The following is a 57,671-nucleotide window of genomic DNA, read 5'->3' as shown; positions in this document are numbered from 1 at the left end:
ACTAGCTTCGGTAAGTAGATTCTCAGGATCTACATTGTTCCAGAAGTATTGAGAGTTGATATATTCATCTAGGAGCTGATCTACACCACCGAAGTAATTATAGATAAGCTTTTTGTCTAATCCAGCAGTAGCAGCTATGTCATTTACCTTTAATCCAACATACCCCTTTTCTTTCAGAATAGCTCCTACAGCTTTAAGTATTTCCTCTTTGCTTTTTTCTTTATTTCTCTCTCTTGTTTTACCCGTTTTTTCTGACATAATAACTAAGAAAATATTTTTACTCAAAAATACAATAAAATAAGTCACTGTTTAGTGATTTACACTATATTTGCTGAAGATATAAGTGCGATTAGAATGTGAATATTCCATTTTAAAACCTTTTAAGTGGGGGTTTTCGTGGTTAAAGTGCTGTATGTATAAGTAAATTCATAGTTAAGTTGTTATATAATGATTAAATTAATACTACTAGTTCTAAGTGTTTTATATACTTTTATTATGAGTGTCTTACACTATCTATTTTAGGAAGATTAAAAGATATTGAAATACATAATTTGTCAGATTATCCATTTGTTGCTTGTTGGAAATTATCCAGTTAATGCATGCGTTAACTGGAGTTTTCTAAAATAATGAGGAAAAGTAACTAATGTCAAAATAAATGAAAAAGAAGATTAACCATAAACGTCAAGTATCATCTGATACTTGACGTTTGTGTTTTATATAAGTAGATAAGTGATTTATTTCTTTAAAAAATAGAGTAATAAGGGTAAATAGTTAAAAAATAGATTGTAAAAATGATAATATAAGAAAAGTAGTAAATAATCACATTTGGTGATTGTTTGTTAATTAATATGGGTGTACTTTAACTCTAAATCACTAAGCGTGTTGAATAGGAACTGTTTTATGTGAAGTGCTCACGTCAAGTGAATATATAGTCTTTGCTAGTTTTTCTTTATAAATGTTATTATTCGTATTTAAGTGTGTTTTTATTAGTTGTTTATTGATAATTGTATATAAGTTTTTGTTGTATGTTGTAAATTATTTATTAGTTGGTATTTTTGTATAGATATAATTAAGAAAAGATTGAGAGTTATTTGTTAAGGTTTAATATCAAGAATAAAGACTAGTTGAGTACCATTTTGTATCTTTTTTTAAATATTTAAAGAAATGGTCTGGTTTTTGTTTTTAGATAAATATAAGTTTATTCTTCAATATCTTAAGATAATTAGAGATGATGTTTACATCAGTATTGATATATCAATAAAAAGAAAAAAAATTAATTATGAAAAAAAAGAATATCGGTTTATTAATCCTTTCAATGGTGCCATTTGTAGCATCTGCACAGACAGTTAACGAAGGGGTTTTTTCTGTTATGCCTGGGACAGAGATGGGAACTATTGCAGAGTTTATTAATGAAAAGTCTGGAGACTTTACAAATGATGGAACAGTTTACTTCTTTGATAATTTCAAGAATGATGGTATCTATAGTATAAGTAAGAATGCAAAAACAGGTAAAGTAGTTTTTAGTAGATATGAAAATGAAAGTGGGGTACAGACTATATCAGGAAATTCATTTACAGAGTTTTATGATGTAGTATTGAACAACCCTGAGTTATCAGGTGCATTTGATTTAAAAGCTAATATTGATGTGTATGGTACTATGGACTTCCAAGATGGAATTGTAAAGATAGATTCTACTATTAATGCTGCCACAGGATTATCTCAAGGAATGATTACATTCCAAAAAGGTGCTAAGTCAAAAAATGCTAGTGATAGAAGTTTTGCAGATGGTGAGATAGAAAAAATAGGTAATGATGCTTTTATGTTTCCACAAGGGAATAAAGGAAACTTTAGATACGCTAAGATCTCTGCACCTAGAAGTGATAAGTCTACTTATGTAAGTAGATACATATTTGAAGATAATAAATTCTTTGAAACTCATAGTAATAAAACAGGAGTTATCGAATTATTAGACACAAAAGAGTTTTGGTTAGTGGATAAAGGAAATAATACAGAAGGAGATATTCTGTTAACATTAAGTTGGAATGAAAGTACTACACCAAAAGAGATTTTAGCAAATCCAGAGAAAGACTTACATATCGTACGTTGGGACGGATATAATCAGATATGGGTAGATGAAGGCGGTGTTGTGGATATCGCAAATAAAGAAGTTACTACAGCTACTGCTGTAAAGGGATATGGTTTTTTTACTCTGGCTACAGTGAATACCAATATTATTAATGAAGGAGATGTGGTGATTTATAACGCTGTGTCACCTAATGGAGATGGTAAGAATGACTATTTTATTATAGACAACATCACCAGATTCCCTAATAATAAGGTTCAAATCTTTAATAGATGGGGAGCTAAGGTATACGAGACTACGAACTATGACAGTAATGGTAACGTGTTTAAAGGATTCTCTGAAGGAACAGGAACAATTAATAAGAATGCTAAGTTACCTACTGGAACTTACTTCTATATTGTAACTTATGAGTACTCTGATGCTAGAGGATCTAGAGTGATTAAGAAATCAGGTTATCTACATTTAGAAAATGATTAATAAATAATACGAACAGGATAGATATAAACTGTTTAAGTAAAAGCACCAACGAGAGTTGGTGCTTTTTTGATTTGAGTGAGTCCATAGTGAGTCCATTAGAACAGCCTTTTTAATGGAGTCACTATGGATACACGATGCTGTCACTGTACTTTCACACAAAGCCAGGTAGGAATGTCATAGATAGGAATAGATAAATAAGATAGTTTCTTTTTGAGATAAGTGATATGATCTATAATCCTTAGTGGAATTAAAATCATTGATTTCTAATAAAATAGAAATTAGAGTATTAGGCAAATTTACGAATTAAAATTGACGTCAGAAGAAAGAGGTTGACTTAAAGGGTTAAAGTCAGAATAACCTCAATTAATAGTCCCCCCTCCATATAAAAAAGTATAAAAAGTTAACCATTGTCTTTAGAAGATTAAGTAATACTTCTACATTTGTGCACTTATACTATATCGATGGAATTAGACATTTTATTGTATTTAGGTATAGTCGCTTTCTTTGCAGGATTTATTGATGCTGTAGCAGGAGGTGGAGGCCTAATACAGACACCTATGGGGTTAGCATTGTTACCTCAGATACCCGTTTCTTCAGTGATTGGTACACTTAAAATACCTGCATTCTCAGGGACAGCTATTGCCGTAAGACAGTATATGAAAAAGACGAAGATCAATTGGATGTTTTTTGGGTTGTTAGCACTGATTTCTTTTGGAAGTGCATTTTTAGGATCTTATGTCCTTACTGTGGTCAATAACGACTTTATGAAACCACTTCTATTAGTCATATTGGTTGCCTTATGGATATTCACTTATATCAAAAAAGACTTTACTAGAAAAGCCATTGCAGAGATTACCGATAGACAGAAGTATGTCTGGGGAGTGATTATCTCTGTGGTCATAGGATTCTATGATGGGTTTATCGGGCCTGCGACAGGTACATTCTTTATTATGGGATTTGTCTTTTTGCTAGGGTTTGACTTCTTTAAAGCTTCTGCTTACGCGAAGTTGATTAATCTAGTGACTAACTTCGGTAGTATCTGTCTGTTCTTATTAAAAGGAGCTATTATATGGAAAGTAGCGATCCCAATGGCTGTGTGTAATGGTCTAGGTGGATACTGTGGTGCGAAGATGGCTATCCTTAAGGGACAGCAATGGGTGAGATATGTATTTTTATTTATTATGTTCGTAGCGATATGTCGCTTCGGATATGAAGTTTGGTATAATTAATATGGAAAGAGATAAACCGTTTTATCTGTCGCTGACGGCAGAGAAGAGTCATAAAGTAAAAGTAACTGCTGGGCAGGGGCGTTTTGCCATTGGTACGAAGGGCATAACAGCGTCTAAGTGCGATGCGCTAGTAGAAGTGGGAGATAAGATTAACTGGGAGGTATTTAACGAGTTTAAGGTTCCTGCAGGAGGCAATTGGCCTCGTGTGATGGAGTATCACGGTGATGACACTTCGTTTATTCAGTGGAGTGCTACCCGTGTGATGGAACAGTTAGACTGGACTCCCTTAGACTGTACAGAGGCAGACTTTAGTACGGCCGAAATAGGGCAGTTAATCGTGGTGATCGATCAGCCTATCCGCTTAATATTAGGTGAGGGGGTAAAAGAAGTATTCTTTAGAGGAAATATCAATAATCTAGTCTTAGAGAACTATGAGTACCTAGAGGCTTTGTCTTTCTCGTTTGCTAATGATACTGCATCTCCCTTGCGATTACAAGCATTTAAGACGACAGCACATATTAAAGATGTCAGTATTCATACCAAGGTAAATGGAGAGCCATTTGACTGTAGTAGTTTAGCGCAGTTCACTAATCTAACAGCAGTAGCGCTATCAGGTAATGTATGTAATCTAGGAGAATTAAAGCAGTTCACTAGTGTAGAAAGCCTTGAGTTAAGATATGTGCCAAGTCTAGAGGGAATACCTGCTTTAGCGAGTTGGACGAAGTTAAACTACTTTATCGGTTGGAATATAGAGGAGAAAGGCGGTAAAGAATTAAAGAAACAATTAGCTGCATTAGAACAAGAGAAGACCTTTAAGTATGCATCAGTTTCTAATCTAAAGAAGCTAGAGTGGTTTATAACGGAGTTTAGCATTCCATTCAGCTCTTGGCAAAGCAAGAATAGTAAAGTGGCTGTAAAAGCGTATAAAGAGGCTTTAAAGGCAATCAAAAAAGGAAAAACCAAAGAGGATATTAGAGAAGCGATCAAAACATTGATCACTGTGATTAATACCTTGCCTAATATAGAGACAGAGGAACGCGAAGATACAGGAGATGCTGTGATGCAACTGTTGTCTTTTAGCCCAATAAAGATAGAAGAGGAAGAGGCGAGTAGTTGGTTTGACGAGTATAGAGATTTTTAGTTAGAAGCGATGACAGTAGTAGAATTAGAACAGAAGTATAACATAGTTTATACTGCATTGTATAAACAGTTAGAACAAGATAAGATGCTTGACGTAGGAGTATATGGAGCTATGTGGTATGCAGAGACATTCCCTAAGTTAAAAGACAATCCTACTCTACTGCTATTCAATGATGACTTCGAGTTATGTCCTGTGGCTAGTGTGGCAGGGGAAATAGACTGGCTTAGAGATCCGGAGAACTATATGGCGATCAAGGCAGAGTATAGCTTTATTCCCTTTGCTAAGAATGGAGCAGGGGATATGTACTGCTTCCTGACGAGTGAAGAGGTAGAGGGGGACTATCCTATCGTATTTGTATGGCACGACGATATCAATACTACTTATGAAGCGAAGAACCTACGTGACTTTATCTTTAAGCGTATCGTATCAGATATGAGCCTTCTAGATACTTATAACAATGTGTCTGATGAAGAGTTTATAGATAGTGTAAGAGCTACTCTAAAGACACACAGTCGTTATCTATCAGCGGATAAAGTAACACTATTAGAAGAGCTAGCGAGACGCCCGTTGATTGATTATGACAACGAGAGTTACGGTGAACAATGTAGAGGACTGCTCACTGAAGAGGAGTACAAAGAGATTATTGCGAAGTACATTCTTTATGAGAAGATGAATGTGTCATTTCCATACTCAGAATAAGATAGTTTAAGCACCAATATTGTTTATTGGTGCTTTTTTTGGCTACAATAGAAAGCAAATTATGGAGGGAAACTTATCTTTGTGTAGTATATATACTTGTTTTTATGAAAGTAGCTTTTGAAAAATATAATCCACTGTGGGTGTCCCAATTTAACGCTATTAAAGAAGAATTATCACCTCTATTAAATCATTTAGAGGTACAGATAGAACATATAGGAAGTACTTCTGTAGTGGGGCTATCTGCAAAGCCGATTATAGATATAATGATCGGGGTGCAGTCTTATGATGATTTGGATAGGCTACCTATATTACTGATAGAATTAGGCTATGTATATTATGAGAATTACAATGAGGATATGCCATATCGACGATTCTTTGTGAAGTTAGAAGGAACATTAGAGACTTATGGTTTTCCTAATCAAATAAAAGTTGGAGAGGAAGTGCCTGAGGGACTTCATAATCACGACATAAGAGTGGCGAATATACACGTGATACCTATCTCGGATAAAAACTGGACACGTCATATTGCTTTTAGGGATTATCTACGAACTCACCAAGAAGTGAGAGAAGAATATCAGGAATTAAAAGAAAAGCTTAGCAAATTAGAGTGGAAAGATGGTAATGATTATAATAGTGGTAAGGATAGTTTTATAAAAACAGAAGAAAAGAAGGCAATAGATTGGTTTTTGGATAAAAATAAATAATAACACTTTACTATATGTTAAAATAATTAACTATATTAGTAATTGTTAAGAAAATATAGAAAGTTTATTATTAGTTCGCATAAAAGCAGTCACCTATCATTAGATGACTGCTTTTTTCTTATATAACCTAAAATAGAATAGTATGCAAAATAGTATTAAAGAATATCAGCAAATGGTGAGGATTGGTCAAGTTCCTCAAGTGTATAAGCAATTGTTATCAATAGTGATGCGCATGAAAGCTTATATGGAAAAGAAAGATGCTAATTACAGTAACTTTAAGTTTAGCAATGTGTCTCCTGGTTATATGGACTATACTTACTTTCCGTTTTATGATGAGAGTCTTAGAGGAGAGCTGTTGCGTTTCGGAGTAGTTTTAAATCACGCAGAGATGCGCTTTGAGCTTTGGTTAATGGGGCAGAATGCTGACATACAGAGTAGGTATTGGCAATTATTAAAAGATAGTAAATGGAATATACAGCGAGAGGAAATGCCTATCTATAGCGTATTAGAGATAGTGTTAGTAGCATCACCTGACTTTGAGAATGAGAAGGTATTGTTTGAAACAGTTGCCACTAAGGCTATGGTAGATATTAGGGAGATAGTAACTTATCTAAATAAGCTATAAATTGGTTTAAGTATTCGTATATTTCGCCTTAGAAAAAGAATATTACAATGACTATAAACCTATATCCTAAATTTGAAGAAGTATTTGTAGATGATACTTTAAAGGGAATCTTTTATCCACTATGTACTGTAGTTCTACCATCAGGCAAGAGCGTACACTTTGTCTCTCATAATGGTATCTGGACAGACTACGAGAGTAATTCTGATCAAAATACAGAAGAGTATTATCGCTTCACGCTATGTGAAGGTAAGTATGCTTTTAGTGGAGATATCACTATCTATAAAGGCTATAAAGTAGCTAAAACAATACAGTGTGCATTAGAAGAGGAGTTTTGGAATAATGAAGACTTCTACTTTAAGTCTAAGCTGTCTTTAGCAGATTATACAGCGAGAGTGATGCCTTTAGTGGCTGACTTAACTGATGATGCCCTAGATTTAGATACTTATATAGAGTTTTTTTATGCCTATTCACTAAATAAATTAGTATTCCAAAAGACAGGACAGTTCAGTAAATATAGAGAGCTAATAGATAGTTTTGGCAAGGCCGATCCTAGTCCGTATGTGTATCAAGATGGGGATGAGGATTTCAATGATATTATGAGTATACAATACTTTGATGAGATGTTACCTGATACATTGAGTTTTGCTAATTATAGTGCTATAGGAATGACTATTGGCTATCAGTTTTTTGTAGATGGTAATGACTGCGTACTTTACTACAGTGAAAGTGAAGAAGCAGTGATCTGTTTTAATTCTTATTCGTAAGATGATGAAAACATTAGAGCAATTAAAACAAGAGATAGCGCGATCTGCTACAGCATTTGATGTAGGAGGTTTTCGTCCGTTAGATACTTTAGAGGAATCTTGGATAGCACGCGTCTCAACGTATAAAGAAGATGAACTCATCCCATTAGATGATAAAGGGAGAGAGATGATCCCCCTGCTACAATTATACTTGCCTAATCTCCCTTATGTACCTCGAGCTTTAGAAGGTATTCAGCTACTGACGGTATTTATGTCTTATGAATATCCTGACCAATTAGAACCAATGGGGAACAAGTGGTTAATCAGAGAATACCGTTCATTAGATGAGGTTGTGCAAAAGACACTGAGCAATAAAGACTCTATCCTTAAGGCATTTCCTTTAAAGCCAAGATTAGTGACTACAGATTATCCTATTTGGGATGGAGGGGGATTAACGTTAGAACAGGAAGAAAGAATCTGGGAAATGGAGAAAAATAGAGAGATAGAAGGTTACTACGAGGAGTTTGAAGATCATAGTTATGACACTAAGTTAGGTGGTTATCCTTCATATTGTCAATCGGGAATAGGAGTAGATGAGGGATACGGAGAAGGGTATGAGTTCGTATTTCAAATCTCTACTAATGAAAAGGTGAATCTAAATGTAGTAGATAATGGTAGCTTTATGTTTGCTCGTAATGCAGAGAGTGGGGATTGGAGTATATATTATGATTTTTATTAATCTGTTGATAGAGTATAGTAAGGATTGTGAATATAATTCTAATTAAAGGCTAGTTGTGTGAAATAGTTGTATATCATCTATAAACTATAATTCTCACAGAGATATCGTAAATTAGTAGTTATTACTAAAAATACAAATTATGAGAGCAGTACGTTTTTTCGGATTACACGATGTGAGAATTGTTGATGATTTGCCTATACCAGTACCTACAGGAGAAGAAGTATTGATAAAGATAGCTGCAGCCGGAGTCTGTCATTCTGATTTACACGTGATAGATGATGGTATCGTACCAGGGCCGTTTACATTAGGACATGAGAATGCAGGATATGTAGAAGCGATGGGTGAGAGTGTACAGGGATTTGCTAAAGGAGATGCAGTAGTAGTGTATGGTCCTTGGGGATGTGGACACTGTAAGCCATGTAAGCAGTCTTCTGAGAATTACTGTGATAATCACGCTAGTCAGGCAGCAGGAGGAGGATTAGGATTAGATGGAGGAATGGCTGAGTATATGTTAGTACCTTCTTCTCGTTTATTAGTACCTATCCAAGATTTAGATCCTGTATTAGCAGCTCCTATTACAGATGCAGCTTTGACACCTTATTCTGCTATAAAAAGATCATTGCCTAAGTTAACTCCTGATCAGTATGTAGTGGTTATTGGTATCGGAGGATTAGGACACACTGCCTTACAGATTTTAAAGGCAGTGACTAGTGCTACGGTGATAGCATGTGATATTACACCAGATAAATTAGACTTCGCTAAAAAGATGGGGGCTACTTATGTAGTTAACTCTACAGATGAAGATGCTGCAGAGCAAATCGTTAAGATTACAGGTGTTAAAAAAGCAATCACAGTATTAGACTTTGTGGGAACGACTTCTACTATTGCTCTTGGAGCGAAGGTAGTCTCTCAAAATGGGGACTTGACTATTATCGGGCTAGCTGGAGGAAACTATCCTATTGGATTTGGTACTGTACCCTTTGGAGTGAATGTGTCTATTCCTTATTGGGGAACAGAAGTAGAACTGATGGAAGTAGTAGAGTTAGCTAGACAAGGGCATATTCATATCGAAGTAGAACAATATCGCTTAGATCAAGCACTAGAGGTATATGATAAAATGAGAAAAGGGGAGCTGAAAGGAAGAGCGGTATTGATTCCTTAAAGATAATTACCACGTATATATAACTAAGACAGCTTATCGGCTGTCTTTTTTTGGTTCTTTCAGTAGATAATACCCCGCTTCACTAGGGTGATCTTGTATCCAAGTATCTTTATCTTCTTTATAGATTAGGTAGATAATCATAAAGTCTCCCATAGCTGCCATCGTGAAGTAGATGGCAAATAGAAGTAGACCAAAATTACCAATAGATATGGCGATTATAGAAGGTATAAAACCTAATATAAGGGCAGGCATAATAGCTCCTATACTATAGGGTCTGACTTTTAGTGGTTCTTTACAATGGCAATATGGAGTATGATACTCTTTTAGAATGCCAAACTTCATAGAACGAAAACCTCTTTTAGCAAAGATAGCCCACGTAGTTCCATGTATAAGTTCGTGTACAATGATTCCTATAAGCATAACTGCGATATACAATATACAATATCCTATCACTACTAGTGGGTGAATCCCTTTTAACGCTTCTATGCTGACTAGTTTTCCCCAAACTAAGTAGTATGGAATTATATTGATAATAGAAATAGGAATAATACTCAGTAATGCATATCCATTTGCTTTTCCTAAATCAATGGTTTTCTTTTGCATTGTGTAGTCTTCAAAACCTTTTGGTTTAGCGTCTTGATTAGAAGTGCTTGTATTGTTTTCCACAGTAAGTTAGTTTTATAGTTAGTGCAAATTAATTAAAAAAATAATATAAAGCGCTTTGTGCTGTTTAATCTCCGATTCGTATAGGACTGTTCTATCGCTCTATCTCTAGTTTTGTTCTAGTCAAATAATAAATAGAACAAGTAATGAATTTAATTGATATTTTAAAAGAAACAGACAAACCAGTATTGTTACAATTTTATGCAGATTGGTGTGGACCCTGCAAAATGTTGACCAGAATAATAGATGAATCGATGGAAGAGATTACACAATATGCCAAGTTACAACGTATAGATGTAGATCAGCATCAGGAGATATCTGCACAGTTTCACATAAGAGCGATACCTACTATGGTGTTAGTAGATCAGGCTGGTGAAGTAAAGTGGAAACACACAGGGGTAATGGAAGTAAGGGATATCGTAGCTGAGATTAGTAAGTAGCTTTATGAATTAACCTTGTCAGATATACTTATGAAGTATTCAAGGTAATCTTTGCAATTTATATTATGAAAGCAGGTAGTACGTCTGAGCTACTTGCTTTTTTTAAACTAATAAAGGAGCTCATCGAGCTCCTTTATTAGTTTATACACGTTTATGTTACTAAGGCTTTATCTTGTATTCAAATGCTATACGCAGATATTGACCTTGTATCTCTTTAAGATGATCATACTTTATATTATAGTTGTGTAAACCTATAGGTACATACACCTGTAAGTAATCTTCTTTTACTGTGTTTTGGATTCTGTTTACTCCTTTTATTTTGTAGAAAGAAGAAACGACAGAGAGGTTTTTATTGTCTTTAGATAACGTTGCAAACAAATAAGGGGTACCATCGGCAAGTACTATATTAATCTGATTATTTTTAATATTAGTAGCGAAGGCCTTATTCTCACCTGTAGCGAAATATACCTCTAGTCTATCATTTGATATAGTAAAGGATACGGGTTGACTCTTTCTCACTTGCTCTTCCCATTCAGTCTCTACTCGCTCCGTTCCTTTGTCTGTGACAGCCTTTTCTATAAAAGTAGACTGCTGTAGAATGATTCTAGAGGAGAATAAGAAAATACGTGGTTTTGACAAATCGACAACAGACTCTTCGATAGGAGGGGTAGTTTTGAGATCATCACTACTACACGCACCTGTTGAAATCCCTATAAATAAGGAAAATATAAAAGCTCTTAACGGATTGCTTATCATTAGATTTAAAGGTTTGACTAGATTAAAGATAATGATATTTAGTTAATATATTTTGTTTTCCTCTTTTAATTTGGAGATACAGTATTATTGTCATCTGCAAATGATTTGCCGCAGCTATGGCACACGCCCTTAGTCGGATCAGTATCATCCTCTTGTGTTTCCCAAATATAGGTTGCTCCACACGAGCATTCGATGACATAAAATGGTTCGTGGTCAGCATCACTTTTAAACTTGTGAAATATACCGAAGTCCAAATCAAGTTTGCTTAGTTTCTTGAGATCTTTCTTTTTAATTACCCCGATGTAGTAAGCCTCATCACCACGTTCTAAGTTATAGACGGTATAGTTCTTAGGTAGTTTCTTTCGAATTAGATTGATTAAATACTGCAGAGCCTCACTCTTTTCTATTTTTCCTTTCTTAATAGTTTTCGAAACCTTTTTATCTAACTTTTTCTCATTTAGTTCAAATTCTGCACCTAACTCATTCATCCTTTTAATTATAAAAGAAATAGCATCACTGTCTAAATGGACATCATTAGAGTTGATTTCTAGTAAGATGTTATTCTTTAGAAGAAAGTTAAAGATAGCATCTTCTTGTATAGTGTCTTTTGTGTTTTCTAAGACACTAGTTAGTTCTTTACTAGATAGTAAAGCGTGTAGTACTTGTTGATTAGCTTTTTTCATAATGGTTTTGTTTTTATTATTTCATTATAGTTAGCTGAGTGAAAGATGAAATCTTTTTCCAAGGTACAAATAAAATTAAGTATAGAATGTTAATTATTCTTTTAAAATAATAGAGTTAAGCATAATATGATTCGCAAGATAGCTAAGATATCTATTGTGTAAATTTGAAGACATAATATAAGTGATCTTTAAGAATAAAAACATTTTTCACAAAAAAGCTTGTATATGTATAGGATAAATGTACTTTTAGGCTCAGATAGTATTTTTACTATTGCTGATTAAATAAAATATAAATGATGAAAGACCTTTTTTTATTATATATCCATGGTTATGGATCTAATCGTGAATCTCGTAAATTTTTTAATATAAAAGAATCTTTACCAGACTTTCCTGCAGCTGTTTTTGAATGGGATGAGGATACTAATTTTGAGTTGTTATTAGAAACTGCAATAAAACAAACAAGTGAGATTGAGCAAATTCTTTTAATAGGGGATTCAACAGGGGCTAATATCGCTTATCAAATTAGAGAAGTGCGTAAGTCTTTAGGATTAAGTACTATTTTAGTATTGACTAGTCCTTTATTAGATTACAATAAACGTTTAAGGACAGATTTAGTGTTTTCTGAAAACCTTCAAAATAGCCTAATGCAAATCAATAAAGTAGAGGATGCATTAGTAATTTTAGCAAAAGAAGATGAAGTGATTGACTATAGTCAGTTTAATGTTAAGCAGGATGCTCCTAATAGTACAGTTATTTACGTAGATGACTCACATAGACTAGAAGGATTTATTAACTATGTAGGATATATTATAGGATATATAGTAAATAAATCAGTAAGACCAGAATTAGAAGCTCTGTAAATATAAATAAAAAAGCAACTTTTTAAAAGTTGCTTTTTTATTTAGTGATAACATAATCATTTCTATCGTCTTTTTTATGAGCCAAATGAGCTGTTTTTGGCGAGATACCAAATAAAGGAGAGAAGGTCTTAACTTTAATCGTTCTATTGTCGTCATAGAATTCTAATATTCTTATAAAGCCGTCTCCTCCGTTGCCTTGATGACCACCACCTTCCGATTGCATATCAAAGAGCATCTGGTGTACTTCTTGTTCAAAGTTGTTTTTATCTACTTTATATCCTTCTCCTGAAATATGTCCAGATAGGACTAATTGCATATTCTTTGTGTCTTTCACTATTTTATTCCAAATCTGTTCTCCATTATTAGATTCGGGGAGTAATATTCTTTCTGATTTTCTTTCTTTTTTATCCTTAAAGTAAGGCTCAAAGATTATCCATTTATTCTCTGCTTCTAATCTTGTGTCATTTCGATTTAGATATGCATGTGTCAATAAGATGATTTGATGCTGCTCATATTGTTTGAACCTTAGGATTTCATTTGCCCAATCCAGGGTTGTATTTCGCGGAGCATATTCTAAGTTGACAATGAGGTAATCTCTGTTATTTATTCCTTTAAACTCATACATGGCATTAGTTAGAGTAGGTAAGTTATACTCGTTTAGTCCATGTTGTACAAGATGTTTTTGATTTAAGTAGTTTTTAGTTATAGGGAAGTACTTGTCATATTGAGTTGTTCTTGTCCCTTTTGAGTCTATGGAGTAATCGTGATTTCCCGTTGCTAGAATATAAGGAACCTTATGATCTAAGATAGCAAAGGATTTATCTATAAATTCCCATTGTTGTTTAGAAGAGAGATTGCCATTTAAGCCAGGAAGGATTACATCATCCTGTTCTACTAGGTCACCAGTGCACAGTACCATTTTAATATTGAGTTTATCTATATTAGCCTCTACCCATCTATTCATAAGATCAAGTATAGGTTGATTTTGGCTATACTTGGAATAGTTTTGAATATCAGGAATTAAAATCATAGACCAAGAGTTCGGCTGGTCTAATTCTACTTTTGTTGAGTATTGCTGAGCAAAAGAAATAGGGGATGCTAATAAAAAAAGCACCCCTATTTGGAAATAAAAACTATACAAACACTTCATTTTAATAACCAGGGTTTTGGGTAAGGTTAGAATTAATAATAATTTCTTTTGACGGAATAGGCCATAAGTATTGCTTATTTTTATCAAAAGCCCTGGTAGCTAATACTTTTATTTTTCCTTTACTAAGTAATCTGTCAAATACAGGCAATCCATTTTCATCTATGGTTGGTGTTTCAGACCAGAACCACAGTCCTTTATCAACTACTTCTTTTTTTAGTTTGTCAGGGTCTAACATACCATAATTTGGTCTAGCTAGGGCGATTTCGGCATGTTTCCAACGCATAATATCTTCAATTCTTTTATTTTCCCAAGCAAACTCTACTCTTCTTTCCATTCTAAGGTATTTTCTCATTTCAGTTTGTGATGAGATAGTAAGTAATGGAGCAGTAATATCAGAGTCATTATAAGCGCGTGTTCTTACTTGGTTAAACGCTTTAAGCATTTCGCTATCTAATTGGTTTAGTTCTATTTTTGCCTCTGTATACATTAGCAATACATCAGCATATCTCATAATAACAATGTCAGCATCTGAATAAGAATCATCAGACCAGTCTGTATCAACTCCTTTTTTTAGTGTTAATCCATTATAAGAAGCATAGGTATCTACAGATCTTGTGTCTTTATTTTTTACTTGCTTACCTGTTGTAGTGTTAAGAACATTAGTAGAGTAAGGGTTAGGATCATAAATATATCCAAGGTGATCAGTACCAAATTCTACTATAGTTTCTTTTAATCTAGGATCTCTGTTTTTAAATGGGTTTCGAGGATCAAAAAGAGGAGATTGATCTATTGTTTTCCCATCCGTGCATAGATAAGTAGCAAATAATTCCCAAGAAGGTTGTGCTACAGAGCTTCCACCAGCATTTCTAGTATAGAAATTCTTAACTGAGAATATAGAATTATGTTGAGCAGAACGTGGAATTGAAAAAACAGTTTCAGAAGAATTCTTAGTTTTAGAAAGGAAGAATTCACCGTAATTATTATGCAGAGTATAACCATTTAGCTTTATACACTCTTCAGCAGCCTTACGTGCTATCTCATAATCGTGAAGATTTAATGCTGTTTTTGCTTTAAATGCTAATGCAGCTCCTTTTGTCAATCGTGAGTTCTGTGTCCCATTGTACTTCGTAGGTAGGTGATTGATTGCAAAGTTAAAATCATTGTACACTTCTTGTAAGATGATTTTTTTATCAGTTCTTCCCATCTTAAAAGCCTCATCTATCGTAAGAGTTTGAGTATAAAAAGGAACATCACCAAAGAAGAACAATAATCTACCATAGAATATAGCTCTAAAGGCACGTGCTTCAGCTTCAAACTGTTTTCTATCTACTTCTGACAGATTACCTCTATTTTGCGTTAAGTTTTCTAATATAGTATTTGCTCTAGCGATTCCCTTATAAGTATTTTTCCACAGCGCTGCACTTGTACCCCATTCACTATTAATGGTACCAGCAGCATATTCATTCATTACTTGTCTTTGAGACCAATTATCTGTTAATCGTTCACCAGCCCAGCCTGTTTCAAGATCCCAAAGGTATTCTCTGTAAAAATCATTAATAGAAAGTTCGTATTCATTTTTATCAGAATACCAATTTTCTGAAGAAGCACTAGAAGGAGGGTTTAAATCTAAATCAGCACAACTGCATGTAAAGATAAGTAAGCTAAGTATATAAAGTATTTTTTTCATTTTAGATAATATTAGAAGTTAACAGATACCCCGAAGTTGAATGATTTAGCGATGTATGCATTATATGCTGATTCTGGATCATATCCCTTTGGAAAATTACTGAATGTAAAATAGTCGTTTAGAGAAATAAATACTTTAAGCTTGTCTAAATGCACTGAGTTTACTAAATCTTTAGGAAAATTATAAGCTAAAGTGATATTCTTAATACGGAAATAAGCTCCATTAATTAACCAGAAATCAGACATTTTATAGTTGTTGTTTTCCGCACTTACATGCGATAATCTAGGGTATTTAGCATTTAGATTTTGTTCTACAGTATTGTATGGACTCCAGTATTGACCATCTATCTCCTGCATTGGATTGGTCCATGAAGATTGGAAAGGTCTTATTTGGTTCTCTGTCAATAAGCTTTTTTGTTTTCCAACCCCCTGAAAAGCTACTCCTAATTCGATTCCTCTGTAATCAAGGTTAATATGTCCACCAAATATGTAACGAGGTAGTGATGAGCCTAAAGGTACACGATCGTAATCTGGTGATATGATTCCATCAGGAACACCATCAGGTCCACTTATATCTACATATTTAATATCTCCTGGTTTTACAGCATTAGATAGTTTAGGGCTATTATCTATTTGTTCTTTATTTTGAAAAATACCATCAGAAACATATCCGTACCATTCATTAAACGAAGTCCCTTGTCTTATGATTTTTCCGTTAGACATAACTATGCGTCCTCCTAAGTCACCCATAGTTGTTCTAGAGTCTGATAGATTAGCTCCTATAGAGTATTTTAGGTCACCAATCTGATCTCGCCAATTAATATCTAAGTCCCATCCTTCAGTGTGCATGTTACCAGCGTTTTGTTGTGGGTTTTCAAATCCCATAAAAGCAGGAATCTCTAACTCTAACAGCATATCTCGTGTCTTCTTTTTATAGTAATCAGCTGTGATACTAAGGCGATTTCTTAAGAAATTAATATCCAAACCAAAATCAATTGATTCTGTTGTTTCCCAAGTGATGTTCTGGATAGCATATTGCGTTTGAGCAGCAGTTAGAGCAGAGATAATCAGGTTGTCTTTATAGAATAAGGTATTAGAAAAATTGATTGAAGATTGATATGGATAGTTTCCGATTCGTTCATTTCCTAGAGTACCCCAAGAACCTCTAAGTTTTAAGTAGCTTATTACATTTTGGTTTTTCATGAAGTTTTCTTCTGATAAAGTCCATCCTGCAGAAAAAGAAGGGAATATACCCCATCTGTGATCTTTGTGAAAGCGCGAAGAACCATCTCTACGAATATTAGCTTGCAAATGATATTTGTTGTCAAATGAATAGATTAATCTAGAGAAAAGAGATTGATAAGCAGTCTCCGTTTTATCACCAGAGTTAGTCATATATTCTACGGGAGCTAGGTCTAAATATGGAAAATTAGGCAATTCCATATTCATTGCTTTAGCACCTAAATTATCTATAGAAGAATAATTATCTTCATACCCTAATAATAGATTAATACTATGTTTTTTTAGATCTTTAGTGTAAGTAGCAAGTACTTGTTTTGTCAGTATTTTGCTTTCGTTTCTATTCTCTACTAAAGTATTGTTTGTATGACCATTTATATAGCCTGAGAAACGCTCAGGGTTCTCGGCATCATAATATTCTATTTTTTTTGTAAAGTTCTTTCTTCTATCAAAAGCTAGTTGTGGGGCTAAAACTAATGAAACTTTTAAATCTTGAATTGGTGTAAAGTTCAAGGCTACTCTTCCGTATATTTTATCAGAGTAATGTCTTTTAGTACCTCCATGATATAAACTAGCATAGGCATTAGAACCTGATTTTCCCTCAGCGATTCTTCCATCTTGCCAAGTAGTAGCATATACAGGAGCATAACGCATTGCTTCCCATACAGGGTCGTTAACAGGGGAAGTTTGTTGGGTTGTATTATACGATAAATCAATATCTCCAGAGATAAAATCATTAACCTTGATATTGTTATTTACACGAGTCATAATCCTTTTGTAATTCTCAACATCATAGATTGCTTTGATATTCTCATAATCCACGCTTGCACGCGTCTTAATGCGTTCACCACCACCAGAAAGAGAAAAAGAGTGTCTTTCTTTTGCAGCAGAATTTTTTAGCAATAGATCTTGCCAGTCTGTGATAGGGTATTTATTAGGGTTATCTAAGTTATTCTGATACCAATTGTCTATATCTTGTTTGCTATAGATACCATATTCTCCTCCAGGAGCTGTACCTGCATCATTCCAAGACATTTCATTGATCATCTCCATGTAGCGTTTATAACCAACAGACTTAGGCATCATCGTAGGTTTTTCAAAGGCGTAATCAGATTTATAAGAGAAGTGAAATTCGTTATCTTTAGCGCGTTTAGTTGTAATTAAAATAACCCCGGCAGCTGCTCTAGCTCCATAAATAGAAGCCGCTGCTGCATCTTTTAAAACAGATATTTCTTCGATATCATTAGTGTTTACTTGATCCATATCATCTTGTGCCACACCGTCTACCACGATTAATGGATCAGTATTACCTATAGTAGTCACACCGCGAACTTTGATATCAGCTTTAGCACCAGTTTTACTTGAGTTACGAGTTACCATTACTCCTGATAGTTGTCCTTGAAGAGCCTGCGAAAGCTGTGTTGTATTTCGCTGTTCTATTGCATCTCCACTAACTTGTCCAACAGAACCTGTAATATCTTTCTTCTTAGCAGTCCCATAACCAATCACTACAATCTCATCTAGATTAGACGCTTCTTCTATCATCTTGATATTCATCATAGAAGATGCCTTTACCATTTGATCTTGAAAACCAATAAAAGAGACTTTTATTAAGTCATTTGGATTTGCTTTGATATCAAATTTCCCATCTAAGTCAGTAATGGTAGACTGTGTATTGCTTACGTTTTCTATGGTTGCCCCTGGTAACGTAAGTCCATTGTTATCCAATACTTTTCCTTTAAGCATACTTAAAGCGATAGAAGAGTTTCCTTTTTTTATAGAAAGTAGATTGTCTTCTAATTTATAAGATAGATTAACTTTGGCTTGTAATGAACTTAGTATTTGTTGTAGAGTAAGCGTTTTACTATTAAAGTTTACTTTAGTGCTCTGAGGTAATTCATCAGTATAGTAAATCTTAATAGAAGTTTGTTTCTCTATTGTTTTTATTAATTCATTGATCGTTAATTCACCTTTAGGTAGTGCTAAATTAATCTGAGAAGGTGATTGTCCTAGAGTAACATTTGACCACATCAGACAAGCTAGTGCTATTACAGGAAACTTAATTTTTTTGTAGTTGTTTTTCATGGTTTAAGTGCATAATCGGTTTTTAAATGTTTAGTTATTTTTTAAAAATTGAGACCTTTTTATCTTGTTTTTTGTAGGTAAGATCTTCTAAGAAGCAGATACTTCTCAGAATAGCATATAACTCTTGTTTTGGATATTGTCCATGTAAGATGGTTTGGGTGTTAACACGATGATCAATGTTGATATGGATACGGTAGTATTCTTCCAACTGATTGATTGCTTTATCTAAAGGGATATTATTAAAGTCAAAGTATGAAGTCTGGGCGAGTAAAGTATTATGAGCTAGTTTATCATTGTGCCATACCAAACTATCGTTAGCATGTAATATTCTTAACGAAGAATCTTTAGGATTTTCTACTGATACTATTCCTTCTATTACGCGAACTTTATGGTCATTAGAAGTCTTATCACTCACAGTAAATGTTGTTCCTATAACGGTAGTGTTAAGATGATCAGACTTGACTAAGAAAGGAAGATCTCTGTTTTTGGCTACTCTAAATAAAGCAGTACCTTTTAGTTTTACTGAACGATTAGAGGTATTGTATTCATCGTTAATTTCTAATGTAGTACCAGGTTCTAGTATAATAATAGTGTTGTCATCTAAAGTAATACTCGTGGTCTTTTCTGCATAATATAGATTAGTAGAAGAACTATATTGATTCCATAAAAAGATACCGCTTAACAAAGGTATTGTAATACAAGCAACCCAGGTAGCAGTGCGTCTAAAGCGCATGCGTCGAGTATGCGCTTTCTGACTAGCTACTATTTTATTGCGCAATCTGTTTTCAACAGTTTCTTTGTCTGCGATGGTAGAAGTACCTGTTTGTTGTAATCTTTCTAACCAAGAAGTTAAAAATTGATTTTCTTGATCAGATGAGTTTTTCTTTAAATATTGATCTATAATATTTCTAATCTTGTTTTCCATGAATAGTGCTTATATCTATAAAGTGTGCTATTCTATAAATGGTACTATGTGAAAAACTGGATTTAATGATTACTTAATATAGGTAACAATTATTTAACAAATAAAAGAAAGAAGAAAAAGGCTTCTACAGAATAAGAAAGATTAGCTCTTAATAAGGATAATGCCTTGTTTAATTGGTTTTTAACTGTGTTTTCTGACAAGTTTAGGAGTTGAGCAATTTCAGAATAAGACTTCTGACTGTAATATCTCAACTGAAAAATTTCTAAACATTTTTCTGGTAATATTTCTGCAGCTTTTGATTTGACTTGTTCTAGTAGGTAAAGTTTAAATTGTTCTTGTTCCTCTACAGTAAGTAATTCAAATTCTGATAATGCCTCATAAGCAGTCTCTAGTTCTACAGAAGTAAATTTTCTATTGCGCAAATATTCTAGACATTTATATTTAACAGCTGTATAAAGATAGGCTTTAAAATTCTCAATATGTAAGGTGTCAAATCTCTTCCAAAGATCAATAAATACTTCTTGAATGATATCTTCTGTCTGCGCAGTATTTTGAGTTAAGTTATTAGCATAGATATACAGAGACTCCCAATAAGTCGTATACAAGTTGTTTACGAATCTATCTTTATTAGTCATTATTATATTATTTTGAGACCAAAATTATCTTATATTAGGAGTAATGTTCTTTCTCTAACTTTACTAAAGAGTTAAGATTTTAGGTCAAAATGTCTATTATTTAATAATATGTTTTATTTTTTAGCACATAATATATGGGTATTTAGTGGTTTATCTTGTTGATTTATTGGAGATAAAATGTTTTATGAGGTAAAAACTTATGTTATAGTATAGTTAAGAATGTGTAAATAAAATAACATATCATAGGAGAAAATGTATTTTATGCGACATCTACTCTAATATTATCTATTAAGAAAAGTTAATAAATAATATAGCTTAAGATCCTTGAATAAAAACGTGATCTAACGACGTACAAAAAGTAGGCTCCTGTGTAATAAAATGTAAGGTTAGTTTAGCATCTTCTTTATTTTCTAAAATGAGCAGAGAATATTATTTACAATACTTACAAACCCAAAAAAAAGAGTATTCTCTGTACTTTCTTGGGGATTACTAGGAATATTCTTGAGGATTGTTTGCTTAGAAGGACTTTTTGCCAAATAAAGGTAAAAAAAACTACTAGAAGACACATACAAAACTTTTCCTTGTCTAGAGTTATGTATGAATTCTTATATTCAGTTTATCCCAGAATCAGCGATAGACATATAAACGAAAATCAATTATACAAGATAGGTCTGAATTAGGGACATAAGCATACTATAGTATGAACTATGAAGTAGAATTACTTTCTGGTATTTGGCTAATGTTGATTCTGGGTAATTAGAAATTATTAGATTTTCACCGCTTACGTGTTTTGAGAAAGACCTATTATTAATCAAAGTAAGGTTTAAAAATTTGACTGATTTTGACAGAGTATAAGTAGCAATAATGGCTTAGAGATGAAAGAAAATAACATATCTATTGCTTTCAGGTAATAATAGTTTTGTACGCGACTTAATTATTAAAGAATTGTTAATTTATTTTAAACTAGGTGTTATCGATATTTGTATTGTTAATGATTTTATAAAAAATGTTTGAATGTCTTAGCTGTTGGTTGTCAGTAGTTTTACAGGAACTAATATCAAAAGCTTAAGACATGAAAAAATTTCGGGTATGTTGTTATATAGCATTCCTTATGAGTTCAGGTTTTCTATCTGCACAAGAAAACCTACCAAAGACAACAACACCTTTGGTTACCATTAATATTAAGCAAGATGCTCATCTTGATACAGTATTAATTGAATTAGCAGCAAAAGTTGGTGGGAAAGTAACTTATCAAAATGCTTCTTTAAAGGATATCCCACTTATTGAGTGGAGTGCTAAGAGTATGAGTATTCTAGATGTTTTAGAGTTTATTTCTATGCAAACAGGTCTAGGTCTAGAATATGCTAATAATACTATCCATGTTAGCAATAATCAGTTTAATACCCAATTAGAGGATATTACTGTTGTAGCTATCGGATATGGTGATAAAAAGAAACAAAAAATCACTACAGCAGTAGCAGAGGTTGATAAGCGATTATTAGAGGATAGACCTAGCTCTAATGCGATATCAGCTTTACAAGGAAGTACTCCAGGATTGAACATTATTAACAGTGGAGGAAAAGCAGACTCAGATGTAAATATTAATATTCGTGGTTTTACCTCTATTAATGGTGGTAGTCCATTAGTACTAATCGATGGGATAGAAGGGAATTTAAACACGCTTAATCCTGCGGATATAGAGAATATTAGTGTTCTAAAAGATGCAGGAGCTGCAGCTGTGTATGGAGCAAGGGGAGCTTTTGGAGTGGTATTAGTGACTACTAAAAATCCTGAAGTAGGAAAGGTAAAGGTTAATATTAGTTCTACAGTGAATAGTATGACACCGACACAGAATACCAATTTCTTGACAGATCCTTATTTATCTACTAAGTTAGTTGACGACTCTTTTTTAGCTGCTACAGGTAAGACTTATACAGGGTATAATGATGAAGATTACGAACAGTTAAAATTAGTATCTCAGAATCCTTCTTTAGCTCGAGTTGAGATACAAAACAGAAATGGTAGAGATCAGTATGTTCATTATGGAAATACAGACTGGTGGGATTATTTTTGGAAAGATAAACGTTACTCATATATCAATGATGTAAGTATATCAGGAGGGTCTGAAAAAGTAAAAGGATATTTTTCATACAGAAATTATAAGGAAGACGGACTGTTAAAAGTACAAGAAGACCTTTATAAAAAAGATAATGTTAGAGCTAAGTTTGACATCAAGATTAATGACTGGATAGATTTTTCTACGAATAATCAATATTTTAGATCTTATGACTTGGCACATGGAGGAAGTCAATATGGATGGGCTGATCAATGGAGTAACTTCATGCTAGTGCATGCTTTACCTGCTTACATGCCTGTTAATCCAGACGGTAATGCATTATGGCGTACCGAATTAAATAACTATACTGTAGGAGATGGACTTTACGCTGCATTATTACATGGTAAGTCAAAAAAAGAATCTCGCAGAGATGAGTTCTCTACAGCTAATACTGTACATTTTCATCCTATTAAAGATTTAGATATTTATGCTAGTTACGCTTATCGAAAAGGAACAAGAGGTATAAGTGAACGTTCTACTAAAGTGCCTTATTCTATTTTTCCAGAGCAAGTTGACTATTTTGGTGTAAATAAATTAAATACTAATAATAGAACAGAGATTTATAATGCTGTGAATATTTATGGTAACTATAAATTCTCTTTAAATCATCACAATTTTGAAGTGATGGGAGGGTTTAACCAAGAAGATTTTAGAAGTGAAAGTATTATAGCAAGTGTACAGAATTTGATCTCAGATGATTTAAATAATGTGGGCTTAGGATCTTCTAATCCTGAAGTTACTGGTAGTGCTTATGATTGGGCTTTGAGAGGTTATTTCTACCGTTTGTCTTATGATTACGCAGGTAAGTATTTAGTAGAGTTTAATGGACGTTATGATGCAACCTCTAGATTCCCTAAAGACCAGAGATGGGGGTTCTTTCCGTCGTATTCGATAGGTTGGAATGTAGCGAATGAACCGTTCTTTAAAGATAATATTTCGTTCTGGAACCAGTTTAAGATTAGAGCTTCTTATGGAGAATTAGGAAATCAAAATATCGGTGCTTATGAATATATACCTACTTTAAATAAAGCCATTGACAATGGTTATGCATTAGATGGTGCTAAGTTAGATTATATGACTGCTCCAGCTCTTAATCCTCGTGATATTACTTGGGAGAGAGTAGAAACATATGATATAGGAGCTGACTTGGCATTCTTTCAAAATAAATTAAAAATGTCTTTCGACTATTTCCAAAGAGATATAAATGGAATGTTGACAAGAGGGCGTACACTTCCTGCTGTTCTTGGTACAGGAGCTCCTCGTGAGAACGCAGCTAACCTTAGAACAAAAGGATTTGAACTTAGCTTGACATACTCAGATTCGTTTAAGTTAGCAGATAGTGACTTTAACTTCTCAATTACAGGAACACTTGCTGACTCTAAAACACGTATTACTAAATTTTCTAATCCTAAAGGGATCTTAACAGATTACTACGAAGGAATGGAACTAGGCGAAATATGGGGATATGAAGTAGCAGGCTTATTCTCGAGTGAGGAACAGATTAAAAACCATGCAGATCAATCAAAAGTATCGTCATTTATATATTCGCTAGGAGGTTTAAAACCTGGGGATGTAATGTTTGTGGATAGAAACGGTGATGGTAAAGTAGATAATGGTTTAAATACCTTAGATGATCACGGAGATCTTAAAAAGATAGGGAATACTACACCTCGTTATCTATATAGTTTTACACTTAGAGGGGAGTGGAAAGGAATTGATTTTTCTGCATTCTTCCAAGGGGTAGGTAAACAAGATTGGTATCCTAATGAAGAGAGTAGAGTATTCTGGGGGATGTATAACCGACCTTATGATTCATTCATTCGTCAAGATTTAGCTAATGATATCTGGTCTCAAGAGAATCCAAATGGTTACTATCCACGTCTAGTAGGATATACAGCGTTAGGAGCTAATAGACAGTTAGGAGTTAATAATGATCGTTATATGCAGAATATAGCTTATTTGAGATTAAAGAATCTAACTATAGGATATACTTTACCTCAGTCTTTTACAAAGAGAGCTAATATAGAAAAAGTAAGAATCTATATGTCTGGTGAGAATCTATTCACATTCACTAGTTTGACTGATTATATCGATCCTGAAGCTGCAAGTAATAGTTTTAACTTTAATAGCCCAGGTTCTGCAAGAACTCGATCTAGTGCTCAAAACTATCCATTCTCTAAAATCCTTTCTTTTGGAGTACAATTAAACTTTTAAGAATATAAAATGAAAAAATATAGAATACTTTTTTTAGCCTGTTTAGCGATTGCTACAACATCATGTAGTGAAGACTATCTTGATAGAACTCCACTTTCGGATGTGACTGGAGAAAACTTCTTTCAGAAAGAAAGTGATTTAATTCTGTTCTCAAACTCATTCTATAGAATGTTTCCATCTACTTCCATTTATAATGGGGATAGTAGTAGTGATAATATTATTCAGAGTACATTATCTGAAGAGATGAGAGGGGCTCGAACTGTACCAACTACTGGTGGAGGCTGGTCTTGGGGAGATTTGAGAAATATCAATTACTTTTTAGAAAACTACGAAAGAGTTCCTGATAAGAATGTAACTAAACATTATGGAGGAATAGCCAAATTCTTTAGAGCTTATTTTTATTTCGAGAAGGTTAAGAGATTTGGGGATGTGCCATGGTACGACTATGTGATAGACCCTAATGATACAAAGTCTCTTGAGAAACCTAGGGATCCACGCAATGTCGTAGTGGATAATATAATGAAAGACTTAGATTTCGCTATTGAAAACATGAAACCTACAAAATCAGCTTACAGAGTGTCTAAATGGACAGCATTAGCTCTAAAAGTGAGGGTCGGATTATATGAAGGAACTTTCATGAAGTATAGAGGTCTTAAGGGGTATGAAAAATATCTAACACAAGCAACAGTTGCAGCGGAACAATTAATGAAAGAGTCTGGTTACAAACTGTATTCTACAGGAAAACCAGAACAAGATTATTTAAATTTGTTTGCTTCACATAGTGCTATAGATCAAGAGATAATTTTAGCTAGGGAGTTCTCTACAGAACTTAACATAAAGCACAATGTAAACTACTATACAATTACTTCTTCTTATGGACGTCCAGGTATGCCTAAAGATTTAGTAAATAGTTATTTAATGAAAGATGGTAGTCGTTTTACAGATATTCCTAACTATAATAAAATGCAGTTTGCTGAAGAAACAAAAAATCGTGATTTACGCTTGTACCAAACTGTGCGCACACCTAAGTATAAACGTATAGGAGGTAATATAGAGCTAGCTCCGGATTTATCAGCTACAGTAACAGGATATCAATTGATTAAGTATGTTACAGAATCTCAGTTTGATACTAATAGTGCCTCTATTGTAGACTTGCCTTTATTTAGATATGCTGAGGTATTATTAAACTTTGCAGAAGCAAAAGCTGAGTTAGGTACACTCACACAAGAAGATTTAGATAAGTCTATTAATGTGATTCGTACTCGTGCAGGAATGCCTAGTTTAGATTTAGGAGCAGCTAATGCTAACCCTGATCCGTATATCGCTAACCAATATCGCAATGTACAGAATACAAATAAAGGTGTTATCCTAGAGATTAGAAGAGAGCGCCGTATAGAGCTGTATATGGAAGATCATAGGTGGGAAGATATTGTACGTTGGAAAGAGGGGCAGAAGTTAACACAACCTATTGAGGGAATGTACTTCCCAGGTATAGGAGCTTATGATTTAGATCAAAATGGAACAGTAGATATTCATCTTTATGATGGGCAAAAGCCTGAAAATCAAAAAGGAGTTTATTATGTGAAGTTAGGTAGAGACTTAAATTTAAGTTCAAATAATTTAGTAGAACCTCACCCTACATTTAGAACTCGTACTTTCAAAGAAGATAAAGATTATCTATATCCTATTCCAGTACAAGAACTGCAGTTAAACCCTAATTTAAAACAAAATCCAGGATGGTAAGAAATATAGCTTTATTAATTGTATTAGTTACATTTAATTTATTCGCTCAACAACAGAAACCAGAAACATTAAAGACTATGACATTTAATGTTAGAATGGACACTCCTAAAGATGGTATTAATCAATGGAGTAATAGAAAAGATTGGGTGGCTGAAATCGTTCGATTTAATGAAGTTGATCTTGTAGGAATGCAAGAAGTAACCTATGGTCAGTTAGTTGATCTTCAAGGATTATTGACAAGTTATGATTTTGTAGGGGAGGGAAGAGAATCTGGAAACAAAGGAGAGTTTAGTCCTATATTCTACGCTAAAGATCGCTTTAAACTATTAGATAGTGGAACTTTCTGGTTAGCAGAAGATCCAACACATAAAGGAATGATTTCTTGGGACTCTTCTTTACCTAGAGTAGCTACATGGGCTAAATTAGAAGATAAGAATACAAAGAGAAGTTTTGTATTTATAAATACTCACTTTGACCATAAAGGAAGAATTGCTCGCGAGAAAAGCGTTGAGATAATAGCATCTCAATTAAAACTAATTGTAAAAGATGAAACAATTATTTTGACAGGTGATTTGAATTTACCTCCTACAGATGTTCCTTATCAGAAGATAATAGATCTAGGTTTCTTAGATACTAGGGATCAGGCGACTAATAAAGCGGAATTAGGATATACATTTAATGCATGGGATATAGAAGCAAAACCTACTAATAGAATTGATTATATCTTTAGTAAAGGCGGAGATTTAGCACCTTGGAAATATCAGGAATTAGATATTCAGAGAGGAGCGAGGTTTGCTTCTGATCATTATCCTGTTATGGCAGAATTTAGATGGGTTAGTAAAGTTGATTTTGCTCAAAAAAAAAAGAAGAAGTAAGACTGCTTAATTTTAATGTCCACCATTTTGTAGCAGCAAATGACACAGATCATTTTGTAGATATTAATTCGCTTGCTGCTATTGTTAATAGTAAATCTGTTGATATTGTAACACTTCAAGAGTTAGATGTCAATAATAGACGTTCAGGGATAACACTAAATCAGATAGCTGAATTAGCACTGCGTACGGGTATGTACTATGAGTTCGGAAAGACTATAGAATTTGCAGCAGGAGCTTATGGAATCGGTATTTTATCTAAGTTTCCTATTGTAGAGAGTGCTTTTTATCCTTTGCCATACATTGTAGAGACAGAAGAGAAGAGAGGATTGTTGGTGTGTAGCTTAGATCTAGGTAATGGAAAAAGATTAACTGTAGCGACTACTCATTTAGCTAGTCAGAGTAATGAAAGTAGGGTTTTACAGGCTAAGGAAGTTGTTCAAATAGGCAAGTCTATTAAGATAGATGTATTGACAGGTGATTTTAATGCTATTGAATCAGAAACTCCTATTGCTATTTTAAAAGAGGCTTTTGTATTTGATAGTCGCTTTACAAAACAATGGACAATACCTACTGAAAGAAGTATAAAGAAGATAGACTTTATCGTCAAATCTATTCTTAGTAGAATAATGATACAGAGACAAGCTGTCTATCCATTAGATAGTCTCTCAGATCACAATATGATGTTAAGTGATTTTACTTTAGAATAGTATATAAAATAAGGGAGCGTAGTGATACGCTCTCTTTTTTTTGTAATAAAAAAACAAGAAACAAGTGCTTTTTATAAAGTATTTGAACCTGAATGTTGAATATGATTTAATTATTAGTAGTTAATCTTAACGATTTAATAAAATTGGAGATAAGCTATAATGTTACATTTGATCTAGTACAAAAACGGACTAATAAGCAGTAATACACTATGATAAGTAAAGAGAAAAAGTTTGATTCTTTATATGAAAAGCATTGGGCTGAGTTATATATATATGCTTTTAATGTGCTAAGAGATAAAGCAATAGCAGAAGATATTGTACAAGAAGTTTTTATTGACTATTGGAACAGAATGGAGGGTGTCGAAGTAGAATTACCTAGAGCCTACTTTTTTCAATCTGTCCGAAACCAATGTGCAAAGTCATTGAATACTAGACGCTTTGATCAAATACAAATAGAAAACATTGCAGCATTAGTTCCAGAGTTAGACGATGTTCAATTCGATTTGATTAAACAACAACTGTTAAGTGAGATTGATCAGACAGCATGTTCATTGTTGCCAGATAAGTGTTTAGCAATATTTAAAATGCGCTTTTACGAACAATTATCTTATAAGGAGATAGCGTTGAAGATGAATGTATCTGAGAGTACTGTTGAAAATCAAATTAATAAAGCACTAAAGCTTTTAAGAGGAAATACACGTTATATTACTGACTTTCATTTCTCAGTCTTATTGTCTATTATGTGTTAAGTAATGATTAACTGTATTATCTAATTGTTAAGTGTGATTTTATACATAGGGGTTTTTAAAAAAATTAGAACATCATAGTATAAAACATAACAAGAATGATAAAACAGTTTAAACAAATCTTATCGAAGTACGTTGATAAAACAGCCAGTAAAGAAGAAGAAGCATTAGTCGATAAGTATTTTGAAAGAATGCAAGTAAAAGGTCTTTCTCCTAATAATGTAACTTCTTCTCAAGGAGAAGAAATAAAAGAGAAAATCGATAAGAGAATTAAACCTAAAAAGAAAAGTTCTCGCACCTTGTATTATAAAGTAGCTGCAGTAGCTGTTGTTCTGTTATCGTTGTCTTATGCGATGTTTTATACTAAAGAAGATGTAGAATTTGTAGAACACTATGCTGATAAAGGACAGCAACTTCAGTTTTATTTAAGTGACTCAACTTATGTTCACTTAAACTCTAATAGTAAATTAATTTATCCCAAAATATTTAACGGTTCTATTCGCGAAGTACAGCTAGTAGGAGAAGCCTTTTTTGAAGTTAAACATACTTCTACTGATACTCCATTTATTGTTGTGAGCCCTAAGTTAAATACGCATGTATTGGGAACTAAATTTAATGTCAATGATAGCCCTAATGAGACTGTTGAAGTAAGTGTATATGAAGGAAAAGTCAAAGTAGAAGACAAACAAAGTCACAATAGTGTAGTACTAATCAAAAATGAAAGAGTGACTTTGGTTAATCATGACGATTTAAGCAAAAGTACGCTAGAAGAAGGACAGTTTAACTTATGGTATAAAGGAGAGGTGAAGTTTAATCAAATGTGTATTGATGAGGTTGTTACAGTATTAAATAGACGTTTTAATATTAGACTGAAACTCCCTGCTGGAGAAATACCAACGACAACAATTAGTGGAGATTTTACTAGTGATAAAGTAAGTGATATCCTTCAGAGCTTACAATTTATTTATGGGGTAAAGTATCAGAAACAAAAAGATGGACAAATCGTATTGTATTTAAAATAACTAGTCATTGTTGTCCGATTAAAATATGAGATAAAAAAAGAAGCCAGCATGCTGGCTTCTAAAAAGTTATCGTAGTTTAGTCTTGCAAACCATAAACACGATGAGTAAAAGTACATATTTTTCAAGTAAATCCGTATTCGGACAGCTGATTTCTTTAATAGATGATGAGATTATTAAATCGGCAGTAGTAAATACTAACTCTGATTATTATGTAAAGAAATTCAAATCCAAAGACCATCTAATAAGTATGCTTTTTTGTTGTTTTGCCAAATGTAATTCACTTCGTGAAGTATCTGGTGCAATGCTTGGCTTATCAGGGAAAACCAAAGGATTCCAATTAAATCATATCCCTAAACGTAGTACTTTATCAGATGCTAATAAAAATAGAGAAGTGAGGTTTTTCGAAGATGTCTATAATCAACTTCTTAGTAAATACACAAATAAGTTATCGGACAGCCGAATTAAAGATGTTATCAAAAAGCAAGTAAAGCTTGTTGATAGTAGCACCCTAAGCCTATTTAAGGATATATTAAGCTGTGTAGGTCGTAAATCCAAAGATGGAAAATCAAAAGGAGGTATAAAAGTTCACTCAGTGATTAATGCTGATGAAAAGGTTCCCAATATGGTGTGGTTTAGTTCAGCAGCAACACATGATCATAATTTTTTAAAGAAACTTAAATGTGATGATAATACCATTTATGTTTTTGACAAAGGGTACAATGATTACAAGGCATTTAAACATTTTTCAGAGTACCAAACTGGCTTTGTAACAAGGATAAAAGACAATGCAAATTATGATATAATAGAAGCTAATCAAATCCCTGAACACCAACATAGTGGTGTATTACAAGACCAAATCATTGAAGTTAGTATTAAAGAAAACAATATCTTAACCAAGCTTAAACTACGCAAAGTGAAATTTTATGATAGAGAAAATAAGAGAGTTTTTGAGTTTATTACTAACCTCTTTCAATTAAGATCAGATATGATAGCTGCTTTATATAAACTTAGATGGCAAATAGAACTTGTCTTTAAACAGCTCAAACAGAATTTCCCTTTAAAGTATTTTTTAGGAGATAATGAGAATGCTATTAAAATACAGATATACTGTGTCTTAATAGTAAATTTACTTATATCTGTAGTTAAGAAAAAGCTTACACGAAGTTGGGCTTTTTCAAACTTGGTGAGTTTTTGTAAGATTCACCTGTTTAACTACATTAAACTATTACATTTCTTAGAAAACCCTGAACAAGATTGGATTATTGAAGATCAAGAGATAAAACAGCTCTCTTTGTTCTGACAGCCTATTTTTAGCCTTAGTAGGAAATAAAAAAAGTATAAAACTTATTATCAATACAATATGACTAAAAACTCTATTGATAATAAGTTTTATCGGACACTAATGATAACTAGTATGTAATCACAACACTTTTATATGAAAAAACACCTTACTATTATTTAGCAAAAAAGAAAACCTATACAATGTTGCAGCATTGCACAGGTTTAAAACTGATAATTAATTATCAATTAAGTCAATTAACTAAAAAACAAAGATAACAATTATGTATCTCAAATTATTTAATGGAGGTAAGAAATTATATACTCCCTTAGCTACTGCTTTGCTTTTTTTACAGTTATTAAGCATTGAAGGTATCTACGCACAACAAAAAACAGTATCACCTATCTCGATACAGTTAAATCAAGCATCTATAACTGATGTATTTAATTCGATAAAAAAACAATCTGATTATACTCTGATCTATAGTGATCAAGTAACAGTACTGTCTAAAAAAGTAGACATGAGTATTAATGCAAAAGATATTCAAACTGTTTTGGATTATTTGTCTAAGCAGTATGGGATAACTTATCAAATCACTGGTAATACTATTTCTGTAAAATTAGCTGAAGTTAAAACACAGAAAGTTAGAGGTAATGTAAAAGATAGCCATGGATTAGGTGTACCTGGAGCATCAATCATTCTAAAGGAAACTAATCATGGGGTTAGTACTGATCTGGATGGAAACTTCGAGCTAGATGCGGTCATTGGTAAAGATAAGTTGGAGATCTCTTTTATTGGGTATAAGACAGTTGAAATTCTTGCTCATAACTCTATGAAAATAGTTATGAATGAGGATCAGACTAGTTTAGATGAGATTGTGGTAGTGGGATATGGAAAACAAAAACGAGTAAATGTTACTGGAGCAGTAGATCAAGTTGGGGCAGAGGTATTTAAAGATCGCCCTGTTTCTAATGTAGCTAAGGCATTGCAGGGGGAAATAGGAAACCTAAACCTTATTATTGGGGATGGAAAGCCTACTCGTAGTGCTACCTTTAATGTACGTGGAACAACTTCCATTGGAGGAGGTGGAAATGCTTTGGTGTTAATTGATGGTGTACCTGGTGATCCTTCATTATTAAACCCTAATGATATAGAGAGTGTGTCTGTTCTTAAAGATGCTGCCTCTGCGGCTATTTATGGAGCAAGGGGAAGTTTTGGAGTAGTTTTGATCACTACTAAAACTTCTAAGAATGAAAAGTCAAAGATTAATTTCTCTACCTCTTTTTCTGTTTTAGATCACACAGTTAAACCTGATTTAGTGACTAATGGATATCAATGGGCAAAACAATTTGATGAGGCATATTATTCTTGGAATGATTATAAGATGCATCCTTCAAAAGCAAATAGTGTTTTTCCTTTTTCAATGGAATATTTACAACAACTAAAAGAACGTACCGAAAATCCAAGTTTGAGTAAAGTAGATATTGATCCAGCGACTGGTAAATATGTATATTATGGAAATACAGATTGGATGAAAGAACTGTATGCAGATATGATTACAGCACAAGAATATAATTTAAGTGCGAGTGGTGGTGGTGAAAAAGCAAGTTATTATCTATCAGGTAGAGTAAATTCTCAAGACGGTGTTTTTAGATACAATCCTGATAAATTCAATATGTATAATTTAAGAGGTAAAGGATCATTGCAAGCTACAAGCTGGTTAAAGTTAGAAAATAATTTTGAGTATGCTGAAATGGATTATTTTTTTCCTATTCTAAATCATCCTTCAGATACACCAGTTTGGCGTAGAATATCAGATGAAGCGTTTCCTGTAGCAATGATGTTTAATCCAGATGGAACACTAACACATAATGCAGCAATTGTATTTGGAAGTTTTGTGTCAGGAGGAAACTATTCAGATACGAATAGGCAACAATTAAGAAATACAACAAGTTTTGTAGCAGATATTATTAAGGATGACCTAAAACTATATGGGGATTTTACATTCAGAAATTTAAATGAAGTAGAGAAAAAACAGTATACACCTGTTCCTTATAGTACAAAACCAGGAGAGCTGCTAGAAAGAGGAGAAAATAAATTAGAAGAGCTACAAGAGAAGACAACATATAAAGGAATGAACCTTTATGCAGAGTATCAAAAACAGTTAGGCGGACATCATATTAAAGGATTGATAGGATACAATTATGAGAAATTACGTTTAGATAAACGGACTTTAGAACGCAATGAATTAACTAATTCTCAATTACCTGATTTTGGATTAGCAACTGGTGAAAATATTGTTTTAAAAGGAGGAGGATATCAATGGGCTACTTTAGGAGCATTCTTTCGATTGAATTATAATTTCCAAGAAAAATATTTTATAGAAGTAAACGGACGATATGACGGTTCTTCAAAGTTTCCACAAAATCAACAATGGGGATTTTTTCCATCTACTTCTGTAGGATATCGTGTATCACAAGAAAACTTTTGGCAAAACAGTCGTTTAGTAGATGTATTACCAGGGTTGAAATTCAGAGCCTCTTATGGTTCTTTAGGTAATGGTAATATTTCTCCCTATCAATACTTAGAAACGATGTCTGTTAATCAATTAAATGTATTGCTAAATGGTAAGAATCCGTTGTACACTAATAAACCAAATGTTATACCAAATGGACTAACATGGGAGAAAGCAACTACTTTCAATATCGGTTTTGATACCGAATGGTTCAACCGAAGATTAACAACTTCATTTGATTGGTATAAACGAGCTACGACTGATATGTACACTCAAGGAACACCCCTTCCACAAGTATTTGGAGCAACAGAACCAAAAGGCAACTATGCTGATTTAGAAACAAAAGGTTGGGAGTTATCTATTGCTTGGAAAGATAAAATAAATTTCAAAAAACCATTGACTTATAAATTCCGTTTTATTCTTTCAGATAATCAATCTGAGATTACAAAATTCAATAATCCTACCAATTCCTTGAATACTTATTATGAAGGAATGAAGATTGGTGAAATATGGGGGTTTGAAAACGCTGGATACTTTATCGATCAAAATGATATTAATAATCATGCAGATCAAAGCTATATCCGTGTTTCTGCAGCGAATATTCTGTTGCCAGGAGATATTAAATTTGCCGATCTAAATGGAGATGGAGTAATTAATATTGGAGATAACACAGTAAATAACCCTGGTGATAGAAGAATAATTGGTAACTCAACTCCTCGTTTCAATTTTGGATTTAATACAGATTTAGAATGGAATAATTTTTTTGTATCTGCATTTTTTCAAGGAGTTGGTAAGCGTGATTTTTGGCCAGGAGCAGATAATTCTTTATTCTGGGGAGCATATAATAGACCTTATAGTTGGCATCCAACAAAGATGGGTGATATGATGTGGTCAGAAGAAAATCCTGATGCTTATTTTCCACGCATGAGAGGGTATGTCGCTCTAAATAGTAGAGGAGAACTTCAAGTGCAACAAAGTAAATATATTCAGAATGCAGCTTATATCAGATTAAAGAACTTAACGATAGGATATAACTTTCCTAAACAGATGCTAGAAAAGAATAAGATAGAGAGTTTGAGGATTTTCTTTTCAGGACAGAACTTATGGACTTATTCACCAATGTTTAGAGTGTTAAAAACAATGGATCCCGAAGTAATTGATGGAGCAGATCCAGAATTATCACCTAATGCAGGTAATGGAATGCGTTATCCGATGTTAAAAACATTCTCTTTAGGAATTGATATTACTTTTTAAAAACAAGCAAACAATGAAAAAAATAATACTAGTAGCCGCTCTAGCTGGTTTGTTTATCACAACTTCGTGCTCGAACGATTTGAATCAATTACCATTTGATAAACTTTCGCCAGATGTATCTTTTACTACAGAAAAAGATTTGGAACTATATAGCAACTCTTTTTATAAAATATTACCTAATGGTAATGATATTGTTCGTGCAGACAATATGTCTGATTATGTTATTGGACGAACAATAAATAATTATTTAACAGGAACTTATACTGCTTATGATAGTGGTGGTTGGAGTTGGGGTGATTTACGTAATATTAATTACTTTTTAGAGAAATCAACAGGAGCAAAGATTATAGATAAACGAAAAGCACATTATCAAGGACTGGCTCGATTCTTTAGAGCATGGTTTTATTTTGATAAAGTAAAGAGGTTTGGCGATGTGCCTTGGTACGACAAAGCTTTAATGGTTGATGATCCAGATCTTTATAAACCAAGAGATTCAAGAGAGTTGGTGATGCAAAAGGTATTAGAAGACTTAGATTTTGCTATCCAAAATATTGAAGGTGGAAAAGATAATAGTGCTTCAATAATTACTAAACAAGTAGCTTTAGCTTTTAAGTCAAGAGTAAGTTTATTTGAAGGGACTTATAGAAAATACCATACAGAATTAGGATTGGTAGGGAGTTCGGTAGATTGGTTGAAGCAAGCTGTTAGTGCTGCGGATGAATTAATGAAAACATCTTCTTATCGTTTAAATACAGCACAAGGCAATCAAAGCTATCGAAATTTGTTTAATAAAGAAGCTGTAGAAGCATCAGAGGTGATTTTGGCTGCTAATGCAAGTACTGCTTATCGAATTTTTAATGATGCCAATTGGTACTATACAAGTGCGACTTACGGTAATCGTTCTAATCTAACTAAATCATTTGTTAATACATATTTAAATATAGACGGAACTCGTTTTACTGATAATACAGGTCATGCTACCATTCCTTTTGTGGAAGAAGTAAAGAATAGGGATCAACGTTTAGAACAGACAATTAGAATGGGAGAGTATAATAGAGATGGGCAAGCAGCTGCTCCTGATTTTACTTATACTTATACAGGATACCAACCAAAAAAATTAACATTAGATTCATCTGCTACAGATGGTGTGGCTGAAAACAATAACTCTTTGCCTCTAATTAGATACGCTGAAGTGTTATTGAATTACGCAGAAGCAAAAGCAGAGTTAGAAGACTTTACAGCTACAGATTGGGACAAGACAATTAAATTATTAAGAGAACGTGCTGGTATTATCAATACTGCAATGCCTATTATGCCAGACCTGTATTTAAAGCAGGAGTTTTTTCCAAATATAACAAATACTAATCTGTTAGAAATTCGAAGAGAAAGAGGAATAGAATTAGTATTAGAAGGATTTAGATACGATGATTTAAGACGTTGGAAGTTGGGTGAATTATTAATTAAAAGTTATGATGGAATGTATGTTTCTGCTATGAATACTCTGATGGATATGAATGGAGATGGAAAGGCTGATGTATCATTTGTAACCAAAGTGCCAGCTAATGCTCAGAAAGGAGTGTATTATTATATTATTGATAACAAGCAATATAAATTATCTAATGGAGATTCAGGAATATTAATTATCATGGATAATTTAAAAAGGGTATACGGTCAACACCAATATTTATACCCTATACCTTATAGTGCAATTGTTTTAAATAACAGATTAACTCAAAATAAAGGTTGGTAATTTAAAGTATAATAAAATGAAAAATTTAATAGTAAGAATAATACAAGTATTTCTTCTGATTTTATGTTTTATTTCGTGTAATTATGAAGATGATTACACGAATAAAAATCCTAAAGCTGTACAAGATAACCTTTATTCTCTAACAGCTCTAATCGTAAATAAGATAGATTCTCCTTTAGCAAAAGCAGAAGTTCTATTATTAGACGAAAACAGAAAAGAGTTGAAAAGACAAGAGTCTTCTGCTACTGGAGTAGCTGTTTTTACAGAATTACTTGTTGGTAGGTATATTATAAAAAGTAGTTATGCAGATCAGGTTAATGAGGTACCAGTTGAAATTAAAAATCAGGATGTAGAAGTTAAAATCAAATTAGAAATTATCTCCAAAGGTGTTATTCTACAAGGGTCACCAATTATTATAACTGGTTTACAAGCTGATCCTAGAGGAACAGATGCAGCAGCTAATGGTACATCTTCTAGTTATGAGGGAGGTAAAGTTGTTGTTAATCATTTTGGAGGTTACGAGTATGTACAGTTAATGGCTTTAGAAGATATTGATTTTGAAGCTACACCTTATAGTTTAGTTATTGCCAATAATGGAATTGTGGGAGATAAAGGATGGGCACAAGGAGGTATAGCTACTTATAAATTTGATTTAACATCAGGAAAAGCAAAAAAGGGAACTTTTTTTTATGTAGGTGGAAAGTCTAAGGTTTTGTCAGGTTATGGTAGTTGTGGAAAGAGTACTGACATCAGTACGTCGAATTGGATTGCTACAAAAGATTATAAATTGGAATCAGGAGACGGTTTTGGAGATCCAAATGTAGGTATATTAGGAAATTTAGGAAAGGATGGACAAAATATAGCGGATGGTGTAGCTATATTTAAAGGTACATCCATTACTGGAGAGTCTGTGCCTTTAGATGCTGTATTTTATGGAACATCATTAGATGGTGTATATGATGCAGTAAACAATTGGGGGTATAGAGTCCCTGTACAAAATGATCGTTATATAACAATAGATCAAGAGGGCAAGGCTCAGCCATTTTTTGGACAAGGAACTAATACACATTTGTTTAGTCAACCAGGATCTGATGTTGGAGAGTTTATCAAGTTAGGAGGTTCTACAGATAGAAAGGAATGGAAAGTGGTAAGAAACTCTTCTGTTGTACAGTTAAGTTATTGTGCTGGAGAATCTTCCTTAGCAGATATTGAAAAAGCAAGTGGTGTAACTATATTCACAGAAGGAGGCACAACACCTGAAGTACCACAACCTACAAAAGGTAATTTAAGCGTAATGTCTTTTAATATTCGTCATCATGACGATACTGATCCATTTTCTTTAGAAATAAGAAAGGAGTATATCTTAAAAGTAATTATAGACGAAATGCCTGATATCGTTGGATTACAAGAGTTTTCTGATAATTGGTTTGAAACATGGATGCAGCAACAGATGGCTGCTAAAGGATATGGTTATTATATGGATGAAGCAAATTCGTATGGATCACCTAAAGTAATCTTTTTTAAGAAAGATCGCTTTGATTTAAGGAATAGTGCAACTTATCAAATGAAATATACTGAGAACAGAAGTGGTGCATGGGTGATATTATTTGATAAACAGAAGCAGAAGGAATATTTTGTTACGAATAGTCACTGGACTACTGTTTCGTCTGAAGATAGAACAAAAATGGCAAAAGATGTAGTTAATATAATTAATCAAAATAATCAAAATCGCCCTGTAATCTGTATGGGAGATTTTAATGGACAACCCAATACCACGGAGATTAATGTTTTAAAAAAAACAACTCAACCTAAATTATTTAATGCGGTAGATGAATCATTAAAAACATTTCATAAATGGGGTCCAACAGGTTCAACTACTTTAGATTATATTTTTTATTCAGCTCCTTTTAAGTTAATAGAAGAAAAGGTGATACGAACAAGTTTTGGACAAATATGGCCTTCTGATCATTGGCCTGTAATGGCAATTTTTAATATAGAATAACATGAAGAAAATATGGATGGTAATTGGATTACTTTGTAGTCTAACTGCAACAGTTGTTGCTAAAGAAAAAATACCTCACGTAATATTAATTACTATTGATGGGTTTAGGCCTAACTTCTATTTAGAAGAAGATTGGGGAATGCATACTGTAAGAAAATTAATGAAAAATGGGGTAGCTGCTAAGGCTGTTACTCCTATATTCCCCTCTGTAACGTATCCTGACCATACGACAATTATTACAGGAGAATTTCCTTCTAAACATGGGATAGTCTATAACAATATCTTTGATCCTGCTTCAGGCTCTCAAAAGTGGTACTGGGACTATAGTGCTATACAAATTCCAACATTATATGATGTCGTAAAACAAAAGCAAATGACATCAGCTAATGTGATTTGGCCTGTAACTGTAAATGCACCTATCGATTATAATGTGCCAGATATATGGGATCTTAACAATGGGTACGATAGAAGAAGTATTACAGCTTTATATACTACTCCTTACAGTTTGTGGCGTGAGATACAAAATGAGGCAACAGGAACTTTAAGAGCTGAAGATTGGACAATGACTGACGAGGAGCTGATTATGGATGAAAATATTGCGCGTATGGGAAGCTATATGATACAAAAATATAACCCAAATTTTCTTACTCTTCATTTTCCTTGTACAGATCATTATGAGCATCAAGATGGGTTGGATAGCCCACTTGTTCGCGCTAGTGTTGCTGGAGCAGATCGTGCAATTAAGACGATAATAGAAGCCTTAGATCGTTCTAAATTAAAAGATAACTATGTGGTTATTATTACAGGTGATCATGGTTTTGAAAAGATTACACACCGTCTACAACCTAATGTTTGGTTAAAAGAAGCGGGATTGTTAAATGACGCTAAAGCAATGGACTGGGATGCGTTGTTTCACGCGCAAGGTGGTTCTGCTTTTTTGAGAGTACAAGGAAAAGATAAAGCCAAAACCGTTGAGAAGGTAAAAGCTTTATTAGAAAAGCAACCTCAGCAAATAAGAAGTCGTTATCGCATACTGTCAAAGCATGAACTACAACTGCTTGGAGCAGATCCAGAAGCAGAATTAGCTTTGACGGGATTAAACCACACTACATTTGGTGGGGGCGTAAAAGGAGAAGTGTTTAGTCAATTGCCTAAAGAAGGTGGTGCTCATGGTTTCTTAAATAGTGATAAAAGTATGCAAACGGGGTTTGTGGCTTTTGGAAAGGGAGTGAAAAAAGGAGTTGTATTAGATCAAATGGCACTAACAGATATTAGTCCATTAATTAGTGAATTGATGCAATTGGATTTTAAAACTTTGCCTATTCACTTAAAAAAACAACTGTTGATTGAGTAGTATTAAATGCTCGTAAATTGTTTTTTTTCATAATATACACTAAAAGTTACCTATCCTTAACACTGCCATAAAATGTACATATTGAGAATGTACTAGTTTTGACATCCATAGAATACTACTATTGATGTTAACGAATGACAAATGTAAATATGAAATTTAGTATTACTAAATCGCTAAGTATGCTTTTGTGTATAGAAGGAAAGTTTATTTACCCCACTTTATATTAAACAACATAAACATAACATAATGAAAAAAAGATTTTTTACTGTAGCCTTTTTATTGACAGCGACATTTGCTATTGGGCAGTCTAGTGTAAGAGGATATGTATTCGAAGACCTAAATAAAAATGGCAAGAAAGATAAGAATGAGAAAGTACTTTCAGGAGTAGGGGTGTCAAATGGAGTAGAGGTGGTTCAGACAAATGAAAAAGGAGAATATGTATTACCACTTACAGAAGATAATCAAATCTTTGTTATTAAGCCAGGTCAGTACACTACGGCTGTAGATCAGTATAATTTGCCTAAAACGTACGTCACTCATAAACCTAATGGTTCTCCTAAAGGAACCAAATATGAAGGAGTAGCTCCTACAGGTAAACTACCAAAGGAAGTAAATTTCGCTATGATGGCACAAGACGAATCAGCAACATTTAAAGCTTTTATTTTCGGAGATCCACAACCTTATAGTTTAGAAGAGTTGGAGTACTTTAAGAAAGCAGTAGTAGATGAGGTAAAACACAAGACTGAAGGTATTTCTTTTGGAATTAGCTTAGGGGATTTAGTAGGTGATAAGCTAGACCTTCATACTCCATATAAAGAAGTGATGAAAGAAGTAGGATTGCCTTGGTATAATGTGATGGGAAATCACGATATGAATTATGAAGCAAAAGAAGATATCTATTCTGACGAAACGTTTGAGAAAAACTTCGGACCTGCTAATTATGCTTTTAACTATGGGGAGGCACACTTCATCGTATTAGATAATATTCTGTATCCACATCCTATCACAGGAAAAGGTTATTTAGGTGGGTTTAGACAAGATCAATTAGACTTTATTAAAAATGATTTGAAGTTAGTACCTAAGGATAAGCTAGTCGTTATTTCTTTTCATATTCCTTTGTTTGTAGGTAATGAGAAGCACTTCGATAAGGATTCTAGACAGCAGTTATTAGACTTGTTAAAAGATCATGAAAATATCTTGTTACTGTCAGCACATACTCATTATCAGATGCATCAGTTTTATACGAAAGAACAAGGGTGGTCTGGCGTAAAACCACTACATGAGTACAATGTAGGGACTACATCTGGAGACTGGTATTCAGGAGAATTTAATGAATTAGGAGTACCTGCTTCTACGATGAGAGATGGAACTCCGAGAGGATATGCAACATTAGTAGTAAAAGGAAATAAATACGAACTAGACTATAAAGTATCTGGTAAAGATGCTGACTATAAAATGGAGTTATTTATGCCTAAAGTAATGGGGGATAAGAGAGCTTCTAATTACAGTGTGTACGCTAATGTATTTATGGGAACGGAACGTGATATAGTAGAATATAGAATTGATGGAGGAGAGTGGAAAAAAATGAAGAAAGAAGAGAGTTTTGATCCAAGCTTTTATGCTTCTGTACAGCGTTTTGATTTAACAGATGAATTATTGACTGGAAGAAAGCCGTCTAATCCTATTAACTCTTCTCACTTATGGAGTGGAAAGATTCCCTTTAATATAGGTATAGGACAACATTCAATTGAGGTAAAAGTAACAGATATGTTTGGAAGAGAACATGTTGAGAAACAATCTTACCGAATTGAAAGTAGTAAGTAAAAACTTTTAAAATTAAGTGTGTTGAAAGAGCCTGGTGCGAAAGCATTGGGCTTTTTCTTTTTATTAAAATTGACTACAAAAATGATTTGTATAAAGAATTAAGCACTCTGTTTTTTTGAGTTTTTTTACTTATATGGAACAAGGTATTTAGTGTTAAAGGAGAGTTTTATATTAGCAAAAAGAGAAGTTATTGAAGGAGATAGTCTATAGATATTTTAGGGAATGGGTAGTTGATTTTAGCTAACCTGTCATTTTATTATATCATATATTAGAAGTAAGTGTAGTAGTGGCGATACTTTAGCCTATATTTTTGTTTTGAATTTAACATAATTCAGCTATTTTTACTTCCAAAAAAAGTTATGAAATTATTTGCTGTACTAATTAGCCTAATCTCGTTGACAACCTTGGCTCAGCCCAAAGCTTTTCTAGACAAAACCACCTATCAATTTTGGTTAAACGAACCTAAGAAAGTGGAGGACAAAAATCCACTAATTATCTTTTTGCACGGAAGAAGTTTATCGGGAACTAATATTGATAGAGTCAAGCGATATGGTGCATTAAAAGGAGTAGAGAAGGGACTTGATATCCCTGCTTATCTAGTTGCACCACAGTTGCCTTCAGGTCCTTGGAATGCAGATAAAGTAGATGAGATAGTGAGCTATATGATCGCTAATTATAACATAGATGAGAGTCGTATCTATGTGACTGGTATGAGCTTAGGAGGATACGGAACGATGAAGTATGTAGGTAAGTATCCACATCGTATAGCAGCAGCTATCGCTATCTGTGGTGGGGGAGAAGAGAGAGATGCCTGTGCAGTGACGAATATTCCGATCAAGTTAATTCACGGAGATAAAGACTTTATTGTACCTCTTAAAGAATCTAAAAAGATAATGAACGCTATCCAAAGCTGTGATAAGAAAGCTCCTGTAGAACTACAAGTAGTCAAAGGAGGAACCCACGGTAGCGTAGAAGACCTATACAGACATATGGAACTGTATAATTGGTTGCTTCAGTACACTAAACCAACAGCTAGTAACGAGTAAATATATAGAAACCACCGAGTAACTTCTCAGTGGTTTTTTTTTGTGTAGGAAGAGTTTTGAGAATAAAGTAATTGATTATCGTGGTTTTGGAGTTGTTGTATCAGTATTACACACAAGCTATAAAAGAAGGAATCTAAAGAAAATCGGAATTTCCGATTTTTTTCTTGTTGCTAGATACAACACAAATAAATATATCTCCCACAAACTATGTCATCTCGACAAAGGAGAGATCCCATCTGTAAATAACATACAGCTACCACAGTATATCACCTCCTGCCAAAGGCAAACAACAAAATCACGACATCACGACATCACAAAAAAACAAATAACACCAATTCATCAGAACTTCTTATCTTTAACCCAGAATCAGCGTTAGCCAAATACTACAAAGCAATTCTACTTCATAGCTCTTTCATTAGCTCCTCAACCTTACTATAGTATGCTTTTGTCACTAATTTAGATCTATCTTGTATAATTACTTTTCGTTTATCTATCTATCACTTATTCTGGGTTTAAAAACGCAAAATAGCCTAACTGCTAAAACGCAATAAAGATGAAATACAAGATAGACCTATACACCCGAGTAAAGATAGACACATCTAGCGATGCTAAAGCGTATGCAAATATGCTGTGTATCGGTGATCAATGCAAATCATTTGGAGAGGGATATATAGAGAATTCACAGACTCGTATTTCCCTAATGGCCATCGTGAACGGTTTAGAGCAAATCAAAGAAAGAGCTGAGGTAACTATCTATACGACATCGAAGTATGTGCTGAATACATACGAAAAGGGATGGGTGACTAGGTGGATGTATAACGATTGGTTAAAAGGCGATGGTGAACCACCATTGAATATTGACCTATGGAAGCGATTTGCTGTCCAAATGAAGAGACATCATCTTACCTTTCACTACGTAACTAATTATAAGAAATATCCGCAATTAGTGGAGTGTCGTGAGATAGGAGCAGGTATTCTACTCCAACCACAGTTGCAAATAGATGAGGTCTATAGATCATATCTAGAGGAACTTCAGTATAACTTACACGATCTAATAGACGAACACAGAGTAGCAGAGATAGAGGTAGTACTAGATACTATAGTTGAACCTATAGAGGAGGTAATCGATAAATCTGTCTATGAGACACTTGATACCACGAATCAAGGGCTCGATACTGTGGCTGAACCAGAAGAGACTGTAATCTATGAATCTACCTACGAATCATTAGACGATATAGACGAAGAGGTAGAAGAGCACGAAGATGAGGAGAGTCAGAGCCACAGCCGCCCTGTCACCTTCACTAGAATGCCTAGTGATATCAAACTACTAGTGACTATCCGCGATCATCTAAATGATTACTTTGAGAATCACCCGATGGTAAACGAATTGCGATCTATAGAGTTATATAACGTAATACATAAAAATAAGACCTTAAAGGAACGTTTTATCTATCCTGTACTCCTTAACCGCTTCTTGCGCAAACAACACCAAGAAGGGGTGTTAAAACAGATAATTCCCAACTGTAAAATTGATACCTATAACACAGAATTATATCAGTGGTGTTTTTATCGATAAACGAATATAAACCATAAACCGGAGCAATGCTTCGGTTTTTTTCTTTCAGCTAGGTTTCTAGTCTCGTTCCCAAAATAGCACCTCAGTAAGCGAAAACAGGCAATCTTGGGGGAAATTGGGAACAAATACACTTTTAGCCTAAACTAAAAACAAGGTCAATCCCTTATTACTATTAAGATTTTAGCTAGAATGACTCACTGCTATTGATGTTGATTTGGTACCTTTTTTGCCCTAACGAGTTTATGAGGAAACTTTTTATTAAATAACGTTTTGTTCGGAAATTGTTCGGGAGTTGTTCGGAAAACTGGCCCTCCTTCCGAACAAACACTGAACTTTTACAAAGGATTACCGAAGGAATGACTTTTTTTTATTTGTAGTGTGCTGATTTTAAATAAGTTGACTTATTTTTTTAAAGAACAATTTAGGAAGAAAGAGACCTAAAATGGAATACATTGACTTTAGAGGTAAAGATAGGAAAAGAATTCCGTTTAAAGGAAGTTATAGGAATGAATAGGAAAAGATAATTGGAAGAAGGGTAGGTTTGTGGTGAATGTATATGGATTTACTCAAAGAAATGGGGAGGTTTACGGAAAACCGCTTGAAGAGAGAATAAAGAAACTATATTTGAAAACAAAACAATTCAGTTATGAAACCATTGATTAAAGTAACTCAGTTTACAAGAGAGAAGGAGATTCCTTCTCTTCATTCGCCTTTCTATTATGCTATTCTTTTTGAAGGAGAGGCAACGTTTACTTTAGACTTTCATACTTACACTTGTTCAGGAAAGAATATCCTTTTTTTGTCTCCCTATCAAATTTTGAATTGGAATACACTGCAAATGGAAGAGATGTATTATCTGCAGTTTCACGGTGATTTTTATTGCATTGAATACCATAACGAGGAGGTTGCTTGTAATGGTATCTTGTTTAACGCACCTTTTGAAGTTCCTTTTGTGGTATTACAGAATAAGGTGTATGATGAATTAGTGCAATATTGTAGTAAAATCAGTTTGTTAGACCAAGCAGAAACGAGTTATGATATCTCACTAGTTAAGACTTATTTACAATTGATTTTAGCCTTAAGTAGCAAAGAGAAACAAATAAGTAATGCTATTCAGAAAGTAAAAATAACTGCCATAGGAGAGGTTGCAAACTTTAAAGAATTGTTAGAAGAATATATTGTGCATTATAAATCAGTGTCTTTCTATGCTGATAAATACAATCTGTCAACGGATGTTTTTAGTAAAAAAATAAAGAAATACTTTGGAAAAACACCTACACAGCTAATCCAAGAACGCTTAGTACTAGAGGCTAAAAAGCAACTGCACCTTACACATAAAAGCATAAAGGGACTAGCAAGTGAGTTGGGCTTTTCGGATGAGTTTTACTTCAGCCGCTATTTTAAAAAAGAAGTAGGGGTTTCGCCTAAAGTATTTCGCGAGCAGGTAGGTATCTCTATTGTAGCAAAAAAGTCTATGGAATAGCGGGAATTGTCTATGTTTTGTTGTGTATGGGTACAGTAGTTTTATGCTTTTATAAAACAATATACAATGAAACAGAATTTAGAGTTTTTTAGCCAATTACAAGTCAAAGCAATTCATCTGATACGCCTTAGTATCTTTATAGTTATGTTGTGGATAGGAGGGTTAAAGGCCTTTCAGTATGAGGCAGATGGAATAGTGCCTTTTGTTATAAACAGTCCCTTTATGAGTTTCTTTTACCACAATGCGGATCAAAAGGCAATAGATGCGGATGGAAAAGAAGTGGCAGCTTATACCCAATATAAAAACCCTGAGGGCAAAACAGTTCAAAAGAACATTGATTGGCACACTGCTAATGGTACATACTTGTTTTCTTACGCTCTAGGGTTGGTTATCATAACGATAGGAGTATTTGTTCTATTGGGTATTTGGTATCCTAAAATAGGCTTTATAGGAGGGATTCTGACTATGGGAATGTCTATTGTGACCTTAACTTTTTTGATTACAACCCTGGAAGTATACGTTCCCAATCTTGGCGGAGATTTTCCAACACCTAACTATGGTTTTCCTTACCTATCTGGAGCAGGCCGTTTAGTGCTTAAAGATGTCATTATGTTAGCTACAGGATTAGTCATCGCTAGTGATAGCGCCCGTAGGATATTAAACTCAGATTACGATAGACAAGATAAACGAAAAGTAAGTATACAACGTAGGTCTGAATTAGATTAAGCATACTATAATATGGTTTTAAATCTAATGAAAGAACTATGAAGTAGAATTGCTTTGCAGTATTTGGCTAATGTGTAATCTTGGTTAAATATGAAGTTCTCTTAAAGAAGTATGACAATCATGCTCCTCTTGATTATGAGATTTTTATGTGTTCTAAAGTTGATTGATTTAAGGTTGGTAGAGGCCAGAGGTTATATATTAACTTTGAGTATTACTTTCAAGTTAGGTTTGTTTATCATTATTTAATCTATGTACCACTTCTTTTAATTATATTAGCCATCTTCTAGAACAATAATGTTATTAATACAAATGAAGAAGAGATAAAGTGTAATGGTTATCGGTTAATTAAAGAAGGTAAAACACTTTTACATTTTAAAAAATAAGTATATATAACAAAAGCCCTTTTGTTATTTTAGATAGCTACAAAGTCACGAAAATTCGCAGAGCGGAGTAGTGGTACCTTCGGCCAAAATAGGAGATGTTTTACCTAAAGATATTGATTGAAAACAATATATAAAATGAAAGATACTACCAATAAAAAATTATTAGTTCGCTCTTCTTCAGCAGAGTATTTAACGTTTATTGCAGCAACAGGAGAAGGAGGGGTTGACGCTATCTATGCAAATGAAACGATTTGGTTAACACAGAAAATGATGGGAACTCTCTACAATGTTGAGACACATACGGTGAATTATCATCTTAAGAAAATATTTTCTGACAGTGAGTTAGAAGAAGATTCAGTTATTCGAAATTTTCGAATAACTGCAAAAGATGGTAAAACGTATAATACTAAGCATTATAATCTTACTACTATAATTGCTGTTGGTTACAAGGTGAATTCTGAACGAGCAGTGCAATTTCGAAAATGGGCAACGCAAATCGTTGAAGAGTTTACAATCAAAGGTTTTGCTATGGATGATGAACGGTTAAAAAACGACGGAACTATTCTGGGTAAAAAATACTTTGAAGAACAACTTCAACGAATTCGAGAAATTCGATTGAGTGAACGAAAATTCTATCAAAAGATTACAGATATTTATATAACTGCCATAGATTATGATGTTACTGCACAAGCTACAAAACGCTTTTTTGCTACTGTTCAAAATAAATTACATTGGGCGATACATGGTCAAACTGCGGCTGAAATAATAGTAAGCAGAGCTAATCATCAAAAGGATAATATGGGGCTAAATACTTGGAAGGATGCACCCAAAGGTAAAATACAGAAGTTCGATGTTAGTGTTGCTAAGAATTATTTGTCAGAAAGTGAAATGCAACAATTACAACGTTTGGTATCGGCTTATTTGGATATAGCTGAGGATATGGCTATTAGACAAATACCACTAACTATGGAAGATTGGGAAAGTCGTTTAAATAGGTTTATAGAAGCCACAGACAGAGAGGTGTTGCAGAATGCAGGTAAAGTAACTGCTGAAATAGCTAAAGCTCATGCTGAAAGTGAGTTTGAGAAATATAGAATTGTGCAAGATAGATTGTTTGAAAGTGATTTTGATAAGATTATTAAGGATCAACTTTTGCCTGAATAAATCATATATACAGTCAAATATCAAATATACTGATGAGATAATATATTTACTGTGTTTTCCATGTAAACAGTCTTAAGAATACCTAGATTTAAACAGTCTTAAGAATACCTAGATTTAAACGATAGAGAAAATGATATGTGCTATTTGATTCATTTTGGGATGAAAGATATTATTAAGAATTTTTGTGGAACAGGTGGTTAGTATGGGGGATTGCAATTCTCCCCTACTGATTTGCTCTTACTAACTACAAAATTAGGAAATTTCGCAAAGCAGTACTAAATTAAAGTACTAGTCCTTTTGTTGACTACGTTAAATCCCTACCTTAGTCTTTTAAAAATATAAGTCATAAAACACAAACCCCTATGTTCGAACAAGTAGATAGAGATTCTTTAATCAGTCAGGAGTTTATCAATACCTATAAGCCTTATTTTAGAAAGGAAACTTATGCTGCTAAAACAGTGTTGTTAGAAGAGGGTGAGGTGGCTAATAAGGTATTCTGGGTAGAGAAAGGCTGTATGCGTGCTTGGATTAATAAAGATGGACAAGAGGTTACGTTTCAGTTCTTCTTAGAGAACAGTATGGTATCGTCTATAGAGAGTTTATGGAAGGGTGTGCCAAGTCGGTTTACCCTTGATACGATAGAGACTACCGAGGTTTGGGTAGCGGATAAGAGTGATATAAAGCCCTTGTTAGAAGAGGCTTTAGTAGAGAGAGAATACAGAGATTTGTTTATCGATGTGATCTTCCAACGTACTTTTGACTATGTCGCTCACAGTCTGTCTTTTGTGAACGCTACGCCTGAGCAGCGTTATTTAAAGCTTTATGAGACTCGCCCTGAACTTATCAGACGTATTCCTCAGCATTACATTGCTTCTTATTTAGGTATCTCTAAGGTTCACTTGAGCCGTATTAAAAGTAGACTACTCAAGTCTTGATTTGATAACAAATGTTATCGTTATAGCCACCTGTCTTACCATACTTTTATCTCTATAAATAGAATGAGATATGAAAGCAGTTATTGTCAAAGAAAAAGGAGCAACACCCGTATTTACATCCGACTTTAAACAAGTGGAAGTCGGTTCATCACAAGAAATTTTAATGAAGGTTAAAGCTGTATCTATTAAGAACTTAGATAGGGCTATCGCTAGTGGTATACATTACTCTGTAAGTAGTAAGCCTTTTTCACCTTTTGTCATTGGTACAGATGGGGTAGGTGAGCTAGCAGATGGCCGTTTAGTGTATGGCTTCGGACTTCACGGAATGTTAGGTGAGTACGCTGTGGTTAACAAAGCACAAGTAGTCGCTTTGCCTAAAGGAATGGACTTGGCTATGGTATCAGCACTTCCAAATGCCTTAATGGGATCAGTGATTGCGATGTTATTAAGAGGCAAATTAAAGCAAGGGGATGTTGTGTTAATCAATGGCGCAACAGGAGTAACAGGGCAAGTAGCAGTACAGATGGCTAAGTATTATGGCGCGAGTAAAGTAATCGCTACAGGTCGAAATACTGATGCTCTAGCTTATTTAAAGGAGCTCGGAGCGGACGAGACTATAGTACTTAGTCAAGAGAAAGATAATCTAATAGAAATCTTTAATCAGCTACATCAAGCTACGCCTATAGATGTGGTGATAGACTATCTATGGGGAGAGAGTGCATCGTGTATCCTAACAGCACTTAAGGGTAAAGGGAAGTATCAACACAGAACTCGTTTTGTCAATGTAGGTGCAATGTCAGGAGATATGATGGAACTGTCTTCTTCTATTTTAAGAGGTACAGATATTATGTTACTAGGCTCAGGGATAGGCAGCTGGACAGATGAGGAGGTGATGCGCTTCTTTAAAGAATTACTACCTGAGGCATTTGACCTTGCAGCGAAAGGCGGGTTGCGTATAGATACAGTAAGTTATAATTGGCAACAGATTAGTGAGGTTTGGGATAAACCGCTATCTAGTAGACAGCGATTAGTAATCCTGACAGAGTAATTATTTGTTGAAGATATATAGAAAAGCCCATTATATGAAGGGCTTTTCTTGTTGGTTGTAGGGGGGTATATAATATTCAGTTTACAATTTGTTCAAATCTAAAAGGTTGTTTTGGTGTTGTTCTTGAGATAATATAGTTGAATTAAAACTATTCATTATGATACAAAGAAAAGCATACCAATATTTAGAAGTTTGGAAAGAGGCAATGAATTTAATAACCTCTATTTATAAGGAGGTTAAGATAGAATCAGCTGATTCGCCTTATTTAGATTTAGGAACTTCCATATTAGAGAGAGCGATACAAATTCCGTTATGGATAGAGTTTTCTACCGATAAGGATGGTTATCACGAAAGCTATTCGTGTTTATGTGAAGCTAATTCAAGTTGTGCAGTTGTTAGGTACTATTTGATTTTATGTAGGGATTTAGAGTTTTTAAATATTGAAGTTGTTGATTGCTTATTAGAAAAGATAGAGCAGTTGATTATCATCATTGAGCACATGAAAGATGAGGATGAACAAAGTTATAAGAATGTATTTTGAATGCCTAGATAAGGGGAGCTTGATAAATACTTAAAAGGCTACTATACATTAATCTATTTTGCTATTATTTAGAACAGTATCTAACCAAAGAGTTTTAGGAGATTAGAGCAAATTGCAAATTGATCAGGAAATAGAAGAGAAATTAACCTGTGCAATTTTTGCACAAGTTAAAGAATAGGAATTATAAGGAGTTGACTAATTGTTATTTAAAAGATAAAAGCGATGAAAAAAGAAGAGAGTGTAGTTTCGAACTTTACATTCTATCAGAATCAAGAAGGAAAGATAAGTGTTCAGGTTATTGTAGGTGGTTATTCCCAAATCAGCACTAGCCAAATACTACAAAGTAATTCTACTTCCTAGCTCTTTCATTAGTTCTATAACCATACTTTAGTATGCTTAAATCGCTAATTTAGATCTATCTTGTATAATTACTTTTCGTTTATCTGCCTATCGCTGATTTTAGGTTAAAGACAAATGTCTTTTTAAAGCTGTATATTGACCATTATATTTGACTACACAATAAATAGAAATGATGAGTAAAAACATAAAAGTAATTGCATTTGATGCTGATGATACCCTGTGGAATAACGAGATATATTATCAAGAGACGGAGCAAGCATTCTGTGTGTTGTTAAAAGATTATCTGCCAGCGAAGCAGGTATCTAAAGTATTGTTTGAGACAGAGATGAGAAACCTTGATCGCTATGGATTTGGAGCGAAGAGCTTTTTATTGAGTATGCTAGAGACAGGTACTCAAATCACAGGTAATCGCATGGATGATGTGCTAGTACGTAATATATTAGCCTTAGGACATAACTTAATAGATAAACCAATCACGCTATTAGACGGAGTGGAAGAAACACTAGCGGAACTAGATGGCAAATATAAGTTAGTCTTAGCTACTAAAGGGGACTTACTAGATCAAGAGCGCAAGTTGAGTAACTCTAGCTTATCACAGTATTTTGATCATGTAGAAGTGATGAGTGATAAGCAGATGGTAGATTATGCTAAGCTATTGTTTAAATTGTCATCTACTCCCAAGGAGTTCTTAATGGTGGGTAATTCGGTTAAGTCAGATATTATACCTGTGTTAGAGTTAGGAGGATCTGCATTACACATACCATTTCACGTGACTTGGGCACACGAAGTAGTAGAAACAGAACTTCCTTATCCTAAATTTAGAAAAATAGAAAACATAAAAGAAGTAGTGGATTATCTAAACCCAGAATATAGATAGTATTCACTTTTAGTTATATATGCTCATCTAATTTTAGATGGGCTTTTTTTGTGGAGTATAACAATAATATGTGATTATTGCGTTATTATCGTTTAATATGTGTTAAATTTAATGAATATATAAATAATACGCTCACTATGAAAAAGATTATTTGCTTATTTATGTTACTATGCTGTAGTTTGACAGTACTAGCAGGGACTAGAACTATAAGGGGAATAGTAAAGGAAAGTGGTATAGTATTACCAGGTGCTACTGTTATGGAAAAGGGAACCAATAATGGAGTCCAAACAGACCTTGAAGGAAAGTTTACCATTACTGTTAGTGATGCAAAGAATACTTCTATTATCGTTTCTTTTATAGGAATGAAAGACAAGGAAGTGAAAATAGAGAAAAATAAAGATTATTACAATGTTACTTTGGAGGCCTCTACCGATCAATTAGATGAAGTAGTGGTGACTAGTTACTCAGAGAGAGCTTCTAGAAGAGAGAGTAGAAATGATAATAAAGATGCTTCTGCGAAGTCAAGTAGCTATTCAATGGGGATAGGTAATGGAAATCCTGGATCTTCTGCTATGCTAGATGTTAGATATGATAGAGCAGAAATGGCGGATAGAAGAGGGGGGAATAAAGAAGTAAGTGGAGATAGAGCAAAACAAAAAAATGAAGGCTCTACTGAAACTTGGAAAAAATCTACACTTAAAGACAACTCTATGCGCCTAGAGATAGGGGATAATGAGTTCTTACCATTAGAGGATGCCCAGATAGCAATGCAGATAGATGGTAACCGCATTAGAGTACTGATAGATGCGTACTTTTATAACACAAAAGGTAGTGGCTTAGAAGGGACGTTTAAGCTGAAACTACCTGTGGATGCTTCACCTTATTACTTTGCTTTTGGGGGAACAACAGTCTTCGATAGAGATAAACAAGGCAAAGACGTTACTCCAGTAGCTAAGTTACACGATTATTCAAAAGACAACTTCGATTTGTCTAACATAGGACTTCAAAAAAGAGAAGACCAAAAGTCTACTAAACAAGCTAAAATAACAGAGAAACAAACTGCTGCGGATGCTTATTTTACTACGATAAATAGAAAAGTAGACCCTGCACTTATGGAGTGGTCGGGTGCAGATATGTTTAGCTGTAGAGTATTTCCTTTGCAGAGTAATCAACTTCACCATATCGTAGTTGGTTATGATGTTGATATGATAGAGGGGGTTGACTTTAGAGAGTTTGTACTTAGTTTACCTGAGGCGAAGAGTAAGGTGCGCCTAGATGTAGCTGTGGCAGATGATAGTCAGTATGTGATTACGCCGTCTAAAGACGCTATCGTAGAGAAAAGTAATAATAAACAATACTTAACCTACTTTAACCCTACGGAGAAAGAGGTAAAAGTGAAGCTAAACAATGCCTCGGCTATTGCGCTTGTTCAGAGTAATGAAGCGGAGAATTACATAGCGGGTACGATGCGTATTAACTTGCCTCGTGAGATAGATAACACCATAGCTAAAGATGCCGTGTTTATGCTAGATACATCACTGAGTTCTAACCCTACGTTATTTGGGATATGGGTTAACCTAGTTAATGAGATACTTACACAGAATGAAGGCGTTATAGAGCGTTTTGCGGTAGTTAATTTCAATTTAGGTACTAAGTGGTATCAAGAGCAATTTATCAGTAATACAGCTAAGAATAGACAAGATTTATTAAGTTATATGAATAACCTCTCTTTAGAGGGAGCTACTGACTTAGGAAGAGCTTTAAAAGAAGCTTCTGCACCAAAGTGGTTAGCACAAAACAAGCATAAGAGTATCTTCTTATTAAGTGATGGAGACTTAAACTGGGGAGTAAGTTCTCGTGATTTATTGACTAATATGATTTATAAAGGAGATAAGATATATACATATAAAACCGGAATGTCGGGTACTAATACAGAGCTATTAGATTACTTGAGCGGGTATACAGGAGCGAGTTCGTTTATAGCCAATAGTGAGGCTCAGATGTTAGAGAGCGCGAAGGCATTTAGATATAAAACGTGGAAGGTAGAGAGTGTGTTAAGTGAATCAGCTAAGGATATCTTGTTAGCAGGAGGAGTTACACAGTTATACGATGGGCAAATCATCCAACTTGCAGCAAGAGGTACACTAGATAAGCCTATTCAGATTAAAGCAAGTTCAGGTGCGGCAGGTACTAAAATATTTGAGTTTAAACCAGAGAAGAAAGTTACTTCAGACTTAGCGTCTCGTATGTATGGTAAGATAGCATTGACGCAGTTAGATTTGATCGGCGAGCAGCTAAAGACCGCTATTGTAGATTACTCTATTTACTACAGTGTAGCGAGTAACTTTACTTCGTTCTTGATGTTAGAGACTCAAGCTGATTATGACAGATATAAGGCGAAGAGCTTTGATACAGCAGAGAAGTTTGTGAAGGACTTTACTGTAACAGAACTGCTAAAAGAGTTTATTTCTATTGATCCATTGACTGCGAAGAAAGCATTTGAGAATTGGATTACCCTATTGAGAAAACAAAGTATTTTAGAGAGTAACGATGATATTTTAGATAACTATATCAAAGAAATGAAAGACCAAGACTTCGCTATTAACCCTACTTCGAATGTGTTTAAAGTATGGGAAAAGAAAAGTCAAACGAAAGAGGAAATAAACTTATTAGCTAGTGAAGAGATGACCTTTGATGCGCTACAAGTATTAGCAGCTAAGCGTGCTAAGACACAGTCTGAGGCAGATGCGCTGAAGTTAATGAGTTCGATTATCGAGAAGAACGGTAGTGATGTAAGTGTATTGCGAGATTTGCTTACCCATACGCTGAATATGCAGAGTGGTTATGACAGTTATTATTTGGGACAAAAGATATTAGATACTCGTGTTTACGATAGACTAGTATACTTTAATATGGCACGTGCCTTAGAAGATAACAACCCTAAACTAGCAGCGGTGTTCTACTATATCAGTGCTTCTAAACGGTTCAAAACGGATAATTACGGTAGTATAAGAGCGATAAACGGATTATTTGCCAATGCATTCTTAGAAAAACAAAACAAGAATAAAGAGTCTTGGTCTGTCAAAGAGAAGATGTTTATGCAACAGCTCGAGGCAACAGCTAAGAAAGACTATGCTTCATACTATGGGGCTAATTATAACAGTGATTTAGTTGTGCTTACGTATTGGAATATAGATAGTACAGACTTAGATCTTCATATAAAAGAACCATCAAATGAAGAGTGTAATTATAGTAATAAGACAACCAAGCTTGGTGGTAAACTATCTGTGGATGTAACTAGAGGTTTCGGACCAGAGATGTACATTATGCCAAAAGCGAAAGAAGGGAAGTATGAGATCGCTCTGAACTATTTTGCAGAGAGTGGTATGAGAACCAAGTCAGCAGCTAAGGCGTACATCGAGGTATATAAATACTTCGGTACTCCTAAACAGGAAGTAATCAGAAAGACTATTATCCTAAAAGAACGCAAGAGTAAAGAGGTCGTAGAGACTGTAATATTTAAGTAGTACCTTAAATCTACAGCTACCATTTACTACGAATAAATTTTACTTTACATAGCTTCAATTAGCTCTAAAACCACACTACAGTGTGCTTTAATCACCTTGCTCTGTTTTGTACAATTCATTCTCGTTTAAACGTTATCTGTGGATTTAAGGTAATAAATGAAAAGAGCTACTGATGAGGTAGCTCTTTTTAGTTAAACTAATTAGCCCATCTACCTGATATTACCTACTTTTGCTTCCCTTAAGTAAGCCCATCTACTATGAACATTATCACTTTCGAAGAAGTATTTAGAGGTAAAGTATTTCGTATTCCTGATTATCAGCGAGGTTACTCGTGGACCAAGAAGGAGTTGGAAGAGTTGTGGGGTGATCTGAACAATACCCATCACAACCGCAATGCTTTTCACTTCACAGGTATTCTGACTGTTACTGACTTTAGTAACTTTGATATCGAGTGTATACGCAGAGAGGGGTTTAGGATTAGAGCAGGGAAGTTACTAATAGGGGAGAATAGCTATGATGGCTTTAATATCGTTGATGGTCAGCAGCGACTAACGACGATTCTTATCTTGCTATCAGAGTTAGTGATGGCGTTAGAAGATAGCCCTTTAAAACAGCAGCTCACTGCCCAATACTTTAAGGTAAACGAAGCGGATAGTTACCGTTATATCTTCGGTTATCACGTCGATGTGCCTTCACATAACTACTTGATCCGAGAGATATTTAATGACGCTGAGTATGATGCAGAAGAGACAGAGACGTTGTATACACATAACCTGTCTTTTGCTAAGGAATTCTTTAGCGAGCGTATCAAGGCGTTTACACAAGTCGAACTTACCTTTTGGATAGATAAGCTTACTAAGCATTTATTGTTCTCTATATTGAACTTAAACGAGTCTAAAGAGCGTCCATTGGATGTGTCTATGGTCTTTGAAACGCTAAACTTTAGAGGAAAGCAGTTGTCAAGTCTTGAGCGACTAAAGAATAGAGTCTTGTATATTGTCTCTAAGCAGTTGACAGTGGCAAGTACTATTGACCGCAGCCGCAAGAAAGTCAATCAGAGTTGGCTAGAGGTGTATAAATGGCTTGGTCGTAATCCTACTCAAGCGATGGACGATGACGCATTCTTAAAGGCTTTTTGGCTATTGTATTTCTCGCATTCTAAGATGGTCAGTACAGACTTTAAGTCTTATCAGAAGCATTTGTTTACCATTGACTTTCAGTTAGAGCAGCAGAGTGATGAGGTTAACTATGCCGAATATAGCGAGCTAACACAGTGGCTAGAGAGTATGCGCAAGGCAGTAGCCCTGTGGTACTTCATTAATAACCCTTATGCTGTGGATAGCGATGAGGACTTCGTCTATATCACGACACCAGCGATACAGAAGTCATTACTACGCCTTACCAACTTCCCTAGAGGATACGGTAAGTATATGCTTAACCTAGTATTGGCGGTACTAATGCGTGATTTGCCTGTGAAGGAAGATCACGGACTATCTGAGTTGGAATTAACAGAGAAGCTAAGCAGTGTAGAACGACTACTCTTTGCGATGGAGCGTCATAACATTATGTGTTTTTTATTACAAGGGAATAACTCTACCTTGAATGTGGAAGATACTTATCGTGATATCAACTTCTATTATCAGCGTGGTCGAGCGCATAATAACGAGTATCTGTTCAATATGCTGATGGATACCCGTGTAGAGCATTTCCGTTGGAAAGAAGTGATTCGCCATATTCACAAGGGAAGTAGATTTAAGACTTGGGCAGGACTAGACTATTTTCTAAAGACTATAGAAGAGGGCAAAGGAGGACTCCTAGAGCAGACCGAGCCAAAGGTATACTTAGTCTATCCAGAAGATGATGAATATGAAGTCAGAAAT

The 57,671-nt window shown here is 34.1% G+C and carries 44 protein-coding genes (2 of these 44 cut by a window edge); 35 read left to right on the top strand and 9 right to left on the bottom strand.

Translation table 11 applies throughout. From position 1 onward, the window contains the following. On the bottom strand, positions 1-258 hold the beginning of the coding sequence (locus tag LNQ81_RS16645) for a TetR/AcrR family transcriptional regulator (RefSeq protein WP_229948702.1). Its footprint begins 375 nt before the window's first position; only the first 258 of its 633 coding nucleotides appear in the window; it begins with the start codon at positions 256-258; its stop codon lies off the left edge, out of view. Positions 259-1,279: 1,021 nt separating this feature from the next. On the opposite strand from LNQ81_RS16645, the gene LNQ81_RS16640 reads away from it, so the two are divergent. The 9 genes from LNQ81_RS16640 (at position 1,280) to LNQ81_RS16600 (ending at position 9,602) form a co-directional block, all read left to right on the top strand. Then, entirely contained in the window at positions 1,280-2,560 is a 1,281-nt protein-coding gene (locus tag LNQ81_RS16640; RefSeq protein ID WP_229948700.1) for a gliding motility-associated C-terminal domain-containing protein, read from the top strand. A gap of 461 nt (positions 2,561-3,021) precedes the next feature. Further along, positions 3,022-3,789: a sulfite exporter TauE/SafE family protein gene (locus LNQ81_RS16635; protein ID WP_229948698.1), complete on the top strand. Its 768-nt coding sequence runs from the start codon at positions 3,022-3,024 to the stop codon at positions 3,787-3,789. 1 nt (position 3,790) lies between these two features. Next, positions 3,791-4,930 carry a hypothetical protein gene (locus LNQ81_RS16630; protein WP_229948694.1) on the top strand — a complete coding sequence of 380 codons (1,140 nt, stop codon included), beginning with the start codon at positions 3,791-3,793 and terminating at the stop codon, positions 4,928-4,930. 9 nt (positions 4,931-4,939) lie between these two features. Next, positions 4,940-5,629: an SMI1/KNR4 family protein gene (locus LNQ81_RS16625; RefSeq protein WP_229948692.1), complete on the top strand. Its 690-nt coding sequence runs from the start codon at positions 4,940-4,942 to the stop codon at positions 5,627-5,629. Positions 5,630-5,733: 104 nt separating this feature from the next. Further along, positions 5,734-6,333, top strand: coding sequence for a GrpB family protein (locus LNQ81_RS16620; RefSeq protein WP_229948691.1), 600 nt, complete (start codon positions 5,734-5,736; stop codon positions 6,331-6,333). Between the two features lie 142 nt (positions 6,334-6,475). Then, on the top strand, positions 6,476-6,958 hold the full coding sequence (locus tag LNQ81_RS16615; RefSeq protein ID WP_229948689.1) for a DUF7000 family protein: 483 nt from the start codon (positions 6,476-6,478) through the stop codon (positions 6,956-6,958). Between the two features lie 47 nt (positions 6,959-7,005). Next, on the top strand, positions 7,006-7,722 hold the full coding sequence (locus tag LNQ81_RS16610; RefSeq protein WP_229948688.1) for a hypothetical protein: 717 nt from the start codon (positions 7,006-7,008) through the stop codon (positions 7,720-7,722). Position 7,723: 1 nt separating this feature from the next. Then, positions 7,724-8,440, top strand: a complete 717-nt coding sequence (locus tag LNQ81_RS16605) for a YwqG family protein (protein WP_229948686.1) — start codon at positions 7,724-7,726, stop codon at positions 8,438-8,440. Positions 8,441-8,579: 139 nt separating this feature from the next. Then, a complete protein-coding gene (locus LNQ81_RS16600; RefSeq protein ID WP_229948684.1) occupies positions 8,580-9,602 on the top strand; it encodes an NAD(P)-dependent alcohol dehydrogenase in 1,023 nt (340 codons plus the stop codon). Between the two features lie 33 nt (positions 9,603-9,635). Here LNQ81_RS16600 and LNQ81_RS18225 read toward each other — a convergent pair whose 3' ends face one another. After that, the gene (locus LNQ81_RS18225; RefSeq protein WP_229948682.1) at positions 9,636-10,268 is read right to left on the bottom strand and encodes a DUF3267 domain-containing protein; all 633 of its coding nucleotides are present in this window, start codon (positions 10,266-10,268) and stop codon (positions 9,636-9,638) included. Positions 10,269-10,411: 143 nt separating this feature from the next. Here LNQ81_RS18225 and LNQ81_RS16590 point away from each other — a divergent pair, with 143 nt between their 5' ends. After that, positions 10,412-10,705 (top strand): thioredoxin family protein, encoded by a 294-nt coding sequence (locus LNQ81_RS16590; RefSeq protein ID WP_229948680.1) that lies wholly within the window; start codon positions 10,412-10,414, stop codon positions 10,703-10,705. Between the two features lie 159 nt (positions 10,706-10,864). Here the strand turns inward: LNQ81_RS16590 and LNQ81_RS16585 are convergent, their stop codons facing one another. Next, positions 10,865-11,461 (bottom strand): pyridoxamine 5'-phosphate oxidase family protein, encoded by a 597-nt coding sequence (locus LNQ81_RS16585; RefSeq protein WP_229948678.1) that lies wholly within the window; start codon positions 11,459-11,461, stop codon positions 10,865-10,867. Positions 11,462-11,526: 65 nt separating this feature from the next. Then, positions 11,527-12,144 carry a hypothetical protein gene (locus LNQ81_RS16580; protein WP_229948676.1) on the bottom strand — a complete coding sequence of 206 codons (618 nt, stop codon included), beginning with the start codon at positions 12,142-12,144 and terminating at the stop codon, positions 11,527-11,529. Between the two features lie 293 nt (positions 12,145-12,437). Between LNQ81_RS16580 and LNQ81_RS16575 the strand changes: the two genes are divergently transcribed. Continuing rightward, complete coding sequence (locus LNQ81_RS16575) at positions 12,438-13,004, top strand: YqiA/YcfP family alpha/beta fold hydrolase (RefSeq protein ID WP_229948672.1); 567 nt, start codon at positions 12,438-12,440, stop codon at positions 13,002-13,004. 37 nt (positions 13,005-13,041) lie between these two features. Here LNQ81_RS16575 and LNQ81_RS16570 read toward each other — a convergent pair whose 3' ends face one another. The 5 genes from LNQ81_RS16570 to LNQ81_RS16550 all read right to left on the bottom strand — a co-directional run bounded on the left by LNQ81_RS16570 (position 13,042) and on the right by LNQ81_RS16550 (position 20,724). After that, positions 13,042-14,154 carry a metallophosphoesterase gene (locus LNQ81_RS16570; protein ID WP_229948670.1) on the bottom strand — a complete coding sequence of 371 codons (1,113 nt, stop codon included), beginning with the start codon at positions 14,152-14,154 and terminating at the stop codon, positions 13,042-13,044. A gap of 1 nt (position 14,155) precedes the next feature. Continuing rightward, a complete protein-coding gene (locus LNQ81_RS16565; RefSeq protein WP_229948669.1) occupies positions 14,156-15,841 on the bottom strand; it encodes a RagB/SusD family nutrient uptake outer membrane protein in 1,686 nt (561 codons plus the stop codon). 11 nt (positions 15,842-15,852) lie between these two features. Beyond that, positions 15,853-19,164: a SusC/RagA family TonB-linked outer membrane protein gene (locus LNQ81_RS16560; protein WP_229948667.1), complete on the bottom strand. Its 3,312-nt coding sequence runs from the start codon at positions 19,162-19,164 to the stop codon at positions 15,853-15,855. 34 nt (positions 19,165-19,198) lie between these two features. After that, a complete protein-coding gene (locus tag LNQ81_RS16555) occupies positions 19,199-20,089 on the bottom strand; it encodes a FecR family protein (RefSeq protein ID WP_229948666.1) in 891 nt (296 codons plus the stop codon). Positions 20,090-20,178: 89 nt separating this feature from the next. Further along, positions 20,179-20,724: an RNA polymerase sigma factor gene (locus LNQ81_RS16550; RefSeq protein ID WP_229948663.1), complete on the bottom strand. Its 546-nt coding sequence runs from the start codon at positions 20,722-20,724 to the stop codon at positions 20,179-20,181. Between the two features lie 1,072 nt (positions 20,725-21,796). Between LNQ81_RS16550 and LNQ81_RS16545 the strand changes: the two genes are divergently transcribed. From LNQ81_RS16545 to LNQ81_RS16430, 24 genes are all read left to right on the top strand, one after another. Next, positions 21,797-25,054 carry a SusC/RagA family TonB-linked outer membrane protein gene (locus LNQ81_RS16545; RefSeq protein ID WP_229948661.1) on the top strand — a complete coding sequence of 1,086 codons (3,258 nt, stop codon included), beginning with the start codon at positions 21,797-21,799 and terminating at the stop codon, positions 25,052-25,054. 9 nt (positions 25,055-25,063) lie between these two features. After that, positions 25,064-26,797, top strand: coding sequence for a RagB/SusD family nutrient uptake outer membrane protein (locus LNQ81_RS16540; RefSeq protein WP_229948659.1), 1,734 nt, complete (start codon positions 25,064-25,066; stop codon positions 26,795-26,797). After that, positions 26,791-27,672, top strand: a complete 882-nt coding sequence (locus LNQ81_RS16535) for an endonuclease/exonuclease/phosphatase family protein (protein WP_229948658.1) — start codon at positions 26,791-26,793, stop codon at positions 27,670-27,672. The genes LNQ81_RS16540 and LNQ81_RS16535 overlap by 7 nt, the downstream gene beginning before the upstream one ends. Before the next feature lie 2 nt (positions 27,673-27,674). Continuing rightward, the gene (locus tag LNQ81_RS16530; RefSeq protein WP_255669549.1) at positions 27,675-28,379 is read left to right on the top strand and encodes an endonuclease/exonuclease/phosphatase family protein; all 705 of its coding nucleotides are present in this window, start codon (positions 27,675-27,677) and stop codon (positions 28,377-28,379) included. A 209-nt stretch (positions 28,380-28,588) separates the two neighbouring features. Beyond that, complete coding sequence (locus tag LNQ81_RS16525; RefSeq protein WP_229948657.1) at positions 28,589-29,128, top strand: RNA polymerase sigma factor; 540 nt, start codon at positions 28,589-28,591, stop codon at positions 29,126-29,128. Positions 29,129-29,223: 95 nt separating this feature from the next. Beyond that, positions 29,224-30,147 carry a FecR family protein gene (locus LNQ81_RS16520; RefSeq protein ID WP_229948655.1) on the top strand — a complete coding sequence of 308 codons (924 nt, stop codon included), beginning with the start codon at positions 29,224-29,226 and terminating at the stop codon, positions 30,145-30,147. Between the two features lie 100 nt (positions 30,148-30,247). Further along, complete coding sequence (locus LNQ81_RS16515; RefSeq protein ID WP_229948556.1) at positions 30,248-31,447, top strand: IS4 family transposase; 1,200 nt, start codon at positions 30,248-30,250, stop codon at positions 31,445-31,447. Positions 31,448-31,709: 262 nt separating this feature from the next. Continuing rightward, positions 31,710-35,195: a TonB-dependent receptor gene (locus tag LNQ81_RS16510; protein ID WP_229948654.1), complete on the top strand. Its 3,486-nt coding sequence runs from the start codon at positions 31,710-31,712 to the stop codon at positions 35,193-35,195. A gap of 13 nt (positions 35,196-35,208) precedes the next feature. Further along, positions 35,209-36,945, top strand: a complete 1,737-nt coding sequence (locus LNQ81_RS16505) for a RagB/SusD family nutrient uptake outer membrane protein (RefSeq protein WP_229948653.1) — start codon at positions 35,209-35,211, stop codon at positions 36,943-36,945. Positions 36,946-36,961: 16 nt separating this feature from the next. Continuing rightward, a complete protein-coding gene (locus tag LNQ81_RS16500; RefSeq protein ID WP_229948652.1) occupies positions 36,962-38,947 on the top strand; it encodes an endonuclease/exonuclease/phosphatase family protein in 1,986 nt (661 codons plus the stop codon). A 1-nt stretch (position 38,948) separates the two neighbouring features. Further along, the gene (locus tag LNQ81_RS16495; protein ID WP_229948650.1) at positions 38,949-40,301 is read left to right on the top strand and encodes an alkaline phosphatase family protein; all 1,353 of its coding nucleotides are present in this window, start codon (positions 38,949-38,951) and stop codon (positions 40,299-40,301) included. A gap of 246 nt (positions 40,302-40,547) precedes the next feature. Beyond that, the gene (locus tag LNQ81_RS16490) at positions 40,548-42,125 is read left to right on the top strand and encodes a calcineurin-like phosphoesterase C-terminal domain-containing protein (RefSeq protein WP_229948648.1); all 1,578 of its coding nucleotides are present in this window, start codon (positions 40,548-40,550) and stop codon (positions 42,123-42,125) included. Between the two features lie 359 nt (positions 42,126-42,484). Beyond that, the gene (locus LNQ81_RS16485; RefSeq protein ID WP_229948646.1) at positions 42,485-43,171 is read left to right on the top strand and encodes a carboxylesterase family protein; all 687 of its coding nucleotides are present in this window, start codon (positions 42,485-42,487) and stop codon (positions 43,169-43,171) included. A 553-nt stretch (positions 43,172-43,724) separates the two neighbouring features. Further along, a complete protein-coding gene (locus LNQ81_RS16480; RefSeq protein ID WP_229948639.1) occupies positions 43,725-44,747 on the top strand; it encodes an RNase H family protein in 1,023 nt (340 codons plus the stop codon). A gap of 646 nt (positions 44,748-45,393) precedes the next feature. Beyond that, complete coding sequence (locus LNQ81_RS16475) at positions 45,394-46,230, top strand: helix-turn-helix domain-containing protein (RefSeq protein WP_229948637.1); 837 nt, start codon at positions 45,394-45,396, stop codon at positions 46,228-46,230. Positions 46,231-46,296: 66 nt separating this feature from the next. Next, positions 46,297-46,956, top strand: a complete 660-nt coding sequence (locus tag LNQ81_RS16470; protein WP_229948636.1) for a DUF417 family protein — start codon at positions 46,297-46,299, stop codon at positions 46,954-46,956. A gap of 518 nt (positions 46,957-47,474) precedes the next feature. After that, entirely contained in the window at positions 47,475-48,503 is a 1,029-nt protein-coding gene (locus tag LNQ81_RS16465; RefSeq protein WP_229948634.1) for a virulence RhuM family protein, read from the top strand. A 362-nt stretch (positions 48,504-48,865) separates the two neighbouring features. Next, positions 48,866-49,438: a Crp/Fnr family transcriptional regulator gene (locus LNQ81_RS16460; RefSeq protein ID WP_229948632.1), complete on the top strand. Its 573-nt coding sequence runs from the start codon at positions 48,866-48,868 to the stop codon at positions 49,436-49,438. 70 nt (positions 49,439-49,508) lie between these two features. Continuing rightward, the gene (locus tag LNQ81_RS16455) at positions 49,509-50,486 is read left to right on the top strand and encodes a quinone oxidoreductase family protein (protein ID WP_229948630.1); all 978 of its coding nucleotides are present in this window, start codon (positions 49,509-49,511) and stop codon (positions 50,484-50,486) included. Positions 50,487-50,643: 157 nt separating this feature from the next. Then, positions 50,644-51,027, top strand: coding sequence for a four helix bundle protein (locus LNQ81_RS16450; protein WP_229948629.1), 384 nt, complete (start codon positions 50,644-50,646; stop codon positions 51,025-51,027). A 222-nt stretch (positions 51,028-51,249) separates the two neighbouring features. Beyond that, positions 51,250-51,387 (top strand): hypothetical protein, encoded by a 138-nt coding sequence (locus LNQ81_RS16445; protein ID WP_229948627.1) that lies wholly within the window; start codon positions 51,250-51,252, stop codon positions 51,385-51,387. 172 nt (positions 51,388-51,559) lie between these two features. Then, positions 51,560-52,264, top strand: coding sequence for an HAD family hydrolase (locus tag LNQ81_RS16440; RefSeq protein WP_229949315.1), 705 nt, complete (start codon positions 51,560-51,562; stop codon positions 52,262-52,264). A gap of 137 nt (positions 52,265-52,401) precedes the next feature. Further along, positions 52,402-55,791 (top strand): carboxypeptidase-like regulatory domain-containing protein, encoded by a 3,390-nt coding sequence (locus tag LNQ81_RS16435; RefSeq protein WP_229948626.1) that lies wholly within the window; start codon positions 52,402-52,404, stop codon positions 55,789-55,791. Between the two features lie 257 nt (positions 55,792-56,048). Beyond that, positions 56,049-57,671: the 5' portion of a DUF262 domain-containing protein gene (locus LNQ81_RS16430; protein ID WP_229948624.1), read on the top strand. Its footprint extends 312 nt past the window's final position; the window shows 1,623 of its 1,935 coding nt (coding positions 1-1,623); its start codon is at positions 56,049-56,051; its stop codon lies beyond the right edge, outside the window.

This window comes from Myroides oncorhynchi (genome assembly GCF_020905415.1).
Taxonomy (GTDB): domain Bacteria; phylum Bacteroidota; class Bacteroidia; order Flavobacteriales; family Flavobacteriaceae; genus Flavobacterium; species Flavobacterium oncorhynchi_A.
The sequence above is the reverse complement of the archived record's forward strand: the minus strand, read 5'-3'. Positions and strand labels throughout refer to the sequence as shown.

Excerpts from the sequence above, each read along its gene's own strand:
- LNQ81_RS16500 (WP_229948652.1), top strand. The coding sequence starts at position 36,962 with ATGAAAAATTTAATAGTAAGAATAATACAAGTATTTCTTCTGATTTTA.
- LNQ81_RS16570 (WP_229948670.1), bottom strand. The coding sequence starts at position 14,154 with ATGAAGTGTTTGTATAGTTTTTATTTCCAAATAGGGGTGCTTTTTTTA.
- LNQ81_RS16540 (WP_229948659.1), top strand. The coding sequence starts at position 25,064 with ATGAAAAAATATAGAATACTTTTTTTAGCCTGTTTAGCGATTGCTACA.
- LNQ81_RS16600 (WP_229948684.1), top strand. The coding sequence starts at position 8,580 with ATGAGAGCAGTACGTTTTTTCGGATTACACGATGTGAGAATTGTTGAT.
- LNQ81_RS16580 (WP_229948676.1), bottom strand. The coding sequence starts at position 12,144 with ATGAAAAAAGCTAATCAACAAGTACTACACGCTTTACTATCTAGTAAA.
- LNQ81_RS16435 (WP_229948626.1), top strand. The coding sequence starts at position 52,402 with ATGAAAAAGATTATTTGCTTATTTATGTTACTATGCTGTAGTTTGACA.
- LNQ81_RS16485 (WP_229948646.1), top strand. The coding sequence starts at position 42,485 with ATGAAATTATTTGCTGTACTAATTAGCCTAATCTCGTTGACAACCTTG.
- LNQ81_RS16495 (WP_229948650.1), top strand. The coding sequence starts at position 38,949 with ATGAAGAAAATATGGATGGTAATTGGATTACTTTGTAGTCTAACTGCA.
- LNQ81_RS16470 (WP_229948636.1), top strand. The coding sequence starts at position 46,297 with ATGAAACAGAATTTAGAGTTTTTTAGCCAATTACAAGTCAAAGCAATT.
- LNQ81_RS16545 (WP_229948661.1), top strand. The coding sequence starts at position 21,797 with ATGAAAAAATTTCGGGTATGTTGTTATATAGCATTCCTTATGAGTTCA.
- LNQ81_RS16625 (WP_229948692.1), top strand. The coding sequence starts at position 4,940 with ATGACAGTAGTAGAATTAGAACAGAAGTATAACATAGTTTATACTGCA.
- LNQ81_RS16510 (WP_229948654.1), top strand. The coding sequence starts at position 31,710 with ATGTATCTCAAATTATTTAATGGAGGTAAGAAATTATATACTCCCTTA.
- LNQ81_RS16520 (WP_229948655.1), top strand. The coding sequence starts at position 29,224 with ATGATAAAACAGTTTAAACAAATCTTATCGAAGTACGTTGATAAAACA.
- LNQ81_RS16565 (WP_229948669.1), bottom strand. The coding sequence starts at position 15,841 with ATGAAAAAAATACTTTATATACTTAGCTTACTTATCTTTACATGCAGT.
- LNQ81_RS16535 (WP_229948658.1), top strand. The coding sequence starts at position 26,791 with ATGGTAAGAAATATAGCTTTATTAATTGTATTAGTTACATTTAATTTA.
- LNQ81_RS16480 (WP_229948639.1), top strand. The coding sequence starts at position 43,725 with ATGAAATACAAGATAGACCTATACACCCGAGTAAAGATAGACACATCT.
- LNQ81_RS16605 (WP_229948686.1), top strand. The coding sequence starts at position 7,724 with ATGATGAAAACATTAGAGCAATTAAAACAAGAGATAGCGCGATCTGCT.
- LNQ81_RS16505 (WP_229948653.1), top strand. The coding sequence starts at position 35,209 with ATGAAAAAAATAATACTAGTAGCCGCTCTAGCTGGTTTGTTTATCACA.
- LNQ81_RS16465 (WP_229948634.1), top strand. The coding sequence starts at position 47,475 with ATGAAAGATACTACCAATAAAAAATTATTAGTTCGCTCTTCTTCAGCA.
- LNQ81_RS16590 (WP_229948680.1), top strand. The coding sequence starts at position 10,412 with ATGAATTTAATTGATATTTTAAAAGAAACAGACAAACCAGTATTGTTA.
- LNQ81_RS16635 (WP_229948698.1), top strand. The coding sequence starts at position 3,022 with ATGGAATTAGACATTTTATTGTATTTAGGTATAGTCGCTTTCTTTGCA.
- LNQ81_RS16455 (WP_229948630.1), top strand. The coding sequence starts at position 49,509 with ATGAAAGCAGTTATTGTCAAAGAAAAAGGAGCAACACCCGTATTTACA.
- LNQ81_RS16610 (WP_229948688.1), top strand. The coding sequence starts at position 7,006 with ATGACTATAAACCTATATCCTAAATTTGAAGAAGTATTTGTAGATGAT.
- LNQ81_RS16555 (WP_229948666.1), bottom strand. The coding sequence starts at position 20,089 with ATGGAAAACAAGATTAGAAATATTATAGATCAATATTTAAAGAAAAAC.
- LNQ81_RS16450 (WP_229948629.1), top strand. The coding sequence starts at position 50,644 with ATGATACAAAGAAAAGCATACCAATATTTAGAAGTTTGGAAAGAGGCA.
- LNQ81_RS16525 (WP_229948657.1), top strand. The coding sequence starts at position 28,589 with ATGATAAGTAAAGAGAAAAAGTTTGATTCTTTATATGAAAAGCATTGG.
- LNQ81_RS16575 (WP_229948672.1), top strand. The coding sequence starts at position 12,438 with ATGATGAAAGACCTTTTTTTATTATATATCCATGGTTATGGATCTAAT.
- LNQ81_RS16560 (WP_229948667.1), bottom strand. The coding sequence starts at position 19,164 with ATGAAAAACAACTACAAAAAAATTAAGTTTCCTGTAATAGCACTAGCT.
- LNQ81_RS16460 (WP_229948632.1), top strand. The coding sequence starts at position 48,866 with ATGTTCGAACAAGTAGATAGAGATTCTTTAATCAGTCAGGAGTTTATC.
- LNQ81_RS16490 (WP_229948648.1), top strand. The coding sequence starts at position 40,548 with ATGAAAAAAAGATTTTTTACTGTAGCCTTTTTATTGACAGCGACATTT.
- LNQ81_RS16630 (WP_229948694.1), top strand. The coding sequence starts at position 3,791 with ATGGAAAGAGATAAACCGTTTTATCTGTCGCTGACGGCAGAGAAGAGT.
- LNQ81_RS16620 (WP_229948691.1), top strand. The coding sequence starts at position 5,734 with ATGAAAGTAGCTTTTGAAAAATATAATCCACTGTGGGTGTCCCAATTT.
- LNQ81_RS16515 (WP_229948556.1), top strand. The coding sequence starts at position 30,248 with ATGAGTAAAAGTACATATTTTTCAAGTAAATCCGTATTCGGACAGCTG.
- LNQ81_RS16585 (WP_229948678.1), bottom strand. The coding sequence starts at position 11,461 with ATGATAAGCAATCCGTTAAGAGCTTTTATATTTTCCTTATTTATAGGG.
- LNQ81_RS16640 (WP_229948700.1), top strand. The coding sequence starts at position 1,280 with ATGAAAAAAAAGAATATCGGTTTATTAATCCTTTCAATGGTGCCATTT.
- LNQ81_RS16445 (WP_229948627.1), top strand. The coding sequence starts at position 51,250 with ATGAAAAAAGAAGAGAGTGTAGTTTCGAACTTTACATTCTATCAGAAT.
- LNQ81_RS16440 (WP_229949315.1), top strand. The coding sequence starts at position 51,560 with ATGAGTAAAAACATAAAAGTAATTGCATTTGATGCTGATGATACCCTG.
- LNQ81_RS16475 (WP_229948637.1), top strand. The coding sequence starts at position 45,394 with ATGAAACCATTGATTAAAGTAACTCAGTTTACAAGAGAGAAGGAGATT.
- LNQ81_RS16550 (WP_229948663.1), bottom strand. The coding sequence starts at position 20,724 with ATGACTAATAAAGATAGATTCGTAAACAACTTGTATACGACTTATTGG.
- LNQ81_RS16615 (WP_229948689.1), top strand. The coding sequence starts at position 6,476 with ATGCAAAATAGTATTAAAGAATATCAGCAAATGGTGAGGATTGGTCAA.